57 protein-coding genes (2 of these 57 running past the window's edge) are annotated in these 57,671 nt (G+C 41.8%); 20 read left to right on the forward strand and 37 right to left on the reverse strand.

The window, feature by feature from the left end; translation table 11 throughout:
• The 17 genes from hisS to B9T26_RS03290 all read right to left on the reverse strand — a co-directional run.
• Positions 1-381, reverse strand: partial view of a histidine--tRNA ligase gene (hisS, locus tag B9T26_RS03210; RefSeq protein WP_086198375.1) — the beginning only. 915 nt of this gene lie to the left of the window's left edge; the window shows 381 of its 1,296 coding nt (coding positions 1-381); the start codon lies at positions 379-381; the stop codon falls past the left edge of the window.
• A 3-nt stretch (positions 382-384) separates the two neighbouring features.
• Positions 385-1,506, reverse strand: coding sequence for a flavodoxin-dependent (E)-4-hydroxy-3-methylbut-2-enyl-diphosphate synthase (gene ispG, locus B9T26_RS03215; RefSeq protein WP_086198376.1), 1,122 nt, complete (start codon positions 1,504-1,506; stop codon positions 385-387).
• Between the two features lie 24 nt (positions 1,507-1,530).
• Positions 1,531-2,319: a helix-turn-helix domain-containing protein gene (locus B9T26_RS03220; protein ID WP_086198377.1), complete on the reverse strand. Its 789-nt coding sequence runs from the start codon at positions 2,317-2,319 to the stop codon at positions 1,531-1,533.
• A complete protein-coding gene (gene pilW, locus B9T26_RS03225; RefSeq protein ID WP_171262920.1) occupies positions 2,310-3,071 on the reverse strand; it encodes a type IV pilus biogenesis/stability protein PilW in 762 nt (253 codons plus the stop codon). The genes B9T26_RS03220 and pilW overlap by 10 nt, the downstream gene beginning before the upstream one ends.
• 61 nt (positions 3,072-3,132) lie before the next feature.
• On the reverse strand, positions 3,133-4,368 hold the full coding sequence (gene rlmN, locus B9T26_RS03230) for a 23S rRNA (adenine(2503)-C(2))-methyltransferase RlmN (protein WP_086198379.1): 1,236 nt from the start codon (positions 4,366-4,368) through the stop codon (positions 3,133-3,135).
• Positions 4,369-4,490: 122 nt separating this feature from the next.
• Complete coding sequence (gene ndk / locus B9T26_RS03235; RefSeq protein WP_035265623.1) at positions 4,491-4,922, reverse strand: nucleoside-diphosphate kinase; 432 nt, start codon at positions 4,920-4,922, stop codon at positions 4,491-4,493.
• 110 nt (positions 4,923-5,032) lie between these two features.
• On the reverse strand, positions 5,033-5,233 hold the full coding sequence (iscX, locus tag B9T26_RS03240) for a Fe-S cluster assembly protein IscX (RefSeq protein ID WP_086175858.1): 201 nt from the start codon (positions 5,231-5,233) through the stop codon (positions 5,033-5,035).
• Positions 5,234-5,322: 89 nt separating this feature from the next.
• On the reverse strand, positions 5,323-5,874 hold the full coding sequence (locus B9T26_RS03245) for a phosphatase PAP2 family protein (protein WP_086198380.1): 552 nt from the start codon (positions 5,872-5,874) through the stop codon (positions 5,323-5,325).
• Between the two features lie 31 nt (positions 5,875-5,905).
• On the reverse strand, positions 5,906-7,189 hold the full coding sequence (locus tag B9T26_RS03250) for a glycosyltransferase family 4 protein (protein WP_086198381.1): 1,284 nt from the start codon (positions 7,187-7,189) through the stop codon (positions 5,906-5,908).
• Between the two features lie 204 nt (positions 7,190-7,393).
• A complete protein-coding gene (locus tag B9T26_RS03255) occupies positions 7,394-7,807 on the reverse strand; it encodes a hypothetical protein (protein WP_086198382.1) in 414 nt (137 codons plus the stop codon).
• Positions 7,808-7,820: 13 nt separating this feature from the next.
• Positions 7,821-10,160, reverse strand: coding sequence for a fimbria/pilus outer membrane usher protein (locus tag B9T26_RS03260; RefSeq protein ID WP_086198383.1), 2,340 nt, complete (start codon positions 10,158-10,160; stop codon positions 7,821-7,823).
• 6 nt (positions 10,161-10,166) lie between these two features.
• The gene (locus B9T26_RS03265; RefSeq protein ID WP_086198384.1) at positions 10,167-10,877 is read right to left on the reverse strand and encodes a molecular chaperone; all 711 of its coding nucleotides are present in this window, start codon (positions 10,875-10,877) and stop codon (positions 10,167-10,169) included.
• A gap of 104 nt (positions 10,878-10,981) precedes the next feature.
• On the reverse strand, positions 10,982-11,494 hold the full coding sequence (locus B9T26_RS03270) for a hypothetical protein (RefSeq protein WP_086198385.1): 513 nt from the start codon (positions 11,492-11,494) through the stop codon (positions 10,982-10,984).
• A gap of 920 nt (positions 11,495-12,414) precedes the next feature.
• Complete coding sequence (locus tag B9T26_RS03275) at positions 12,415-13,251, reverse strand: XAC2610-related protein (protein ID WP_086198386.1); 837 nt, start codon at positions 13,249-13,251, stop codon at positions 12,415-12,417.
• Between the two features lie 325 nt (positions 13,252-13,576).
• Complete coding sequence (gene ilvC, locus B9T26_RS03280; RefSeq protein ID WP_086173953.1) at positions 13,577-14,593, reverse strand: ketol-acid reductoisomerase; 1,017 nt, start codon at positions 14,591-14,593, stop codon at positions 13,577-13,579.
• A gap of 109 nt (positions 14,594-14,702) precedes the next feature.
• Positions 14,703-15,194 carry an acetolactate synthase small subunit gene (ilvN, locus tag B9T26_RS03285; RefSeq protein ID WP_086173954.1) on the reverse strand — a complete coding sequence of 164 codons (492 nt, stop codon included), beginning with the start codon at positions 15,192-15,194 and terminating at the stop codon, positions 14,703-14,705.
• The gene (locus B9T26_RS03290) at positions 15,191-16,918 is read right to left on the reverse strand and encodes an acetolactate synthase 3 large subunit (RefSeq protein ID WP_086198387.1); all 1,728 of its coding nucleotides are present in this window, start codon (positions 16,916-16,918) and stop codon (positions 15,191-15,193) included. Before B9T26_RS03290 ends, ilvN begins: the two co-directional genes overlap by 4 nt.
• A 790-nt stretch (positions 16,919-17,708) precedes the next feature.
• Here B9T26_RS03290 and B9T26_RS03295 point away from each other — a divergent pair.
• The 5 genes from B9T26_RS03295 (at position 17,709) to holA (ending at position 23,251) form a co-directional block, all read left to right on the forward strand.
• The gene (locus B9T26_RS03295) at positions 17,709-18,071 is read left to right on the forward strand and encodes a DUF4124 domain-containing protein (protein WP_086198388.1); all 363 of its coding nucleotides are present in this window, start codon (positions 17,709-17,711) and stop codon (positions 18,069-18,071) included.
• A gap of 52 nt (positions 18,072-18,123) precedes the next feature.
• Positions 18,124-18,582 (forward strand): DUF4124 domain-containing protein, encoded by a 459-nt coding sequence (locus tag B9T26_RS15965; RefSeq protein ID WP_086198389.1) that lies wholly within the window; start codon positions 18,124-18,126, stop codon positions 18,580-18,582.
• Between the two features lie 128 nt (positions 18,583-18,710).
• On the forward strand, positions 18,711-21,332 hold the full coding sequence (gene leuS / locus B9T26_RS03305) for a leucine--tRNA ligase (protein WP_086198390.1): 2,622 nt from the start codon (positions 18,711-18,713) through the stop codon (positions 21,330-21,332).
• A 369-nt stretch (positions 21,333-21,701) separates the two neighbouring features.
• Positions 21,702-22,238 carry an LPS assembly lipoprotein LptE gene (gene lptE, locus B9T26_RS03310; RefSeq protein WP_086198391.1) on the forward strand — a complete coding sequence of 179 codons (537 nt, stop codon included), beginning with the start codon at positions 21,702-21,704 and terminating at the stop codon, positions 22,236-22,238.
• Positions 22,239-22,255: 17 nt separating this feature from the next.
• Positions 22,256-23,251, forward strand: a complete 996-nt coding sequence (gene holA, locus B9T26_RS03315) for a DNA polymerase III subunit delta (RefSeq protein ID WP_086198392.1) — start codon at positions 22,256-22,258, stop codon at positions 23,249-23,251.
• On the opposite strand, the gene B9T26_RS03320 is transcribed toward holA, so the two are convergent.
• Positions 23,248-23,697, reverse strand: a complete 450-nt coding sequence (locus B9T26_RS03320) for a bacteriohemerythrin (protein ID WP_086198393.1) — start codon at positions 23,695-23,697, stop codon at positions 23,248-23,250. The two genes, holA and B9T26_RS03320, sit on opposite strands and share 4 nt — an antisense overlap.
• 580 nt (positions 23,698-24,277) lie before the next feature.
• Between B9T26_RS03320 and B9T26_RS03325 the strand changes: the two genes are divergently transcribed.
• The 3 genes from B9T26_RS03325 to B9T26_RS03335 are packed head-to-tail and all read left to right on the forward strand — an operon-like array spanning position 24,278 to position 29,021.
• Complete coding sequence (locus B9T26_RS03325; protein ID WP_086198394.1) at positions 24,278-25,621, forward strand: MacA family efflux pump subunit; 1,344 nt, start codon at positions 24,278-24,280, stop codon at positions 25,619-25,621.
• 2 nt (positions 25,622-25,623) lie between these two features.
• On the forward strand, positions 25,624-27,606 hold the full coding sequence (locus B9T26_RS03330) for a MacB family efflux pump subunit (protein ID WP_086198395.1): 1,983 nt from the start codon (positions 25,624-25,626) through the stop codon (positions 27,604-27,606).
• Between the two features lie 11 nt (positions 27,607-27,617).
• A complete protein-coding gene (locus tag B9T26_RS03335; RefSeq protein ID WP_086198396.1) occupies positions 27,618-29,021 on the forward strand; it encodes an efflux transporter outer membrane subunit in 1,404 nt (467 codons plus the stop codon).
• Between the two features lie 100 nt (positions 29,022-29,121).
• Here the strand turns inward: B9T26_RS03335 and B9T26_RS03340 are convergent, their stop codons facing one another.
• Positions 29,122-29,643 carry a CHAP domain-containing protein gene (locus B9T26_RS03340; protein WP_086198397.1) on the reverse strand — a complete coding sequence of 174 codons (522 nt, stop codon included), beginning with the start codon at positions 29,641-29,643 and terminating at the stop codon, positions 29,122-29,124.
• Between the two features lie 628 nt (positions 29,644-30,271).
• On the opposite strand from B9T26_RS03340, the gene thyA reads away from it, so the two are divergent.
• The 5 genes from thyA to msrA all read left to right on the forward strand — a co-directional run bounded on the left by thyA (position 30,272) and on the right by msrA (position 34,033).
• Positions 30,272-31,114, forward strand: a complete 843-nt coding sequence (thyA, locus tag B9T26_RS03345) for a thymidylate synthase (protein WP_086198398.1) — start codon at positions 30,272-30,274, stop codon at positions 31,112-31,114.
• Between the two features lie 112 nt (positions 31,115-31,226).
• Positions 31,227-31,739, forward strand: a complete 513-nt coding sequence (locus B9T26_RS03350) for a dihydrofolate reductase (RefSeq protein WP_086198399.1) — start codon at positions 31,227-31,229, stop codon at positions 31,737-31,739.
• Positions 31,740-31,767: 28 nt separating this feature from the next.
• A complete protein-coding gene (locus tag B9T26_RS03355; protein ID WP_086198400.1) occupies positions 31,768-32,823 on the forward strand; it encodes a DUF4105 domain-containing protein in 1,056 nt (351 codons plus the stop codon).
• Positions 32,824-32,931: 108 nt separating this feature from the next.
• Positions 32,932-33,393, forward strand: coding sequence for an META domain-containing protein (locus B9T26_RS03360; RefSeq protein ID WP_086198401.1), 462 nt, complete (start codon positions 32,932-32,934; stop codon positions 33,391-33,393).
• Positions 33,394-33,508: 115 nt separating this feature from the next.
• Positions 33,509-34,033, forward strand: a complete 525-nt coding sequence (gene msrA / locus B9T26_RS03365) for a peptide-methionine (S)-S-oxide reductase MsrA (protein WP_086198402.1) — start codon at positions 33,509-33,511, stop codon at positions 34,031-34,033.
• A 72-nt stretch (positions 34,034-34,105) separates the two neighbouring features.
• Here the strand turns inward: msrA and B9T26_RS03370 are convergent, their stop codons facing one another.
• The 5 genes from B9T26_RS03370 to B9T26_RS03390 form a co-directional block, all read right to left on the reverse strand.
• A complete protein-coding gene (locus tag B9T26_RS03370) occupies positions 34,106-34,510 on the reverse strand; it encodes an ExbD/TolR family protein (protein WP_086198403.1) in 405 nt (134 codons plus the stop codon).
• Positions 34,510-35,130, reverse strand: coding sequence for a MotA/TolQ/ExbB proton channel family protein (locus B9T26_RS03375; protein ID WP_086198404.1), 621 nt, complete (start codon positions 35,128-35,130; stop codon positions 34,510-34,512). The genes B9T26_RS03370 and B9T26_RS03375 overlap by 1 nt, the downstream gene beginning before the upstream one ends.
• Before the next feature lie 20 nt (positions 35,131-35,150).
• Positions 35,151-35,945: a TonB family protein gene (locus B9T26_RS03380; RefSeq protein WP_086198405.1), complete on the reverse strand. Its 795-nt coding sequence runs from the start codon at positions 35,943-35,945 to the stop codon at positions 35,151-35,153.
• 210 nt (positions 35,946-36,155) lie between these two features.
• Positions 36,156-37,022, reverse strand: a complete 867-nt coding sequence (gene purU, locus B9T26_RS03385) for a formyltetrahydrofolate deformylase (protein ID WP_086173980.1) — start codon at positions 37,020-37,022, stop codon at positions 36,156-36,158.
• 88 nt (positions 37,023-37,110) lie between these two features.
• Positions 37,111-37,803: a TetR/AcrR family transcriptional regulator gene (locus B9T26_RS03390; protein ID WP_086198406.1), complete on the reverse strand. Its 693-nt coding sequence runs from the start codon at positions 37,801-37,803 to the stop codon at positions 37,111-37,113.
• 116 nt (positions 37,804-37,919) lie between these two features.
• Here B9T26_RS03390 and B9T26_RS03395 point away from each other — a divergent pair, with 116 nt between their 5' ends.
• The 4 genes from B9T26_RS03395 to B9T26_RS03410 all read left to right on the forward strand — a co-directional run bounded on the left by B9T26_RS03395 (position 37,920) and on the right by B9T26_RS03410 (position 41,798).
• Entirely contained in the window at positions 37,920-39,368 is a 1,449-nt protein-coding gene (locus B9T26_RS03395) for a coniferyl aldehyde dehydrogenase (RefSeq protein WP_086198407.1), read from the forward strand.
• A gap of 162 nt (positions 39,369-39,530) precedes the next feature.
• A complete protein-coding gene (rpmB, locus tag B9T26_RS03400) occupies positions 39,531-39,767 on the forward strand; it encodes a 50S ribosomal protein L28 (RefSeq protein WP_000048256.1) in 237 nt (78 codons plus the stop codon).
• A 12-nt stretch (positions 39,768-39,779) separates the two neighbouring features.
• Positions 39,780-39,935, forward strand: a complete 156-nt coding sequence (gene rpmG / locus B9T26_RS03405) for a 50S ribosomal protein L33 (RefSeq protein WP_001205031.1) — start codon at positions 39,780-39,782, stop codon at positions 39,933-39,935.
• A 144-nt stretch (positions 39,936-40,079) separates the two neighbouring features.
• Positions 40,080-41,798: a cation:proton antiporter gene (locus B9T26_RS03410; RefSeq protein ID WP_086198408.1), complete on the forward strand. Its 1,719-nt coding sequence runs from the start codon at positions 40,080-40,082 to the stop codon at positions 41,796-41,798.
• A 54-nt stretch (positions 41,799-41,852) separates the two neighbouring features.
• On the opposite strand, the gene B9T26_RS03415 is transcribed toward B9T26_RS03410, so the two are convergent.
• The 13 genes from B9T26_RS03415 to B9T26_RS03475 all read right to left on the reverse strand — a co-directional run bounded on the left by B9T26_RS03415 (position 41,853) and on the right by B9T26_RS03475 (position 53,759).
• Complete coding sequence (locus tag B9T26_RS03415) at positions 41,853-42,131, reverse strand: hypothetical protein (RefSeq protein WP_086198409.1); 279 nt, start codon at positions 42,129-42,131, stop codon at positions 41,853-41,855.
• Between the two features lie 109 nt (positions 42,132-42,240).
• Positions 42,241-42,744, reverse strand: coding sequence for a DUF6586 family protein (locus tag B9T26_RS03420; RefSeq protein ID WP_086173985.1), 504 nt, complete (start codon positions 42,742-42,744; stop codon positions 42,241-42,243).
• A 73-nt stretch (positions 42,745-42,817) separates the two neighbouring features.
• The gene (locus tag B9T26_RS03425; protein ID WP_086198410.1) at positions 42,818-43,180 is read right to left on the reverse strand and encodes an ASCH domain-containing protein; all 363 of its coding nucleotides are present in this window, start codon (positions 43,178-43,180) and stop codon (positions 42,818-42,820) included.
• Positions 43,181-43,220: 40 nt separating this feature from the next.
• The gene (locus B9T26_RS03430) at positions 43,221-43,475 is read right to left on the reverse strand and encodes an RNA recognition motif domain-containing protein (RefSeq protein ID WP_086173986.1); all 255 of its coding nucleotides are present in this window, start codon (positions 43,473-43,475) and stop codon (positions 43,221-43,223) included.
• Between the two features lie 79 nt (positions 43,476-43,554).
• Positions 43,555-45,546 carry an ATP-dependent helicase gene (locus B9T26_RS03435; RefSeq protein ID WP_086198411.1) on the reverse strand — a complete coding sequence of 664 codons (1,992 nt, stop codon included), beginning with the start codon at positions 45,544-45,546 and terminating at the stop codon, positions 43,555-43,557.
• Between the two features lie 231 nt (positions 45,547-45,777).
• Positions 45,778-46,953 (reverse strand): glycerate kinase, encoded by a 1,176-nt coding sequence (locus tag B9T26_RS03440; protein ID WP_086198412.1) that lies wholly within the window; start codon positions 46,951-46,953, stop codon positions 45,778-45,780.
• A 92-nt stretch (positions 46,954-47,045) separates the two neighbouring features.
• On the reverse strand, positions 47,046-47,618 hold the full coding sequence (locus B9T26_RS03445) for an HdeD family acid-resistance protein (protein ID WP_086198413.1): 573 nt from the start codon (positions 47,616-47,618) through the stop codon (positions 47,046-47,048).
• Positions 47,619-47,750: 132 nt separating this feature from the next.
• Positions 47,751-48,509, reverse strand: coding sequence for a hypothetical protein (locus B9T26_RS03450; protein ID WP_086198414.1), 759 nt, complete (start codon positions 48,507-48,509; stop codon positions 47,751-47,753).
• A gap of 52 nt (positions 48,510-48,561) precedes the next feature.
• The gene (locus B9T26_RS03455) at positions 48,562-49,008 is read right to left on the reverse strand and encodes an NUDIX hydrolase (RefSeq protein ID WP_086198415.1); all 447 of its coding nucleotides are present in this window, start codon (positions 49,006-49,008) and stop codon (positions 48,562-48,564) included.
• 87 nt (positions 49,009-49,095) lie between these two features.
• Positions 49,096-51,735 (reverse strand): type I DNA topoisomerase, encoded by a 2,640-nt coding sequence (gene topA, locus B9T26_RS03460; protein ID WP_086198416.1) that lies wholly within the window; start codon positions 51,733-51,735, stop codon positions 49,096-49,098.
• A 37-nt stretch (positions 51,736-51,772) separates the two neighbouring features.
• Entirely contained in the window at positions 51,773-52,222 is a 450-nt protein-coding gene (locus tag B9T26_RS03465) for an ammonium transporter (protein ID WP_086173992.1), read from the reverse strand.
• A 70-nt stretch (positions 52,223-52,292) separates the two neighbouring features.
• The gene (locus tag B9T26_RS03470; RefSeq protein WP_086198417.1) at positions 52,293-53,291 is read right to left on the reverse strand and encodes a hypothetical protein; all 999 of its coding nucleotides are present in this window, start codon (positions 53,289-53,291) and stop codon (positions 52,293-52,295) included.
• Positions 53,292-53,513: 222 nt separating this feature from the next.
• On the reverse strand, positions 53,514-53,759 hold the full coding sequence (locus tag B9T26_RS03475; protein WP_086173994.1) for a SlyX family protein: 246 nt from the start codon (positions 53,757-53,759) through the stop codon (positions 53,514-53,516).
• A 33-nt stretch (positions 53,760-53,792) separates the two neighbouring features.
• On the opposite strand from B9T26_RS03475, the gene B9T26_RS03480 reads away from it, so the two are divergent.
• The 3 genes from B9T26_RS03480 to B9T26_RS03490 form a co-directional block, all read left to right on the forward strand.
• Positions 53,793-55,700: an ATP-binding cassette domain-containing protein gene (locus B9T26_RS03480; protein ID WP_086198418.1), complete on the forward strand. Its 1,908-nt coding sequence runs from the start codon at positions 53,793-53,795 to the stop codon at positions 55,698-55,700.
• A gap of 387 nt (positions 55,701-56,087) precedes the next feature.
• Positions 56,088-57,023, forward strand: a complete 936-nt coding sequence (lpxL, locus tag B9T26_RS03485; protein ID WP_086198419.1) for an LpxL/LpxP family Kdo(2)-lipid IV(A) lauroyl/palmitoleoyl acyltransferase — start codon at positions 56,088-56,090, stop codon at positions 57,021-57,023.
• Between the two features lie 267 nt (positions 57,024-57,290).
• Positions 57,291-57,671, forward strand: partial view of a glycosyltransferase family 4 protein gene (locus B9T26_RS03490; RefSeq protein ID WP_086198420.1) — the start only. 720 nt of this gene lie beyond the right edge of the window; only the first 381 of its 1,101 coding nucleotides appear in the window; it begins with the start codon at positions 57,291-57,293; its stop codon lies off the right edge, out of view.

Here is a 57,671-nt window from a genome sequence, read left to right on the forward strand (position 1 = left end):
GTGGAATTGGCGGTAGCGACCTTTTTGCGGTTTTTCATAACGGAACATCGGCCCGATATACCACACGCGCGGAGTGGCACCACGAAGCAGGTTATGCTCCAGCATGGCACGTACACAGCCTGCTGTCCCTTCAGGACGTAAAGTCAAAGACTCAGGCGGATTACCTTTATCCAGAAAGGTGTACATTTCTTTTTCGACGATATCGGTTGCATCACCAATTGAACGCTTGAACAGATTGGTCTGCTCAACCATCGGCAAACGGATTTGCTGGTAACCATAAGCATCCATAAGTGATGCTAAATGTTGCTCAAGACGTCTCCACGCGGGGGTTTGCGTTGGAAGAATGTCATTAAAACCTTTGATTGCGACAATTGAACTCATGATTTACTCAGAAAAACCTGTGCGAATGATCTCTTTAGATTTAGCTTCTTCAAGCTCGGAAACACGTTGACGAACCATAGTTTCGATTTCATCAACCAATTGATTGGTATCGATTAAATGGCTTTTCTCGCCATTACGATACACCAGTGAACGCGGACTTGCACCTACTACGCCAATATCGGCTTCTTTGGCTTCGCCCGGGCCATTCACTTTACACCCAATCACGGACACATCCATAGGGGTACGAATATCTTCTAAACGCTCTTCCAGTGCCTGCATCACTTTAATCACGTTAAATTCCTGGCGTGAACAGCTTGGGCAGGCAATGAAGTTAATGCCGTTCGAACGAAGTCCTAATGATTTTAAAATATCAAAACCAATTTTCACTTCTTCTTCAGGTTCAGCAGCCAAGGAAATACGCATGGTATCGCCAATGCCTTCCATCAGCAAACCACCGAGCGCAATTGCTGATTTCACCGAACCAGTACGGTAAATACCCGCTTCGGTCACACCTAAATGTAATGGATTATCAATCTGCTGCGACAACAGACGATACGCATCCATGGTTAAGAACACATTCGACGCTTTCACCGAAATTTTAAATTCCTGGAAATTTAAACGATCTAGAATGTCAATGTGACGCATCGCGGATTCAAGCAAGGCCTGACCAGTCGGTTCGCCATATTTTTTCTGAATGTCTTTTTCCAATGAACCGGCATTCACCCCGATACGCATGGAAATGTCATGATGTTTTGCTGCTGCCACCACTTCACGAATTTTCGCTTCTGAACCAATATTGCCCGGGTTAATACGCAAACAGTCTGCACCGAGGTCAGCAACGGCTAAGGCAATTTTATAGTCGAAGTGAATATCGGCAACCAGGGGAACATTCACCTGCTTGCGGATTTCACCAAATGCGGCTGCTGCTTCCATACTTGGCACGGAAACACGCATGATATCGGCACCAGCATCTGCACAACGCTGAATCTGCGCAACGGTTGCTGCCACATCACAGGTTTCAGTATTGGTCATACTCTGGATGCTGATTGGCGCATCACCACCCACATACACAGAACCAACACGAATTTTACGAGTAGGACGGCGCTTAATCGGATTTTCAATCATGGATATCGCTCTATTCTTGACCCATTAACGTGACAAACGGAAATCTGCTTTTCCGTTCACGGTATAAGATGACAATGCAATATTTTCATTGTTCAAGGTTAAAGTCACCGCTGATGCATCATCCAGACGAATTTGGAACGGTGTTTCACCATTCAGCTTCAAGCTAGATGACTGACGGCCAGTTGCCAGCACTTTACCGGTTGCATCAACAATATGCACAGAAGTTGGATGACTGAATGCAAGTTCAAGCTGATCTCCCGACACTGCAGCCGAATTATCCAGATTCAATACCTGAACATCAGATTCAGCTGGAGCAACTTCCTGACTGTCATCTTGATTGGATGACCAGTTTTGCAGAGCCATCCCCGCAACCACCAATGCGATCAAAACTGCTAGTGCAATAAGAATTCGTTTTAACCATTTCTTATTACGGTCGCTATTGGAACCCGGCAACTTACCCATAATTTTAATGGGTGAATTGTTTAAGGCATGATTTGGCAATAATCCAGTATCATTTTGATAAATCTCATCAAAACGTTGAATAATAGAACTTGCATCCACCTTCAGGTATTTCGCATAGGTACGATAATAACCCTTAATAAAGGTGGCTTCAGGCAAAGCCTTATAATCATCTTGTTCTAATGCCGTCAAAGTTTTCACAGGGATGTTTAAATCTTTGACAACTTCAGTTAATTCACGCTTTTGTGCAATTCGAATTTGACGTAAGTACTCGCCTGGACGCTGAACATTTCCTAATGCAGTGGGTACTACGCTTGAACCATTCGATTGCGGTGAATTAGGATTTACTTCCATACGGCCTCAGTACTGTACTGTAATTGCAGATAACGTTGGTATTCCGGACTCTCAGGGAACAGTGCACGCAATTGGTTAACCAGGACCTGCGTTCCCATTGTGTCACTATTTGCCCGTGCAATTCGGATACCAATCCAAAGCGCACGTGCACCTTGATTCTTTTGACCGACACTACGCACAAACTGTTCATACAATTGTGTTGCAGGAGCGGTCTGCTGTTTTGCATAAAAAATTTCTGACAACTCTAACATTGAAACATAAGAGTCACGATTGACTTGCAGGGCCTGTTTGAATGTTTTTTCAGCATTCGAAACATCACCGAGTTTTAAGTAAATTCGTCCTGCATTTTCCAATGCTCTGTAGCGTTGATCATAGCCTAATGTAGCGCCTGCCACATTGAGCTGATCAAGCGCGTCATTATAACGCTCAATTTGATACAAATAAGTACCGTAGTTGTTACGCGCTTGTGCATTTTTCGGGTCGGCAGAAATAGCCCGCTTAAAATATGATTCAGCCTTATCCATGCTGATTTTACTGCCTTCTTGCTGCAGTAAAACGCCCATCATCATATTTACCGTTGAATCACGTGAATCAACCTCAAGCGCTTGATCTAAAGCACGTTTTGCTGAATCCAGGTCACCCGATTTAATATATTCTGCCGCCAATTGAGTGCGAACTTTCACTGCCTTTTCAGGATCTTTTTTTCCTATTGTTGCTGGTGTTTGACACGCAGTAACAAAAATAGCAGACATACAAATTGTTGTAATAAAAGCTAATTTATATGCGGGCTTTCTCAATTGGCATCCCCTTTTATTATCCTTGAGTGCGCAGAATCTCATTTTGCTGCGCTACTTTCTTTTTCCACTGTTCCGCACGACGGGTACGGTCAGCAACTTGACCCACTAACTGTCCGCACGCAGCATCAATATCATCGCCACGTGTCTGACGAATCGTACACACAAAACCGGCATCAGACAAAGTTTTTTGGAAAGAAATAATCCGGTTACGACTTGAACGCCCATATGGCGCATGCGGGAATGGGTTAAATGGAATCAAATTGATTTTGCTAGGCAAGTTTTTAAGAAGCTTAATCATTTGTTGTGCATGTTCAGGATGATCATTCACACCATCTAACATTACATATTCAATGGTCACATGCTTACGCGAACTTTCGTTACCGTCTTTGGCGATATAACGCTGACACGCCGCAATCAATTGTTCTAACGGATATTTTTTATTGATTGGCACAAGTTCGTTGCGCAGCTCATCGTTTGGCGCATGCAATGAAATCGCCAAAGCCACATCAATGTCTTTCACCATTTGATCGATTTTCGGTACCACACCTGAAGTCGACAAAGTTACACGGCGTTTCGACATGCCGTATGCAAAGTCATCCAGCATGATGCGCATTGAATTTAAAACAGCGTCATAGTTGAGCAGCGGTTCGCCCATGCCCATCATCACGACGTTGGTCACTGAACGTTCACGCTCAGCCACAGGCACATCTTCCATATAAGAGAAGTTTGCCATCCATAACTGACCAATAATTTCAGCCTGGCTTAAATCGCGTTGGAAACCCTGTTTACCGGTTGAACAAAATGAACAATCGAGCGCACAACCGACTTGTGAAGAAATACACAAGGTTCGACGTAAGCCGCTACGGTGTTCAGCAGGAATCAATACGGTTTCGACTAATGAGCCATCACCATCGCCAACTCGGAATACCCATTTACGGGTACCATCTTTAGAATAATTTTTATGCACCACTTCGGGCGCTTTAATTTCACAAATACGTTCCAGTTTTTCACGCAGTTTGCCCGAGATATTGGTCATTTCGGCAAAATCAGTCACGAAAAATTGGTGAATCCATTTCATCACCTGCCCTGCACGGAACTTCTTCTCACCCATATCTTCGAAGAATTTTTCCATTTGCGGACGCGACATGCCAAGTAAGTTCACTTTCTCGACAGCCTTTTGCTGTGCTGGAGCGGATGGAGTGTGTTGCTGTGCCTCAGAAACTGCTGATACAGCGACTGCTTCAGTACTCATGTGTATTACCTAAACCATGTCTAAAGATGAAAGGAGAAGCTCAATATGTGAGCAAAGAATTATTCAGGGAATAAAAAAACCAGATAAGTATAATAACACTTATCTGGCTTGAATACTTCGAATTAACGAGTACGTGGAGCAATCTCAGTTTGAGCGAAGAAGTAGTTAACTTCACGATCAGCAGATGCTACAGAGTCAGAACCGTGAGCAGCATTTTCGTCGATGCTTACAGCGAAATCTGCACGGATAGTACCAGGAGCAGCTTCTTTAGGGTTAGTCGCGCCAAGGATGTCACGGTGAGCAAGAACTGCGTTTTCGCCTTCAAGAACTGAAACAACAACTGGACCAGAAGTCATGAACGCAACGAGGTCAGCAAAGAAACCACGTTCTTTGTGCTCAGCGTAGAAGCCTTCAGCTTCAGCTTGAGTCAAGTGTTTCATTTTAGTTGCAACGATTTTAAGACCCGCTTTTTCGAAACGAGCAAAGATGTCGCCGATGTGGTTTTTAGCAACTGCGTCTGGTTTTACGATAGATAAAGTACGTTCGATAGCCATGATAGGCTCCTTAAGTCAATTGTTGACATGAAAATTTGGCGCATTATACCGAGATAATGCGTATTTTTCTGCTTTTCATCTGTAAAAAAATACTTTTTTAAGATGAGTGCTTAACGTGCTTCGTCAATCCAGGCCATTTGAATCCCTTCCAGCAAACCCTCGGTAGATTTAGTCGGATCATCACTAAAGTCTGGTAACGCACAAACCCAGGCATGTAAATCGGTAAAACGAATCCATTGTGGATCCACATCTGGATGTGCTTCAGAAAGCTCAATCGCAATATCAATAGTATCTGTCCAACGCAAACCCATAGCTATTCCTAATATATTCAAATCAGTTGCGGTACTTTAGCAAATTTTAGAAAAACCGCGTGAATTTCCTGATTTATCGACACGCATTTTTATAACATGATATTAAAAAAAGGCGCACTCACAATAATTCCACTGGCAACCACTGCACCAATCAATGCGCCCACCACGACATCACTAGGATAATGTAGACCTAATACCATCCGTGATATAGCTACCAAAATGGTAAATGGCAACATCAGAACAAGTAATACCGGCTGGATATATCCCAATACCGTACTTGCCATAACGGCATGTAAAGTATGACCAGAAGGAAAACTAAAATGATCCAGCGGCGGTTCCTGCAATCGAATGACCTGATGCACTTGATACGGGCGTGGGCGTACAGTTTTATCTTTTAATATTTTATAAATAGCCGTACCTACAAGCCCACTAATCAGTAAATATAACAACTGTACTATATATACTGCTCCTTCGAGCACCCACAAACTTGCCAACATAATTAGCCAAAATAAACCATTGCCAAAACGGCTGATCATTTTAAAAAAGTAGGCAACAGCTTGTGAATGTGAAAAATGATTCAGATACAAACAACCTTTTAAATCCAGATCCAACATCGTTATTTTTGCTTTTTTTAAATTCATGATGATGCTCCTTTAAGCTGCTGCTTAAAATTTAGGATGTCATTTCCATCTCCATCGCTACCCGATACAGTGCTTGCTCAAACTGTTGTACCGGGTATTGCCAGCCGATGTGCTGCACAGCTTTTCGGGCTTCCAGCCCCATATATTTCAATTGTTGGTTACTCGGCAACTGATAAATTGACTGCATAAAACCTGTCATATCTCCCAATGAGCTTAACCAACCTGTCTCGCCATGTTTGACATGTAAATGTGCACTGGCATAATTATAGGCAATGACGGGCAAACCACTGGCCATTGCCTCAAGCACTACATTGCCAAAGGTTTCAACCTGACTAGCAAACACAAAAACATTTGCACTTGCATAGGCTTGAGCCAATTTTAAACCCGATAGATTTCCGGTAAAAATAACATCATGACCTTGGCACAACAGCTCTAATCGCGCACGATCTGGTCCCTCACCCACAATGACCAGCTTGATATCCTGCTGGGTATTTTTCTTCATTGCGACATAGGCTTGAATCAGAACCTCAATTTCCTTTTCAGGAGATAAGCGTCCTACATACAGCATGACCTGAGTGCTAGATGTGGCCTGCCATTGTTGGCGCAAAATCTCTGAGTAATGGTGTGGAGAAAAACACATCACATCTACACCACGACCCACCACCTCCAAAGGGCAATCAATGCCAAATTCTCTTAAAATATATTCCGTATCTTTACTGGGAATACAGGTCAGTTGTGTATTGTTATGAAACCAACGTAAATAACGCTGAATCGGCTTAATTAAAAAGGCCAAATCGAAGTAGCGACTAAATTCCTGAAAAGGTGAATGGAAACCGCTCGAAACAGGAATACCCTTACTTTTAGCAGCTTGCAACACACTAAGTCCCAATGGTCCTTCGGTCACAATATGCACCACATTAGGTGCAAATTGATCCAATGCATTGGCGACTTTTAAAAACTGTGGCCAGCCAAATTGCAGACTTGGATATCGGGGAATAGCTTGGGCTTTGACTAAACACTCCCGGTTGGGTAAAAATTCACCACAAGTCAGCTTTTGTTCTGGTCGAATCAGTAAAATTTTATGTCCTTGCTTTTGTAGCCCCTTACACAACTGTAATAAGGAAAGTGCTACCCCATTAATTTCTGGCGGCCAGGTTTCTGTCACAATCGCAATTTTCAGCCGCGGGCGAATTAAATCATTGAGTATTGCGATATCATTACAAATGCGGTCTTGCTTATTTTTTTTAAAATAAAATTGGAAATTTTCTGGAAAATTTTGTTGTTTTAGCAGGCTGGTCGCATACAAAGTTGCCATACAACACCTATATCGTTATTTTAGATTTAGCTTAGATGTTATTTCTTTCAGTTTGATGATCTTTAGATGACCGTTTATTGAAACAATGTATAGCCCTAACAATCAATAAAGACAGACCATCACCTGCTAAACCCAACTATTTTAAGCAGCTCTTTTTAGTTCTATTTTTAATTACAGACAAGCTTTCACTGACATACAAAGTAATTAAAATAATAGGTTTACGTATATTACATCGCTATATATACCAACTGGGGTACGTATAGAAGGCTGTTCTTCCAATCGTACCGCAATGACATATTTACTATCTTTTGAATTTTTAGATTGGGACAGAGGAACATTCCATTGATTTCTTACCGGACCCGAAATACTCATTCTAGTTTTTAAGCGATAAGCACCATTGGATATATAACTTGAACCATCCGAACTACGCAAATTTTGACTGCTAAATTTGATTGCATAAGATTGGTCGCAAAAAACTCTAAAAGAAGTTGCAGCAAAACTATGATAATAATCTGCCAAATGCATTACGGGTTCAGATATAGCATTTAAATAACATTGTCCCGCATTCACTAAGGCACTATTTGCATACAATAAAGTCACTATTATAATTTTTTTCATTGTAATACCCTCTCTAGCGACAAATTACATCCATAACGGACTGATCTACCGCTTTTTGGTTTTGATTTGACACTTCAAAAGCACCCTGACATGTCTGACCGCCCTTGGTTTTAGCTAATAACCTATATTTATTCGGTTTTAATCCATATAAATACACTCTACCCTGGGCGTCTACAGGGAAGTACTGACTGTCTTCCTCATTGATATAAACTTCGCTTGCACGAGGCATAAGTTGATTGCTTTTATCTAATAAACGCAAAACTACTTGTTGGGTGTGATATACAGGAAAATTTAGAATATAACCTCGTTGATTTAAGCCAATCATTTTTTGACTCGAATAATCAAAAGCATCTTCAATCGCTAACTGATTTTGATCGAATGAAATATCGTAAGGAATATAAGGAATAATATTATGTACAAACAAATAACCATTTTTATTGGTGCTGCCTACAGGCGACAATGACCTTGTAACATCAATCTCTGGAGAATCCTCAACTTTAACCAAAGCAAATGCATTATCAACAGATTTTGTTAATGCCACTTTCCCACCTAGCCAAACAATCGCCCCACGATAAATCACCTGATTGTTTTCATACTCATCAGATTGATCCAATTGAACACGTAAATCGCCTATACTTGATTTCAATAAACCAGAAGCTTGATAAGCTAAATTTCCACGACGCTGATTTGCACCCAAAACATAATCAAATCCAGTTTGCGCTGGTGATGCTTTAACAAATTGCACCCTTGTTTCATTATCAGTTGAGTGTGAAAAATAAGCATTCTTATTATTCCCTAGACTATAATTTAAAGATAAATATCCACCAGAATCTTGTTCACCTTCAAATTCTTTAAAAAATGAAACACTTAATGAAAGATTTGGGTGTAGCATTCTAGAAATACCAATATTTAATATACGACTATCTGAAATATTAAAATTATTACCCTCATAATAACTTCGCTCCAAATAATTTAAATTAAAATTATTTATTATTGGCAAATCATACATACTGAAATAAAAAATATAATCATATTTTGGAATAAGCACTTCATTATCATAACCCAAAGTTTTATAATTATCAGTAGAATACTGCCCACTAAAACCTAAATAAATATTATTTATATTTCTACTAATTGAACCACCAACTGAATAACCAGACCCATTATTACTATCACTTCCTGCAATAAATGTATCTAATAATGCATATTTACTAATTGCTTGAGTCCATAATAAACCTAAATTTTTTACTTCTTCACTATATGCAGCATTTAAGCCCAATGTCGTTAAGTTACCTACACCTCGTCTAAAATAAACATTAGAAAAAAACTCCCTATAATCATTATTTTGAAGATCATAATTATATCTAATTTTACCTAACGAAATATTATATTCATTTAACTTGGGTTTAAGAAGTTTGTTATTTATATATACAGGAAAACTTTGAACAGTTTTATTTCCCAAAATATCTTCAACAATGACCTGAGCATCTCCAGATTGTTGAATCAATGCTCCAGGTTGTAAAGTATAACTCCCGGGAGTAATTCTCTGTTGAGAAATACTTACACCATTAATATACAAATCAACTGTTGAGGGTAAAACAGCACTTCCTTTTAAAGTCGGCATATTCCAATAAATATAATCAGGCCGAGCTGTAAAATTTGTTCCAAAACTTACCCCTCCATAACGTACTGAATTAACAAAAGGGTTGGATATAGTGGTAGTATCACCAATTGTTAAACTTAAAAACTTATCGGGAAAATCTAAATCAAAAGCTGATCTTAGACGAACTACGTTTTCTTCCTTTACTTCTTCTAGTGCAAGAGTTGGTTCTTCTTCATTCTCATCTAAACCTCGCACAAGTATGGAATTTTGAAACAGCCAATAATCTTTAAAAATCCCTAATTCTGCTAATGAATTAAAATCTTCATCCTGTGAAGTCTGCCCATAAAACAGATCATAATTTAGAAACGCACCAAAAGCCGCCCTGTCAGGCATAATTAATTGTTCTTGGTCTATTTTTTTGACCTGAAAGTATTCAGCGGGTACCGTTATTTTCACAGACTGTACATGTGGATCTATTTCAGCAAGAACTGGATTCATTGAAATTAAACAAAAATCTTGTTTGATTGGATGTTTAGGAAAAAACTCACCCCTCAATTCCAAGGTATTTAAAGCTTGGCACTCTATGTATATTTTTTTATCTTCTTCAAATATAAGTGTTTCTAAATTTTTATCTATACCATTTAACCAGACACTACTAAAAACAACATTGTTCTCCTCCGCATTTACCTGTTGAACAGGCAGGACTATATTTAAAAATATGCATGGCAAAAACAATATAATTTTTTGCATAATCCATCACCCTGACAAATTAAATTCCATCGGCAATTCACTTCTATCTGTTTCAATGATTAATTTATATTTATGAAAATCCCCCAATTTAATCTCACCAAAATTAAAATTTTGTTGCTGATTATTAAGTAAATATTTCATGTCCGTCGTGACTGCAATTTCTTTTTTATTGTCGTCGAGAATGGTTATTTTTTTAATTTGGACATGCGTATTGGTATCATTTTTCACATTTAATGAAAGCTGTGATCCGTTGTATACTGGATTAAAATTTAGTTTAACCTTTTCTTGTATCCCAACGAAGAGGGGCATAGAAATATTAAATAGGAAATTGACCTTAGATTCTTTTACAGTTGGGGCAATTTCATTAAAAATGATTCGCCAAGTTTCTTCTTTTTTTTGGGGTTGCATTTGAGTAAAACCCACCCGAACAATCTGCTTACTATTGGGCTGTAATACAAAGTTTTTAGGATTGATCACCACAGAAGTATCAGGTTCCAAAACATCCTCCCCTTCTGCATTTTGCGTCCATTTCACGGCAGAAACTTCAAATATTTTAGATTGATCAGATTCTTTATAATCCAATGTAACGGTAGCACTACGCTGTTTTTTAATATCCGAAATATACAGCTGAATAGGCGTAATTTTTAGTCCTGCATAAATTGTCTGTGAACATGCCAATACTATAGAAATAGCGAACATCGAAAATAACTTATTCATTCTTCCCCTACCAATTAATTTTTTTATTTTGAAATCTTGATATTTTTATAGGGAAGTCAGGATCACTAAAAAGTAACCCTAACTTCTTTCATTATAATTAAAAATTAGAATGAAACAGCAATTCGTAATTCTTCAGTATAAGTACCTACTGGTTTAGACACCCCAACTTGCGGACTTACAACGGTAACATCATATGGAGTCCAACCACCTGGTGTAAATGGTTGAGATCCTGTTGTAGCATTCAAAGGAATAGTTGTTGTGCCATTACGTTTAGTGGTAATTGAAATAGGAATTGTATTACTGCCCATTTTAAGATTAGAACCATTTGCAGTTGTTAAACCAATTTTAAACAGTGCATTTGCCCCCACACGGAAACTACCTGTAGCAGTATCGCCCCCCACTTTATCTTGTAAAGTTAAGGTAGGAGTAAGTACTTGTAGTTCACAATGTGGTTCAACTTTAAGTTTAATATCAATTTTTCCACTACAATCTGTATCACAACCTGATGGAGGGGGTGGAGTTGGTATACCTCGTGCCAAATCATCTTCTGCATAAACGCCTGTTGCACAAACGCCAAGTACTAATGCCGCTAATGCAGCTTGTGTCATTTTATTCATGATTTTCTCCATTTCTTTTTTTAATAAAAGAATATGTATATGTAGTTATTTTAACGATTACGCTGTAACTCTTTTTATTATGAGTAAGATTACGTAACCGTTGACCTATCTTATTATCTTTAATTCAAATAAATGTAAAAGTGTTATTATTCACAATATATTTTTTCTGTTAGTTTTTTTATTTACTATTTAAGCTTAACACTATATTTAGAAAGGTTTACGACACAAAATAAAATGATACAATTTTAAAATATTTCTAATTATGTAGGAAAAAATTACAAATACACACACCAAATATTTAAGTTATTAATTTTACTATTTTTTTTAAAAAACATATTTTAACATAAAAATCAAATAAAGTTACTTAATTTACAAAAGTTTATAAATTAATGCTAATTATCTGGAAAATCTGTGATTATATCGTCATGTTTTCTTTCTTTTTCATCCATTATTACTTTTCCTTAAGCATAGAAACACCTACTCTAAACTCGTAGCAACAAATGAATTAATTTAGAAAATAATTGTTTAAATGAAAACCAGGCTTATATAAATAATTTTTATAAAAGAAGGGAAAGAAAGATTAATTTTTTATTTTTGTTTTTATTTAATTCCAAGCTTTTCACAACCGTAATCTATCGTACTTACTTTAATACAGTATGTAATATTTAATGATCATGACATGATACATTCTTTACTTTTTCAGGCACAATAATTCATGTGAATATTTATAATAATATATAAGATAAAAATTAATTAAATTAAAATTCCATCTATTAACAATGAGATATTAGACATAATAAATTTATACGCTTTTTAAGCTTAGCTATTTAAATTAGATGATTATAAAATAGCTATAATACAATCCGGTTTTTAGATAACCACTACCATTATGATAAAAAATTATTTTTTATAGTATCCTATCAGTTGTCTTCAACTCGATTCAATAAGCCATTTTTTACCTGATAAACCTGACCGTTCCCAAAATCAATTTGCTGTTTTTCCCCATGAATTGCTGGAAATCCGGTAATATTTTCCAATTGTGGTGAACGCTGAAATTGATGGGTTTTAGGATTATACATCCAGTAAATAAAACGTTTATCTTCAACTTTGCGCTCATTCGAAGTATCTGACAGAATGATGTCGTAGTAGCCATCAAAATTAATATCCATATAGCCAATACTCTTAGGATAAGCGGTAAAACCCGTCAGGCTCTGCACCACTTGATTGGTAGTTTTATTCAATACCTGCACTTGTTTTAAAGCCTTTCCATAAGGTTGTTGGGCATTTTCCACACCATAAAATTTAAATATAAACAGCGGCCTTTCTATTTCTACTACTGTTGTAAATGCAGGTCCAAATTGAATTGGAATATTTTCATTATTATTTGCTGCACTGAAAACTGCTGGCATATCTCCAGTATTTGCATTTAAGTTTCCATTTAACTGATACTGTTCAGATGTTGCTACGTCACCATTTACACTTACCGACTTAAGATTAAGCTGATCACCTTTTTGCAAACCCTTAAAGGCAATCGTTTTTTGATCAGTCAAATCATGAAGTGTGCCGTGTGGATTCCAGATCCCTGCATATAAATCAAGAAAATAGCGTCCATCATCTGAACGTAGCATTCGTTGCATAGAAACACGAACATTTGTGAAAGGTTTCAGATGCTCAGTAGCTGATGCAGGAACTGTTTCTGCAAAACTCAAGCAGGAAAGAGAAAAAGCTGTAAAACATAGCAGGATTTGAGTTTTCATTGCTCAGCCACATTCAACAATAGAAAAATTATGTCTACTCTATCACACTTAAAATCACCTCTAATCTATCTCTATACCTGATGTTTTGTTGCGAATTGGTAAGAGACCAATCCTCTTTAAAAACTAAAAATATCTTAATAAATAAAAAAACCCACTCAAAAGAGTGGGTTTTTCAAATCAAATCAATTGATTCGAGAAATTAGTTCTTTTCTTTATCTACGATTTTGTTTGCTTGGATCCAAGGTATGCACGAGTTCAAAGCACAACTTTATATAAAAAAAGCCCCTGTTATAAAACAAGGGCTTTTTGACTTAGAAATTAGAACTTAGTTCTTTTCTTTATCTACGATTTTGTTCGCTTGAATCCAAGGCATCATTGCACGTAACTTGTTACCTGTTACTTCGATACCGTGAGCCGCATTTTGACGACGACGTGCAGTCATAGATGGGTAGTTCAACGCACCTTCTTGGATGAACATCTTCGCGTATTCACCAGACTGGATACGTTTAAGCGCATTACGCATCGCTTCACGAGACTGTTCATTGATTACTTCAGTACCCGTTACGTATTCGCCATATTCAGCATTGTTAGATACTGAATAGTTCATGTCTGCGATACCGCCTTCAAACATCAAGTCAACGATCAATTTAAGTTCGTGTAGACATTCGAAATACGCCATTTCTGGAGCATAACCCGCTTCAACCAAAGTCTCGAAGCCCATTTTAACCAATTCAACTGCACCACCACAAAGAACTGCTTGCTCACCAAAAAGGTCAGTTTCAGTTTCTTCACGGAATGAAGTTTCGATAATACCTGTACGGCCGCCGCCTACGCCTGAAGCATAAGAAAGCGCAACGTTGCGGGCATTGCCAGAAGCATCTTGGTGAATTGCGATTAGATCAGGAACACCTGAACCGCGTTGGTATTCAGAACGTACTGTATGACCTGGTGCTTTAGGAGCAACCATGATTACGTCTAAGTCCGCACGTGGCACAACTTGGTTGTAAAGAATTGAGAAACCGTGAGCAAATGCTAAAGTCGCACCTTGCTTGATGTTCGGCTCAATTACGTCACGGTAAAGCTGTGACTGGAATTCGTCTGGAGTCAAGATCATTACTACGTCAGCTTGCGCTACAGCAGCAGGAACTTCAGCAACTTTAAGACCTGAATTCTCAGCTTTTTTCCAAGAAGTAGAGTTAGCACGTAAGCCTACAGTTACGTCAACGCCAGAGTCTTTAAGGTTAAGCGCATGTGCGTGACCTTGTGAACCGTAACCGATGATCGCTACTTTTTTGCCTTGGATGATAGATAAGTCACAGTCTTTATCATAAAAAATTTGCATTGCTGTCTCCGCTTAAATGCTTATGTTTCCTTTTATCCAAGTCAATGATGTTATTGGTATTCACTGACCTAGATACCCATCTGTACGATGAGTAGAATGTGTTAAAAAATTAGATTGTTAAAACTTTTTCGCCACGTGCGATACCTGATACACCAGAACGTACCACTTCAAGAATGGTATTTTCTGCAAGCGCATCGATGAAACCATCCAGTTTTTCAGTGGTTCCAGCAATCTGAATCGTGTATGTGGTTGGTGTGACATCCACAATTTGCGCGCGGAAAATGTCTGCAGTGCGTTTAATTTCAGCACGTGCCGATCCAAGTGATTTCACTTTAATCAGCATCAATTCTCGCTCAATATGCGCACCTTCAGACAAATCAACCACTTTAACCACTTCAACCAGTTTGTTGAGCTGTTTGGTGATTTGTTCAATTTTATGATCATCACCATAAGTGGTCAGGGTCAAACGCGACATGGTTGGATCTTCGGTTGGCGCAACGTTCAAAGTTTCAATATTGTAATTACGTTGAGAAAATAAACCCACCAAACGAGAAAGCGCGCCCGCTTCGTTTTCTACGAGAACAGAGATGATATGTCTCATTGAGTGCGCTCCCCTTTTCCTAACCACATATCTTGCATAGACTGACCTGCAACCAGCATTGGATACACATGCTCGCTACGGTCAACCATTACGTTAATAAATACGCATTTATCATTGATTGCCATGGCTTCTTCAAGCTTCGATTCAAGCTCATCAGCATGGTCAATTTGAATGCCCACGTGACCATATGCTTCCATTAATTTTGGAAAATCTGGCAATGAATCTACATAAGAGCTTGAATGACGACCTTCGTAGTTCATATCCTGCCATTGTTTCACCATACCTAAGGCACGGTTATTGAGGCAGAGAATTTTCACATTTAAGCCATATTGCTTACATGTTGATAATTCCTGGATACACATCTGAATTGACGCTTCACCAGTAATACACACTACTTGCTGGTCCGGGAATGCGAGTTTCGCTGCCATTGCATATGGCAAGCCTACACCCATGGTTCCCAAGCCACCTGAGTTGATCCATTGACGTGGACGTGTGTATTTGTAATACAACGCACCAAACATCTGGTGTTGACCTACGTCCGAAGTAATAATTGCTTGGCTATTGGTCACTTTATCCAAAGCTGCTACTACTTGCTGTGGCTTCATTGTGCCATCAGTCGGTGCCACAACTTTTAAGCCGTGTGCTGCACGCCACTCATCAATTTGCTTCCACCATGCTGCAATATCTTCAGGATTTGGTTTAGAAACATTCATTTGTTTCAACTGAACCAGCATCTCTTGAAGTACCGGCTCTACCGCACCCACAATTGGAATGTGTGCCATGATGGTTTTAGAAATGGTTGCCGGGTCAATATCAATATGAATGACTTTGGCATTTGGACAGAATTTTGCCGGATTATTGGTTACGCGGTCATCAAAACGCGCACCTACACAAAGAATCAAGTCTGCATTATGCATGGTCATGTTGGCTTCATAAGTACCATGCATACCCAACATACCAACAAATTGCGGGTCATTACCCGGGAATGCACCCAAGCCCATCAAAGTATTGGTTACTGGATAGCCCAATAAATGAGCCAGTTCAGTCAATAATGCTGAAGCATTACCCTGTACTACACCACCGCCAGAATAAATCACTGGACGTTTTGCACTGATCAATTCATCAATCGCTTTACGAATCTGACCTGAGTGACCACGGTGTGGCGGCTGATACGAACGCATCTTCACTTTTTCAGGGTATTCGTAGGCAAATTTTTCTGCAGGATTAGTCGCATCTTTAGGAATATCGATCACCACAGGACCTGGACGGCCTGAAGCTGCAATATAAAATGCTTTTTTAATAATCGCAGGAATTTCGCTGGCATGACGCACTTGGAAACTGTGTTTTACGATTGGACGAGAAATACCGACCATATCGGTTTCTTGGAACGCATCCTCACCGATAAGATGGCTTGCAACCTGACCAGACAAAATCACCATTGGGATTGAGTCCATATAAGCCGTTGCAATTGGAGTTACGGTATTTGTCGCACCGGGACCTGATGTGACGAGTACCACACCAGTTTTACCTGTTACACGCGAATAAGCATCTGCCATATGACCGGCAGCTTGTTCATGACGTACGAGGTAATGATTGATTTTGTCTTGTTGAAAGAGCGCATCGTAAATATGTAGTACTGCGCCGCCTGGGTATCCAAATAAATGCTCAACGCCTTCGTCCGCCAATGCGCGAACGAGCATTTCACCACCAGATAAAAGTTCCAACGTGATTCACCCTAATCTTTTTTCACGCACAAATGGAGGGCATTTGTGGTGATTAATTCATTAACTGTCTGCTCTGTTATAGCACACAAATTTCATAGTTTTCATAGCAATAAGAAAAAAATCTGACCTGGTTGCTGTTTGAGCAATATGAGGTCTAAAACATGTTGGGATAAACATATTTTGTTGGCTTTGTTCAGCTTCTCGGCTAGAGAAGAAGTCCATTGCTAAAAGGCACTTATTCGAAGGGTGATCGATCTAAGGCATATAAAACTAAAGCAGCATTTTTGTGGTTTCGAGTATTAAAGTCAAGTTTAAAAATTAGCTTTTTATGCATTATTTTCGAATAATTCACTTTTTATTGGTTTGTTTTGTTTAAAACTGTTCGCAGAATAATCAATAAAATTTAAAATATTTATATATTTCAAACAAATAATAAAAAATTTCATGAAAAATAAGTATAAAAACTATAATAAAATGGAATGAATATTTATTTTATTGAAACATGTTTTTATTAATAAAAATCTATTTTCTAAGTTCTAATTATATTTTTTGATACATTTTTGTACTTAAACGAACGTGACAACAATCGATAAAAGAGAAACTTTTGCTGATTAAATCACTTCCTTTAATGGCAGCCGTCAATAAATACCATTCACTTGTCTGCATTTTGGGACAGTTTATCTTTTTTTTCTGCAAAACCATCAAGATCATATAAAATACTCAGGCACTCAGGAGTTCTATTTCTCTCACACTCTATCCAACTGATTATGACAATAAGGACTTGATTATTATGGCATCATCTTGCATTAAAATTGGATTTATAGCGACTGGCTTAATCTTAAGTTTCAGTTCAACCACAAGTTTTGCTAAAGAATATTACAAATGGGTGGATGCCAAAGGGTCTACCCATTACACCACCACACCACCACCAAAATCTGCAAAGAAGAAAGGTAAAGTGGATACTTATGGCGCGGCAGGTTCTGCTAGCCACGCGGCGCATGCAAATGCTGATAAAGAAGCGCAGAATGCAGTAGCGGAAAAAGAGGCGCAAAATCATGCAAATGCAGGACTAGCGGCGGCAAATGCGGCTGAAGCCCCGAGCACCCCTATGAAAAAATCGGCATCCGTTTCAGCTGCTCAGCGCGCCGAATAAAATAAGAAAGAAGTGGTGGCAGCTGCTTGCCATCACTCGCCATGCTCAATAAATGAATATTTTTTCTTTTTTATTCAATTATCTAGTATTGAGTCTAATATTATTAGCCTCAGCATATATTCATGCTCAAGATTTTTATAAATGGGTAGATGCAAAGGGTTCAACGCACTATACTACCACACCTCCGCCGAAAAATGCCAAGTGGCTTGGCTCAATATCAACCTATCAAAATAAAACTGAACAATCTAAAAAAGTACCAGAGTCCAAAGAACAAATACAAAATCATTATTCATTTCCCACAACAGCTAAGATTGAATTAACAACAGCAGAACGAGCTGCAATTGAAATTCAAGTGAAACAGCAGCTCCAAAAAAACCAACAAACCTTAAAACAAGATCCGTATGCCAATATGTTTGGCAGCTCAACAGAACAAGACATCCGCTCATCGATAGAATCAGCTTATTTACAAAAGAAGAAGAAACGCGCGAATTCAAAAGCATCACCTCATTAAATGAGATTCTCCAAAGTTTCATTTCTAATGAGCAGGAAGATAAAATCCTGATCTGGAAACTGACATTGCATCGCAATTTGCGCTATGCTGTGCAACAAACTTTTTAACCATTGTTCTTATATACGTTTATGACTACTCACATTGACCCTGAATATCAAGCCAGTGCGATTGAACCAACGGTCCAACAAGACTGGGAAACTCGCAAAGCCTTTAAAGTTGCCGACACTGTAGAAGGTCCACGTCGTTATATCCTATCGATGTTCCCTTACCCAAGTGGCAAACTGCATATGGGTCATGTGCGTAACTATACTATTGGTGACGTGATCAGCCGTTTCCACCGTTTAAAAGGTGAAACTGTGCTGCAACCTATGGGTTGGGATGCGTTCGGTCTTCCTGCTGAAAATGCTGCAATTGCACATAAAGTGGCACCGGCAAAATGGACCTTTGAAAATATCGATTACATGCGTAATCAGCTCAAAAAATTAGGTCTTTCAGTTGACTGGGATCGTGAATTTGCGACCTGTACCCCTGAGTATTATCACTGGGAACAATGGTTATTTGTTCAGCTTTATAAAAAAGGCCTGATCTACCGTAAACTTTCAACCGTAAACTGGGATCCAGTGGATCAAACCGTTTTAGCAAATGAACAGGTTGAAAATGGTCGCGGCTGGCGTTCAGGTGCATTGGTTGAAAAACGTGATATTCCAATGTACTACTTCCGCATTACCGACTATGCGCAAGAATTATTAGACGATTTAGATACCTTAAAAGACGGCTGGCCACAACAAGTCTTGACCATGCAACGCAACTGGATTGGTCGCTCGCAAGGGATGGAAATCACCTTCCCTTCAGCCCATCCAGAAATCTATGCCGATGATTTAACTGTATATACCACTCGTGGTGATACCTTGATGGGTGTGACTTATGTTGCTGTTGCAGCAGAACATCCTATGGCGCTTAAAGCTGCTGAAACAAATCCTGAATTAAAAGCATTCATTGAAGAATGCCGTATGGGTTCAGTTGCTGAAGCTGACCTTGCCACTGCCGAGAAAAAAGGTATGGCCACTGGTCTTTCAGTCAAACACCCTGTAACAGGTGAAGCTGTTCCGGTCTGGATTGCCAACTATGTATTGATGTCTTACGGTTCAGGTGCGGTGATGGCAGTGCCTTCACACGATGAACGTGATTTCGAATTTGCCAATAAATACGGTTTGACCATCAAGCAAGTAATTGATGCAAAAGGCGCAGACGATTCAGACTTTGATTCAACCCAATGGCAGGAATGGTACGGTTCTAAAGAAGGTAAACTGGTAAATTCAGGTGAATTTGATGGTTTAGACTTCCAGGGTGCTTTCGATGCATTTATCGCGAAATTAGAACCTCAAAAACTTGCCAATACCAAAGTTCAGTTCCGTTTACGTGACTGGGGTGTTTCTCGTCAGCGTTACTGGGGTTGTCCAATCCCAATGATCAACTGTGAAAAATGTGGTCAGGTTACTGTACCTGAAGAACAGCTTCCAGTGATTTTACCTACTGACGTAGTGCCAGATGGTTCCGGTAACCCGCTGAACAAAATGCCTGAATTCTACGAAACCACTTGCCCATGCTGTGGTGGCGATGCACGTCGTGAAACAGATACCTTGGACACCTTTGTAGAATCTTCTTGGTACTATGCACGTTATGCATCTCCAGATTTCACTGGCGGTATGGTGAAACCTGAAGCTGCTCAAACCTGGCTTCCAGTGAATCAATACATCGGTGGTGTAGAACACGCGATTCTGCACTTGTTATACGCGCGTTTCTTCCACAAATTAATGCGTGATGAAGGTGTGGTACAAGGTAATGAACCATTCACTAACCTTTTAACACAAGGTATGGTGCTGGCAGATACCTTCTACCGTGAAGCGGATTCAGGCAAGAAGACCTGGTTTAACCCTGCCGACATCGAACTTGAAAAAGACGAAAAAGGCCGCGTACTTTCTGCGAAATACACCGGTGACGGTCAAGAAGTTGTGGTGGGCGGTCAGGAAAAAATGTCGAAATCGAAGAACAACGGTATCGACCCGCAAGCGATTATTGACCAATATGGCGCAGATACTGCACGTGTATTCATGATGTTCGCAGCACCACCAGATCAATCGCTTGAATGGTCTGATGCAGGCGTTGAAGGTGCAAACCGCTTCTTGAAACGTGTATGGCGTTTAACTACAAGCTTCCTTGAAAAAGGCAACAATGCTTCAAACATCGACAAAGCTGCACTTTCTACAGCTGCGCAAGACTTACGTCGTAAAACGCATGAAACCATCCAGAAAGTGGGTGATGACATCGAACGTCGTCATGCATTTAACACAGCTATTGCTGCGTTGATGGAACTGCTGAATGCGAACAACAAGTTTGAAGCGAAAGATGACAACGATGTTGCTGTCGCACGTGAATCCATCACTACCCTGCTTACTTTGCTTGCTCCGTTTGCACCGCACTTGAGCCAAACCCTATTGGCTGAGTTTGGTATCGAATTAACAAATGCTTTATTCCCTGCTGTGGATGAATCTGCGTTAACGCGTAATACGCAAACGATTGTGGTACAAGTCAACGGTAAACTTCGTGGCAAATTAGAAGTCTCTGTAGATGCCTCTAAAGATGAGATCTTGGCGCAAGCCAAAGCATTACCTGAGGTTCAACAATTCCTGACTGGTCCAACCAAGAAAGAAATTGTGGTACCGAATAAATTAGTGAATTTGGTGGTTTAAATCCTTTAGTTCCCTCTCCTGAAGAATTGTTTAAGCACTGCTTTAAACAATTCTGCAAGTGAGGGTTAGGGAGAGGTAAAATGCAAAAGCAGCCTCATCCTCTTGCGGAATATATTCCTCATCCCTGAGTCATATATGGCGAAGAGAAGGTACTTGGAAATTTGAATCCCCCTAAATCCCCCTTTTCCAAAGGGGGACTTCTTCCTAAAAATAAAAAGTGAGATTCTCCTCCCTTTTTAAAGGGAGGTCGGGAGGGATTAAAAAACAATTCCCAAACAAAGCCCGTTGCCAGCCAACGGGCTTTGCACATACAATCACTAAATATTTCAATCTTCCTTTTTCTTTGAAGAACAATACAGAGGATAACGCATGCATTTGGGCAAACGTTTAGCAGCAATTGTTTTAACTTGTGGTCTAAGTGCAGGCTTAGTGGGTTGTGGCTTCCATCTAAAAGGTACCAATCCGGCCACTGCTCCGGTGGCTTATTCAAAAATGAAATTAGCCTTGCCGAATAATGCAGAGCAATTACATGAAAAACTTGCAATTTATTTAGGTGCCACAGGCATTCAGCTCAGCGACAGTTCTGATGCCTACGTGTTGCGGGTACTGGATTACACCCCACAGCGTCATGAGTTAAACGGTAAACTGGTCGAAACATTACTTCGCTTAACCGTGACTTTCCGTATTGAAGATGCACAAGGTAATCCGGTGACTGAACCGCGCACCATTACCGCTTCACGCAGCTATCAATATGATGTGGCCACTGTAAATACGGATGACCAGGAACAAAAATATCTTAATCAGGTGATTGTTGATGATGTGGCACAGCAAATTGTGCGTCAGATTTCATCCAACCGCCTACCGAAAGTGGTGACCAAACCTACCAACTCAACCACACAACCTTAAATATAGATAACAGCGCTATGAAACTTGACTATCCCCAAGCCCTAAAACGTGTTGATGAAGCTCGTGGTGCCTGGATTATGTATGGTCAAGAACCTTTGCTTGAACAGAATTTACTGGATGCTTTTCGTCAAAGCTGGCACAAACAGGAAATTGAACGTCAGCGTTATGACATTAATAATGTCAGTGACTGGAAAAATGTCTTTAATGCTTTAAATAGCCTGTCATTATTTTCCACGCAACTTGCAGTTGAAGTGCATGGCAATATCAAGCCTGATGCCAACGGCATCAAGCAACTGAAAAGCTATATCCAGCACAATGAGCAAAACCTGCTATTGGTGGTGATGCCGAAACAGGACAGCAGCAGCTTAAAATCAAGTTTCTTTCAGGTGGTCGATGCCAATGGGGTCACTGTGCCGCTTACGGCCAATTATCCGCAAGACCGGCAACGGATTTTAAGCATAGAAGCAGAAAAACTTGGGATTAAACTGGCCAATGATGCCTGGGCCTGGCTGGAACAGCACCATGAGCACAACCTGCTGGCCGCCAAAAACAGTTTAATGCGTGTCAGCGATACTTTTGCTGACGTAGACGTGATTCAGATTGATCATTTGTATTCATGCTTACAAGACCAATCTCGCTATACTACATATGACTTAAATGATGCCCTGCTTGCCGGCAACCTGGCTCAGGCAATTAAAATTTTCCAGTATCTGATTGCTTCGGGTGAACCGATGAGCCTGATCTTATGGAGCATCAGTAAAGAAATGCGTTTACTGATGCAACTGTTTGAACAACCTCAAAATGCCTTACAACTTGGAATCTGGAAAAATAAAGTCAGTCAATATCAGCAGGCCTTAAGACGGCTCAATCCGAACTGTTTCCTGACTTGGCCGTCCCTGTTGTTGCGCATTGATGCATCCATTAAAGGTCTGGGGGAAGAGAATCCAGAGCATCTCGTATTACAAGCCATTAGCAGCATGTGTGGTCGAAGCTTATTTGGATCACCTGCTTAGCTGAAAAAACGCGAAAACCAGCTTTTACCTTTCTTCTGTTCTTGTGAACGCAAATAGTGCAGCATATTATCCCGCACAGCATCCACATAATCTTGATCATCATGTTGAATATGATTAATCAACCACTTTGACAGTAATCGATATAAATCATTTTCGACCGATTCTCCCCGATCAAATTTATGACGATACTCATTCAACCGTTTCACAAATAACTCGTGTATGCCTCTATGAGAAGGCAAATACTGATAATGTACTTGCTCAAGCAAGTTTTCTTCGAAGCTAAAATGGGATTGGGTGTAATCAATCAAATCATCCAAGACTTCTCTGATCTGGTTGCGATCCCCACTTCCTCTAATCTTTTCTAGAGCATTAATGTAATCCAATATCTGACGATGTTGATTATCAATCACATCAATTCCAATATTATAGGTTTCATTCCATTCCATCCGTTACCTCACAAATTTTCATATTCAAGTCGTTATTTATTGCGCACAATCATTGTGCAGGGCACTATTATTATTAATCCCATAAAAAAATTATGGGATTTGATGTTACAAACTTTTTTTATTTAAATCTATAGATAAAACAAAGATTTTTTTAAATTATTACTAAGAGCCTTAAGCTATGAATGCCAAAATAGAAGAGAGCTAAAAACATTAAATAAAAAAATTATTCAAATAAAAATCATTAAATAAATCTAGTATCATTCGACTAAAATCTAATCTATACAGATGCCTGAGAGCAGTTGGAAAGCATGCTTTCTTACAGCGGTATGTATACGAAACTCAACCCTCAGACAGAAAATAATATTTCAGAAATTTGATTGAATCCAAATTCCCTAAAGTGCCCCCTTATCTACAAATCACTCTATAAAATGCTGGTTCAAAATCGGTCCTCAATCGCTTTAGTCACTTTTTCAAAAGATCTCCAAAAAGAAAATAATTCTCATTTGTTTTAAAAAAGTTCACGTTTTATCCTTATTTAGCTTTTATAATTGATCTAATTTTCCTCATTTATCAACTCACTATGCCAAAAATAAAACCGTCCAAAATAGTTGTTGCGGTGGTCTGTATTCTTGCTATTGCAGTCACAGCCTGGTTCTTTTTGAAACCGAAAGAGCAGCTTCCTCAATACATTACCAGCGAAGTCAGCCGCGGTGACATTGAAGATTCGGTGCTTGCAACTGGTGTACTTGAAGCGACCAAAATGGTCAGCGTCGGTGCACAGGTATCTGGACAGGTCAAAAAGATGTATGTGAAATTAGGGGACCAAGTTAAACAGGGTCAACTGATTGCCCGAATTGATTCAATTCGTCAGGAAAATGACCTGAAAACGGCTGAAGCGAGCATTAAAAACCAGCAGGCTCAACTGGCAGTCAAACAGGCCAACTTAGCCAAAGTTCAAGCTGAGTATCAACGTCAGCAAGCCATGTATGCCCAAGATGCAACATCACGTGCCGAATTAGAAGCAGCATTGGCCAGTTATAAAACGGCACAGGCCGACATTTTGGCGATTAATGCCCAGATTGAACAATCGCGTTTAACCTTGGCTACAGCGAAAGAAGATTTAGGCTATACCCAGATTGTTGCGCCTATGGATGGTACCATTGTGGCGATTGTGACCGAGGAAGGCCAAACCGTAAATGCCAACCAAAGCGCACCGACCATCGTCAAACTGGCCAAACTCGACACCATGACCATTAAGGCTGAAATTTCAGAAGCTGACGTGATGAAAGTTGAAGAAGGCCAAACCGTGTATTTCACCACTTTGGGCAATAGCGACAAAAAACATTATGCCAAACTACGTCAGGTGGAACCGGCTCCCAATTCTATCAATACAGAAAGCAATAATTCATCCACTTCATCTTCAAGTACTGCAGTGTATTACAATGCATTGTTTGACGTGCCCAATGAAGATGGCAAACTGCGTATTGATATGACTGCTCAAGTTTATATCGTGCTGAATGAAGCAAAAAATGTTTTAAGCGTCCCTGCAGCTGCATTACAAGCATCAAACCGCCCTCAAGGCAAACGTGCTGACCGTAATGCAGATAAAGCCAAAGAACAAAAGCCAGCCGATACAGACCAAGCCAAAACTGAACGTCCAAAACGCCTGGGACTTTCTGCTGAAGAAAAGTCACTGATTGAACAAGGTAAAGCCTCTATGTCGATGGTGCGCGTGGTTCAGGCAGATGGTACAGCCAAACCGCAACCGGTATTGGTGGGTTTAAATAACCGTGTCACTGCTCAAGTGATTAAAGGCTTGAAACAAGGTGACAAAGTGGTGATTGCAGATGCTTCAGATACGTCCAACGATTCTGCAAAACGTAGTAACCGTGCTGGCGGTGGTGCTGGTCCAATGAGAATGTAATCATGAGTCAAGATCAACAACCTTTGCTCAAGGTCACAGATCTGACTCGTGAATTCCCTGCCGGGGAAGGCACCATTCAGATTCTGAAGGGCATTAATTTAGAGATTTACCCCGGAGAACTGGTGGCCATTGTCGGGCAATCAGGTTCAGGTAAATCGACCCTGATGAACATCCTCGGTTGTTTAGATCAGCCGACTGCGGGTAGCTATCAGGTTAAAGGGCGGGAAACCCGAAAATTAGAAGCAGATGAACTGGCGCAATTGCGCCGGGAATACTTTGGCTTCATTTTCCAGCGCTATCATTTATTGGGTGATTTAACTGCGGCAGGTAACGTTGAAGTTCCTGCAATTTATGCAGGAGTAGATGCCTCTGTCCGTCAGCAACGCTCGACCCAACTGCTCACAGAGCTGGGATTGGCTGAAAAAACCCAAAACCGTCCCAGTCAGTTGTCTGGTGGTCAACAGCAACGTGTCTCGATTGCCCGTGCCCTGATGAACGGTGGCGATGTGATCCTGGCCGATGAACCGACCGGTGCACTGGATAAAAATAGTGGTATTGAGGTGATGCGTATTTTACGTGAACTGAATGCCAAAGGTCATACCATCATTTTAGTCACCCACGATCATAACGTTGCGAAAAATGCCTCGCGCATTATTGAAATCAGTGACGGGAATATTATTTCGGATAAACCGAATGTTCCTGAAGTTGCCGAAGATGAAGTTTTAGAAAAACAGACCTTACAACAAACTGCACAGAAAAAAACGCCTTCTTGGCGTTCGGCAGCCGACCGGCTAGGCGAAGCATTCCGTATGGCACTGCTGGCCATGAATGCCCACCGCATGCGTACCTTCCTGACCATGCTCGGGATCATTATTGGTATTGCTTCTGTGGTATCGGTGGTGGCACTGGGCAATGGTTCACAGAAACAGATTCTGGAAAATATCAGCAGTTTGGGTACCAATACCATTACGGTTTATCAGGGTCGTGGCTTTGGTGATAATTCCAAAACGGCACAGGTGAAAACTCTGGTTCCTGCCGATGCCGATGCACTTGCTGAACAACCCTATGTTGATGGCGTCAGTCCCTCTGTCACCAATAATATTACTGCACGCTTTAAAGATACCGAAGCCTCTGCAACGGTGAATGGCGTCAGTGAAGACTTCTTCTATGTGAAAGGCATGAACTTCCAGTCCGGACAGCCTTTTGACAAAGAAGGCGTGACTGAACGTACTCAAGATGTGGTGATTGACAACAATACCCAAAAAACATTCTTTAGCGATGGCACCAATCCTGTGGGTCAGGTCATTCTACTGGGTAGCGTACCGAGCCGTATCATTGGCGTGATTGAAGCACAAAAATCGATGATGGGTAACTCGGATAGTCTAAATGTTTACCTGCCCTACTCCACCGTGATGAGCCGCATGTTGGGTCAAGCAAATGTGCGTAGCATCATCGTGCGGGTCAAAGATGAATACCCAAGTGCAGCAGCTGAAAATGCCATTTTAAACTTATTGGTTCAACGCCACGGCGCACAGGATGTGTTTACCCAAAATGCCGACAGTATTCGTGAAACTATTCAGCAAACCACGCAAACCATGACTCTGTTAGTGTCTGCAATTGCGGTGATTTCATTAATTGTCGGCGGTATCGGGGTAATGAATATCATGCTGGTATCGGTGACTGAACGTACTCAGGAAATTGGGGTGCGTATGGCAGTGGGTGCACGACAAAGTGACATCTTGCAGCAGTTCCTGATTGAGGCGGTACTGGTCTGTATTTTAGGCGGGATCTTGGGTGTGCTTTTATCCTTAGGTATTGGACAGCTGATTGGTCATTTTGCTAGTGGTACCTTCCAGATGGCCTATTCAACCACATCGATTATTGCAGCCTTTGTCTGTTCCAGCATGATCGGGATTATCTTTGGCTTTATCCCGGCCCGTAATGCAGCACAGCTTAATCCTGTCGATGCACTTTCTCGCGAATAAGGATACTTAGAATGCAAATGAATTTTACCAAACTTATCGCTAGTCTTATTTTAACTGGATCATTAGTGGGTTGTGCTGCGGTCGTCAAAACACCCTATGAACAGCCTGCCGTAAATATTCCAGGCAATTTCCAGAACAGTAAAGCACTCAGCCAGCAGGTGCATGCCGATGTTTATGCCGATCAATGGTGGACTTTATTTGGCGATGCGCAGCTGAATCAGTTGGTCAATCAGGTGCTAACCAGCAATACCGATTTGGCGGTTGCCGGAATTAACTTGCAGCAGGCACGTTTACAGGCTGGTTTGGCAAAAAACCAGCAAGGTCCACGGGTCAGCTCAAGCGTATCGGCAGGACATACGGTTGACTTAAATTCTGGTGATGATGCTTCACGCGGCCTGTCTGTAAGTGGTGGCGTAAGCTATGAACTGGACTTGTTCGGCAAACTGGCTCGGCAAACTGAAGCCAGCCGATGGGAAGCCTTAGCCACCGAACAAGACTTGCAAGCTACTGCACAAAGTCTGATTGGCACTACGGCAAATTTATATTGGCAGTTGGGTTATCTGAATGAACGATATCAAATTGCCCAGCAAAACCTGGCCAGCACGCAAAAAACCTTTGAGCTGGTTCGTACCCAATACCGTGCCGGTGCAGTTTCCGGTCTGGACTTAACCTCAGCTGAACAGTCGGTGCAAAGCCAAAGAGCAACCTTAAGCCAGATTGAACAGCAAAAAGTAGAAACCAGAACGGCTTTGGCAGTGTTGATGCAGCAACCAGTGCAACAACTCAATATTACTGAGCCGCAGCATTTACCGCGTATTGCTTTACCGGCAATTTCTGCAGGCTTACCGGCAGCCCTGTTGTCACGTCGTCCGGATTTGCAAGCCAGTGAACTGCGTTTACGCAAGGCACTTGCCAGCAAAGATGCCACCAAAGCCAGTTATTACCCTTCGATTAATTTGACCGGAAACTTAGGCTCTTCCAGCACCTCTTTAACCAACCTGTTGCAAAACCCGGTATTAACCCTAGGTGCGAACCTTAGCCTGCCGTTCTTGCAATATAACGACATGAAAAAAGACCTGGCGATCAGTAATCTGGATTATGAAAAAGCGATTGTGCAGTATCGTCAAAGTCTGTTTCAGGCCTTTGCCGATGTTGAAAATGCACTATCGGCCCGTACCGAGTTAAACAAACAAGTGGCTTTGCAAGAACGCAATGTGCAGCTTGCCGAGAAAACTGAACGTTTGACTGAAGTACGTTACCGTAACGGTGCCATCGCCCTGAAAAACCTGCTCGATGCTCAGGAAACCACACGTAATGCACGTTTGGCTTTGGTTCAAACCAAACAGAGCCAATACAATGCCTATGTCACCTTGATGCAGTCTTTAGGCGGTAGCCCAATCAAGCCATTGCCTTAAATTAAAAGTAAAATAAAAAAAGATGCCCCAGTGGCATCTTTTTTTATCAGAAAAATTCCTGATGAAATTTTCTATTTGACTGCTTTTAGCTTTTTAAAAATTAAAAGCTCGGACGGTAATATTTATAGGTCAGACCTTTTTCATTATAAACATCATAACTTTTTTGCTTAAAGTCAGAGACCCATTGCTTGCCATTAAATCCTGCAATGTGTCCATACACATGCTTGCCAGTTCGATCAATAATATAAATATCACCTTCTTTAGGTGCATCGAATTTAGGATTAATTTGTCGATAGCCAATTTTCATTAAAGTATTACCCCAGTCTGCCGCAGCAACAGGATGACTTTGGAACCGTGCACCGGCTGATTCCAAAGCTAGTCGGATACTTTTGGCACACTTTTTTGAACTGGTATTTGAGGAAATTCCCTGCAAGAAATCGGTAAATTTATTGATATCTATGCGCTGTCCATTCTTGGCAAGCATATTATTTTTTTGTGTTGCTTCAACAGTCTGCGATTCTTTATATTTTTTAGAATTTCTACCCGATTGGGAACGAATTATGATGTTTGCCTGAACAGGAGCATGTACTTCACTCATGTTTACATTATGATCATAAGCCATTCTTTACCAAACACTCCCAGGCCTTTAACGACCAGCTTTTCACTCATTTCGACGGCAAGATAGTAAACCCTAAAATGTGATTTTTCATGTAATAAATGTAATCAAATATAAACAAATCCCTTAAAATCGAGTTAAATGATTAATTTTTGTTAGCTTTTATAAATACAAAAATCCATAAATTTAATTTATGCTCACTTAATCAGCTATATGCTGTCTTTGAGTTTAGAGTCTTGCATTCATAAATTGATGAGATTGAATGGAATCAATGAAAAAATGACAGATACACTACATTTTCGATGCCTTGTTAAAATACGCTGAATGCCATTCAGCATCTGGAAGATGTGTTGAGCACTTTATAGCGATTGCGATATAGAATTTGTGATGCATGTTCAGAAATACTGGATATAAAAATTTCACTATTTTTTTATTTTGATCATTTTTAAGCCAAGCTGATGCAGTTGAAGCTTGATCCTTATAACAAACTCAAAAAAGCCAAGAAACATATTAAAATCATCGCATTAAAATAAATATAAAGATAATTTGAATTTCCTCAGACTTGAGGAGATACAGTTTCTTGTAAAAAAAGGCTAATATGTGCGGTTAGTAAATATATTCTAATGAGAGAGACATGCGCCAATATCTTGACCTACTCCAACACATCCTCGACAACGGTGGCGACAAAGGCGACCGTACCGGTACAGGGACGCGTTCAGTGTTCGGTCACCAAATGCGCTTTGACCTTTCTCAAGGTTTTCCTTTACTGACCACCAAAAAAGTACATTTCCGCTCCATCGTGATTGAACTGCTGTGGTTTCTCAAAGGCGATACCAACGTTAAATATTTGCAAGACAACAAAGTGACCATTTGGGATGAATGGGCTACTGCAGAGCAAACTGCCCGTTTTGGCCGTCCTGAAGGTGAACTCGGTCCAGTCTATGGTCATCAGTGGCGTAATTTTGGCGCAACTAAAAAAGAAAATGGTTTATATGAACAGGATGGTTTTGACCAGATTAAATGGCTAATTAATGAGATTAAAACTAACCCAAATTCACGCCGTTTAATTGTGTCCGGCTGGAATCCGAATGAAGCAGGCAATGTCGCGCTTCCGCCTTGCCATACCCTGTTCCAGTTTTTTGTCCAGAATGGCAAACTGTCTTGCCAGCTGTATCAACGTAGTGCGGATGTGTTCCTAGGCGTTCCATTTAATATTGCCAGCTACGCGCTGCTGACGCACATGATTGCGCAAGTGTGCGGCTTGGGTGTGGGCGACTTTGTCTGGACTGGTGGCGATACCCATTTATATACCAACCATTTTGAACAGGCCAAATTGCAGCTCAGCCGTGAGCCGATGGAACTTTGCCAATTAAAGCTAAATCCTGAAATCCAAGACATCTTCGATTTTAAATTTGAAGATATTGAAATTGTGGGTTACGAATCACACCCAGGGATTAAAGCGCCGGTTGCGGTTTAATTTTTCTAATTAGTCATTCTACTCAATTCCTAATCCCCCTAAATCCCCCTTTAAAAAAGGGGGACTCAAATAAAACAAACGGGGGGGATAATAGTCAGATAAGGCGAACTTTATGACATTCCAAAATTTAGAAGTGGTGCATGTTGTAGCTATGGATCAGCAACGCTGCATTGGTAAAAATAATGACTTGCCTTGGCATATTTCTGCTGATCTCAAGCACTTTAAGGAAATCACTCAAGGTGGTGTGGTGGTCATGGGCCGCAAGACTTTAGAGTCTATGGGGCGTACCTTACCGAAGCGTGTCAATTGGATCATTACCCGTGACACCAGCTGGTCATTTGAAGGGACTAAAGTTGCCCACTCGATTGAAGATGCTTTGGCTCAAGCAGTAGCCGATGTCAAAGCCTCAGAAAAGCCTGATGCGGTCTTTGTGATTGGTGGCGGAGAAATCTTTAAACAAACTATGGATATTGCAGACCGCCTGGAACTGACCCATGTCGAACTGAATGTTCAAGGCGATGCCTACTACCCGGAAATTCCGGCTGAATTTAAAAAAGTCGCTTCAGAACAACATATTGACGACAAAACTGGGATTGCTTTTGAGTTCGCAACTTACCGAAAATAAAGGCAATAATTATAGATAACAGTCAAATATGCATAATATTGGAACAAGAGAATTCCTTCTTGCTTTGGGCATGGTGCTATTCCATAGCGTGTTCAGTCTTTTCGTTATTATGTCCTCTATTTGGCTGTGTCTGGCCTTGTGGTTTCAGGAACCGCTTGGCTGGTTAATGACCCGCGTATTGATTGGAATCTGGATTGCCTTTGCTTTGAGCATTCTCGGCCTCTATATCAGCCAGCATTGGTTTAACCGTCAAACTGACGTCCTGATCTATGTTGTGGTTTTTCTCATCGGCTTATTCTGGTATTTTGCTCTGGAAGCCAGGCAGGATCGTGACTGGAATCCGGAAGTTGCCCAAGTGCTGACTTATCAGCAGCAGGGCGATCAGGTGACCTTACACAAGGTACGCAACTTTAACTGGCATGCTGATGGCAGTTATGATGAGCGCTGGGAAACTCGGCACTTTGATTTAAACCAGATCACCGGTGTCAATATCATTACTTCCTACTGGATGGGGCCACGGATTGCTCATACCCTGGTCAGTTTTGATTTTGCCAATAGCCAACCCCTGACATTTTCGATTGAAATTCGCAAACAACAAAATGAAGAATTTTCCACCTATGGCGGTTTTTTTAGAAAATATGAACTCAGCCTGATTGCGGCAGATGAAAAGGACCTGATCTATACCCGCAGCAATATTCGTGGCGAACACGTCTATTTCTTCCCGGTGAATATGTCGAAAAGCGAAATACGTGCCCTGTTTGAAGAATATCTGGGTAAAGCCAACGAATTAAAGCAGCAACCCAAATGGTACAACAGCCTGACCAGTAACTGCACCACGCTGGTGTTTGACATGGTACGGGCGATATCTCAAAGACCTTTACCCACAGATTACCGCCTGCTGGCTTCAGGCTATTTACCCAATTATCTCTATGACTTAAATGCTATTTCACATGACTTAAGCATGAAACAGTGGTACGACATCGCTTATATCAACCCGCGCGTGAGCCATTTGAAACATCTTTCCAGTAGCCAGTATTCAAGCCTGATTCGTCAGGGCGTACCCAAACCAATAACGGACGAATGAGCTGAATTTAAAAAAGTAAAAATAGATAAAACATAGATTTAACCCTAGTGAAAAGACTGTTTTTTTGTTTATATAGACCATAGATTAAATCAAAAACGAGAATCCAATATGTTAAAAAAATTCTTTGCTGTAGGCATACTGGGCGCTGCAATTGCTTTGACAGCTTGTCAAAGCACACCAAATGCCGCTTCTAATATTGAGGCGGCAAACTTGATGCAACTACAAAATCGTACCTGGATTGTCACCTATATTGGCAATACTGAAATCAAGACAGTAGCAACCGCCCGTAATATTCCAAGCTTACAATTTGATGCAGCAAGCAAACGGATCAGTGGTGCCGATGGTTGTAACCGGATTATGGGCAGCTATGAAGCGGGTCGAGATACCTTGGTACTCAGTCAAATGGCAGGCACCAAAATGGCCTGTCTGGACAATAACAACCTGTCTGAACAATTTAATGCAGCTTTGGCAAAAGTCGCCAACTATCAGGTTTTTGGCAAAACCCTTAAACTGCTTGATCGCCACGGCAATGTGGTACTGCAATTTACCAGCCCGGTACAACCACGTTAAATCGTTCAAATAAAAGCCTGAAAGCTCAGGCTTTTGTGTTTAAAATGTTTAAATACATTTTAGCTTCATAGAAAGCCCCTATATTAAAAACAATAAACAAATACAGGATAAAGTTATGCAACAGGCCTTATTGGGTGGTGGATGCTTCTGGTGTGTCGAAGCCATATTTTTACAGCTAAAAGGGGTGGAAAAAGTGGTCAGTGGTTATGCCGGCGGCCATACAGAACACCCAAGTTATGATGATATTTGTCGTGGCGACACCCACCATGCAGAAGTCATTTTGATTGATTATGACGAAACCCAAATCAGCTTTTCCCAACTTTTGGATGTGTTTTTTGCTACCCATGATCCAACGACCTTAAACCGTCAAGGCAATGATATTGGCACCCAATACCGTTCCGTGATTTATTATTTTAATGCTGAACAACAACAGCAGGCAGAGCAAGCGATTGAGCATTTAAAAGCGGAAGGCCTGAATATTGTGACCGAGCTCAGCCCCGCACCGAAGTTCTACCCGGCGGAAGAATATCATCAAAATTTCTTTGCCCGAAACCCTGCTCAAGGCTACTGTAATTTCGCCATTCCACCGAAATTAATGAAATTACGCAGCAAGTTTCAAGACTTGCTTAAATCTGAATAAATGCTCTTTTCAGCTGCGATCAAACATAAAAAAAGCGACCCTCAAGGTCGCTTTTTTAAGACTAGACACAAATTAGTTATCACTCATAAAGGCAATATCACTGAGCCCGGCTTCGCTCGCACGTGACATCACTTGTGCAACCGTGTCATAGCGTGATTCTTTATCTGCACGAAGTTGAACGGTTGGTTTACGTTCCGCCTGCCCCGCTTCATTAAAGCGAGTTTGCAATTCTTCAAGGCTAATGACCTGATCATTCCAGGCCACTTCACCCTTGGCATTAATACTGACGGTGATGGCCTTCGGTGGCGGTTCGGTAATTTCCGCCGTGGTTTTTGGCAAGGTTAATGGAATTGATGGGTTAGCAACGGTTGCTGTCACCAGGAAGATGATCATCAATACCAACATAATATCGATCAGTGGAATGAGGTTCATCTCATTCATACCTACATCGTTGTCTTCGCCCAATTGAAAGCCCATTAAGCTTGACCTCCAACCAAATTATTTGCTGTTGATTTAGATGCTACCTGAGCTGCGCTGTCTTGCTGCAACATGGTATCAATCAACAGACTGTGCGCCTGGTCTTGTAACTCATGCGCCAAACCGCGGTTCACACGGGTACAAATGTTATAAGCCAATACTGCAGGAATCGCTACTGCCAAACCCAGACCGGTCATAATCAAGGCTTCACCTACTGGTGTTGCGACTTGAGCCAAGCCTGCCTGACCACTTTTACCTACTGCAACCAGTGCATGGAAAATACCCCAAACCGTACCAAACAAGCCCACAAAAGGTGCCAGTGAAGCAATTGTACCCAACACTGCCACGCCTTTTTCTGCATTGGCTTTTTCAGCTGAAATTTGACGCAACAAAGCCTGTTCTGCTACGGCTTTACGTTGCTCAAAATTTAAAGGTGCAAATTTTGCTTTTAACTTGCTTAAGGCCTGAGAAAGTTGAGCATAAGCCTGTTGCTTCAGTTGGCGAGTCCCCATTACACGTAAAACGAAGATGGTCCATGTCGTAATTGACATTGCCAATAACACGAAATACAGCGTTTTACTCACTGCATCAGCATGTTGCCAATAAACTGAAAAGTTCATACTCGAACTCCTGATAAATGTTAGCCGTTAGGATTCAAGGTCAATTCTAATGGCAGGTTAGCCTTGATTGGATAAGCCACGCCATTTTCTTTGTACGGTTTGAATTTGGAACTACGCACTGAGCGTAAAATCTTTTCATCTAAAGCAGGTAAACCACTTGAGCGTGTAATGCGCGCCGAAGTAATCACCCCTTTTTCATTTGCTTCAATATATACCACGGCATTACGCGTTTGACCTTCCAAGTCGCTATTGCTATAGGACGGTCGTGGCGAACGGCTCCATTGCACGCCTGAACCAATCACAACACTTTTTGGAGCTGGCGGTGCAGGTGGCGATGGTGGTGCAACTGGCGCTGGCGGTGCAACCGGTGCAGGTGGTGGAGTTACCGGTGCAGGTTTCACCACTCTGGTTTCAGAAACTGTTGTTGTTACTGTAGGTTTAGGCGGTGCTTCAACCGGTTTGATCACCAGTTTTGGGGTATCTGCTTTTTTAACCTGTTGAACCTTCTCTACCTTTTTCGGCGGTGGTGGAAGCTGTTTTTCGACAATTTTAACTTCTTTCACCGGCTTCGGCTTCGGCTGCTCTTTTTTAGGTTCAGCTTTTGGCTTTGGCGGTAGAGGTTTTGGCGGTTCCTGAATTTTAACGAAGCGAACTTTCAAGGGTTCTTTTTCAATCGGCTTCAATTCGGGTGTTTTTATTTGTCCGACCGCCCACAACACACCCATGTGACCAACCACAACAGCAATAAGCGCCGTAATAATTTTCTTTTTCATCGGATTGGGAGTTTGCATATTTAGAGCGGAAGATTGACTCATTAAAATCAGTTACCTAATTTAAGCGATTGTTGATCAATTAAGATTTAAGCAATCAGGCTCATCGGTTAGTACAATTAAAGCACGCCAATAATAAATGAGAAGTGTTTTCATTTGCAACTATTAAAATGCCAGTTTTGATGAGTTTTTTGAATCGAAAACAAAAAAGGCATGCTTAAAACATGCCTTTTAAATTGATAGTTATAACAATACTTATTGGAAAACAACAGTTTTGTTGCCATCGACAATGATACGATCTTCAAGATGCCATCTTACTGCACGAGCCAAAACATTTCGTTCCACATCTTGTCCGAGTTCACGCAACTGCTCCACGGTAAAATCGTGATTGACACGTTCTACATCCTGTTCAATGATCGGGCCCTGATCGAGGTCAGCAGTCACATAATGCGCTGTTGCACCAATCAGTTTCACCCCTTTGTCATAGGCCTGTTTATATGGATTGGCACCGACAAAGGCTGGCAAGAAGGAATGGTGAATATTGATGATTTTCATTTCCCACTTTTGCACGAATTCTTCATCCAGAATCTGCATGTAACGCGCGAGGATCAGTAAATCATTACCCTGCATGATTTCATCAATCTGGCTATAGGCTTCACGTTTGTTTTCTTTATTGACCGGAACAACTTCAAATGGAATGCCAAAGTTTTCTACCGCTTCACGCAAGGTGTCATGGTTCGATACCACCTTGGTGATTTCGCACGGTAAACCGCCACGCGCATGGCGCCATAACAGTTCAAGCAAGGCATGATCTACTTTAGAAACCAGAATCCCGACTTTTTTCACATCACTGACCAGTGCCAGACGCCAGTGCATTTCATAGCGCTCGGCTACATTGGTCGCAAAAGTCTGGGTCAGACTTTCTTTACGGCTTTGCAGATTGTCCAGTTCAAACTCAACACGCATGAAATAACGCCCGCCTTGAGCTTCAGTTGCGTATTGATCAAGTGCGGTAATATTTGCTCCCTGATGATACAAAAAGCTCGAAACAGCTTGCACGATACCTGGTTTATCTTCACAAGTAATCAATAAACGTGCTGTGTTAGCAGTGGACATATTCATGTTGGTTAATATCACTAATCAGTTAAATTGAAAAACAAGCCGAGTATTCTAACGCTTTTTGCAGGCTTTCTAAATAGGCTAGCTCGCATCATGTTTTTTTGCTTGAGGACAAACTCTCAAAAAGCTCTGAAGGGCCAAATGTTTCGAGTAAATGTTCATAGGTATGACGGCTTTCACCACGCAAGTAAGCCCCTTCCAGGAACACCATTTGACGCAATGCCTGCCACACCCATTTTTCTTCCAGATGGTTCGAATCGGTAATATGACCCGACATGTACAGGAAGTTGGTCCAGTTGGTCAAAACAATCCACAAGTTAATAATCAGGGCTTCAATTTCTGAATCCGTCATTTCCATCAAGCCAGCATTGACGAAGGCCTTATAGATTTTTTGTCCCTGCTGCATCACCTGACCGGCAAAACGTGGATACATTTTTCGAAAATCTTCATTGCTTTCAACCAAATGATAAACATCACGATGCAAAAAGCGATAGGCCCAAAGCTGGCTGCTGAGCACCTGAAAATAGCGAATTTTATCATTAGCATCGAGCGCACGATCATCAGGCAGTGCCAGCATGTCCAAAGTTTCGCTTTGGTACTGCTCCATCAACTCTTTGATGATTTCGCTTTTATTGCGAAAGTGGTAATACAAATTACCCGGGCTCATATTCAGTTCAGCTGCAATATGATTGGTTGTTACAGAACGCTCACCGCGCTCGTTAAATAACTGTAAGCTGAGTTGCAAAATACGTTCTTTGGTTTTCACCGTTTTGGAGTGAGACATCCTAAAGTAACCATTCATTCAATAGGTTAGCTAGCTAACACATAAAGTAACTTGACTATTTAGAGCTTTTACTCTAAAAATTAAATTAATCGCTTTTTATTTAATGGTAGCAGGTCATGAACAGTCAAACAAAAACAACTTCAATGACACCACATTCGTTTAATATTCAGCACTTACACGACGTGCTAGAACAGCAAAAGCACGCTTATCTACGTTATCCCCTACCATCGGCAAAGGAACGTATTGATCGTTTAGCGCGTCTAAAGCGTATCTTAGTTAAATATCAAGATCAATTTGCCGAAGCAATTAATCAAGACTATGGTAACCGTTCTATTGGCGAAACCAAAATCGGTGAATTACTCACCTGCCTTGAACAGATTAAATATTATAGCAAGCATTTGACCAATTGGATGAAACCATCGAAACGTCATGTTGGAATTATCCATCAGCCGGCAAAAGCCTGGGTTCAATATCAACCTTTGGGTGTAGTCGGGATTATTGCCCCATGGAACTATCCTTTATTATTGTCGGTTGGTCCATTAATTTGTGCAATTGCGGCCGGCAATCATGCCATGATCAAGATCTCCAGTGCTTCCAGCCATTTTGGTCGTGCTTTGGAAAAAGCATTGGGCGAAGCATTTCCAACTGAACTTGTGGCTGTGATCAATGGTGGCGGTCCAGTTTCCGATGCGTTTAGCCATTTGGCCTTTGATAAAATTATTTTTACCGGTTCAACCGAAATTGGTAAAACGGTCATGGCAGCAGCCGCAGAAAACCTGGTGCCTGTGATTTTGGAATTAGGTGGAAAGTCCCCTGTTCTGGTTCACCCATCTATTGATTTAGAAGATGTGGCACAGCGTCTGGCTGCAGGAAAACTCTGGAATTCAGGTCAGACCTGTGTAGCTCCCGACTATATGTTCCTGCCTAAAGGAAGAACTGCCGAATTTATTGACCACTTTAAAGCCTGCGTAGAAGAGATGTATCCAAGTATTGAATACAATCAGGATTACACCTCGATTATTAATGACAAACAATACAACCGCCTGCAAGGTTATCTGGAAGATGCACGTGCGCAGGGCGCCAAAATTATTGAATTAAATCCGGCACATGAAGATTTAAGCAAGGTTCGAAAAATTGCACCGACTTTATTGACCGGTGTAACGACTGAAATGCGCATTATGAAGGAAGAGATCTTTGGTCCAATCCTTCCTATTCTAGAATATGATCAAATTGACGATGTTATTGACTTTATTAATAGCCGTCCTCGTCCTCTTGCATTATACTATTTCGACTTTGATCAAGCTCGTGCCGACTATGTCGCACAGCATACTCATTCAGGGCATTTCGGGCAGAATATGGTATTGACCCATGTCGCACAGGATGACTTACCTTTTGGTGGAGTCGGTGCTTCAGGTATGGGCAAATATCATGGTCCAGAAGGTTTCTTCAGTTTGTCGCATGAACGGTCAGTGATGTCTAATCCAAAGCTGTATAGCTTAAAATTCATTCTCCCACCGTTTAATAAGCCGATTCACAAACTAATTTCGAAGACCCTTCTTCGATAACTGATCAAGGCATGATCTATCACACCTGATCATGCCACGTTTTTCTTAAATTCGCTTGTCTTTTAAGCGTATTTTTGGTATAAAACGCCCCTTGAATGATTTCATCCGTTTACTTTTAATGACTAGCCGCACAATCGGTGCTGTCTAGCAATGGAGTTCACCATGTCTAAGGTTTGCCAAGTTACCGGCAAGCGTCCAGTCGTTGGCAACAACGTCTCGCACGCCAATAACAAAACCAAACGCCGGTTCGAGCCGAACCTGCATCACCACCGTTTCTGGTTAGAAAGCGAAAAACGTTTCGTACGTCTTCGTTTAACCACTAAGGGTATGCGTATTATCGACAAATTGGGCATTGAAAAGGTTGTTGCTGATCTTCGTGCTCAAGGTCAAAAGATCTAAGGAGTCAGTACAATGCGTGATAAAATTCGTCTAGTTTCTTCAGCTGGTACAGGTTATTTCTATACTACGACTAAGAACAAACGTACTATGCCGGAAAAAATGGAAATCAAAAAATTTGATCCAAAAATCCGTCAGCACGTAATCTTCAAAGAAGCTAAAATTAAATAATTTTGACTTCTTTAAAAAAGCGACCCTTCCGGGTCGTTTTTTTTTGCATTTTTTTTGCTCGACTTGCTACACTTTCAGACATTCTTTTTTGGCATTTTTTGTGCTTATTCTTTTTACCCTTAACTTTGGCTTAAGGAGTTTTTAGTGCCTCATGATGTAGATCTTATTATATTACTTGCCGTTGGCTTTGGACTGGCGCTTATTTTTGGCTATATTGCTGCGCGTATCCGTCTTCCCCCTCTCATTGGCTATTTAGTTGCGGGTATTTTGATTAGCCCGAATACCCCGGGCGTGGTGGGAGATATTCATCTTGCCAACCAGCTGGCTGAACTTGGGGTCATGTTCCTGATGTTTGGTGTCGGGATGCACTTTTCCCTAAGCGATCTGATGCAGGTACGGCGCATTGCCTTACCAGGTGCGGTGCTGCAAATCGCGGTAGCAACCTTACTGGGCATAGGCGTTTCCATGATCTGGGGCTGGAACTTTGGCTCGGCACTGGTTTTTGGTCTAAGCCTGTCCTGTGCCAGTACGGTAGTCCTACTTAAAGCCTTGGGAGACCGGGGTCTGATCAACTCTGTGAATGGTAAAATTGCCGTAGGCTGGTTATTGGTTGAAGATCTGGTCATGGTACTGGCCTTGGTACTGCTTCCTGCTACAGCCGTTTTACTGGGGGGAACAGCAATTGCCGGCTCAGACCCTAATGCCAACATCTGGATGACTTTAGCTGTCACATTATTAAAAGTGGCGGGCTTTATTGCCTTTATGCTGATCGTTGGCAAACGTCTGGTGCCATTGATTATGCAGGTCGTGGCACGCTTGGGATCACGTGAGCTGTTTACCCTAACCGTAGTGGCAGCTGCAGTCTCCATTGCCTTTGGTGCCTATAAAATATTTGGGGTTTCCATGGCACTTGGGGCATTCTTTGCCGGGATGGTGGTCAAAGAATCCGATTTCAGCCACCGAGCAGAAGAAGAAACCTTACCTTTACGTGAAATTTTCTCGATTTTATTCTTTGTGTCAGTGGGAATGCTGTTTGATCCGATGATTTTAGTGCAGCAACCCTGGCATGTGCTTGCCGTGGTGGCCATTATCATGATTGGCAAGACCATTGCCGCGATGGCACTGGTGCTGTTCTTCCGTTATCCCATTAATACTGCATTAACAGTAGGTGCCAGCCTTGCACAAATTGGCGAATTTTCCTTTATTCTGGCGACCTTAGGGGTTTCACTGCATCTGTTGTCTTTAGATGGTCAAAACCTGATTTTAGCCGGTGCACTCATCTCCATTACCTTAAACTCTTTTGTGTTTTCTGCGATTGAACCGGTACAAAACTGGATTCGTGAACGCTCGCATTTGGCCCGTTTACTGGAACGTAGCGGTGACCCACTGTCCATGTTGCCAGATGAAGTTTCACAAGAGTACTTGCGTGATCAGGTGGTGATTGTCGGTCATGGTGAAGTCGGTCGTCGTATTACTAAATCCTTAATGGCACAAGACATTAAGGTGGTGATTGCTGAAGAAAACCGTGAAATTGTTGAAAGTCTGCGTGCCAAAGGGATTGCTGCGGTATCGGGGCATGCGACCGAAGCCGGGGTACTTATTCAGGCACATATTCAACATGCACGCCTGCTGGTACTTTCTCCTATGGATATTCTGGATATTCATAAAATTGTCGATATTGCTAAAACATTGAATCCACAAATTCAAGTTTTGGTCTGTGCCGAAAGCAAGGAAGAAGCTGAAGTAATCCGTCGCGAAAATATTGGTCAGGTTTATTTTGCCAAAGAAGAAATGGCTATCAACATGACCAACCATATTTTAAATCAGATTCAGATTGCGCATCATCAAGCACCGACCCATTAATCAGCAAACCATAAAAAAGCGCACATCGGTGCGCTTTTTTACATTTATAGAGGGTTAACTCATATATTTGGGTTGTTCATCAACAATTTCGGCCTGCCATTCATTAACCTGCTTTTCCATCATTGCGAACAAGGCTGCTTGCACCATATGCTGGGCAATTACTGGTGTCTGATCACCAAGTAACGCTTTGACTTCATCATTAAACTGAATTTTGACGAGCGGTTCTTTTTCAGAGCCTGCATTTCGCAATGCTAACTCACCACCTTCAAGTTGAACAAGTTCCAAAATCGCTTCTTGATTACCAAATAATTCTTTCAAATGTTCTATAGACATATATCCTCCATGTTCAACATGGTGGCAAAGAGCAGTTGCGCTTTGCATTGCTAGACTATTTTATATATAAGGCCTATGACAGAAACTTCAAGCACATTGGTCGTAAAGTTTAAAATTCAACCATCTCATTGCGAAATCCATCAATGAGTTGAGTCAAATCACGATGCCATTCACGCAATATTTTGGTATCCGGCAACCAGGCCTGTGGAGTTTGGGTCACTTTAATAATCAGGTTGGAAGATGTCTCATCTTCAGGTTCCGGTGCACTCGGTTCCGGTGCATATTGGCACATACGGTAGGCACGTTTTAGCTCGGCAATAAAACCCTGTTTAGCCAGCTGCTGCATTACGGTCACTTCAGGCGAGATCTGTCCTTTTTCTGCCATGTGCTCTTCAATAGACTTCAATGTTGGGGCAAAGTCGTTTAAACGGTAGTAACGCACCAACTCTTGCAGAAATGCCAATACTGCACCATGCAGGTGAAATACAGCAGCTTCGCGATGGGCCTGCGCCTGTTGAACATGATCTGTTTGTTCTGCTTGTTGGCATGCAAGACGGGCAAAATACAATTTTTGATTGGTACGATCCGCATGAAAGCGCGCAACACGAGACATGGTGATTTCCTAAATTTTGGCGTGAGTTACATCGCTAAGATTAAACTTAATCTTGTCCAATTCACAATAAAAATTATGCATGATCCATTTCAATGAAATAGATTTTGCGCTTTGCCTGCACTGCAATGGGCGGATCAATAGGACGTACATTACTGATTTCCCAAGCCCAATATCCTGCTGCCCAGTATGTAGCGCTCGCTGCTTCAATTTCATCTTTACGCCAGGGATGAACGGCTTCAATATCTACAATTGCCACAGCCATGCCTGCTTCTTCATCCCCTGCTTTGCTCAGGTAGTTTTTATTTTCCACAATCACCAAATCTTTTAAGGGTAACTGTTCAGGTTGCCATGAGCGTATTTCCAGTCGCTTTTGCCTTTGAGCAATGTGCTGTCCAGCCGGTGTAACGATTGAAAGTGCAGCAAAATTCCGTTTCATTTTTTATCCATAAAAAAAGGAGCCAAGCTCCTTTTATTGTTTATTCTGCTGCGGGCTTGTCTTCCGCCTGTTTCACACGGATACCCTGTCCATGCAAACGCAAAGTATTTAAGCCTTTAATCGCTTTAACTGCTTCACGGCCATGCGGCATTTCCACAAAAGCAAAACCTTTTGATTTACCTGTTGCAGCGTCTAAAACCAAAGTGCATGAATCTACCGTGCCATATTGCTTGAACAACTCAAGCAATTCAGCTTCTGTCACTGTACGTTCTAAATTTCGAACTAAAATTTTCATCTGATGACCTTAAAATAGGCTAAAAAAACCAAAAAGCACTCGCCTACTTACTTTTTGCACTTCAATATATCGGGATAGTTTAATCGAGATCGATACCAAAATCTAAATTAATCGATTGCCGTTCAATTAAAGCACTTTTCACGGTTTGCTGACGCGGCTTGTAATGGGTTTCGGTGGTACAAAGATTGCGGGTCAAATCATTGAGGAAATAACTTTCAACTTTACGCCCCTGTTCATCCACCTGATCCCGCGCCCACAGATTCAGATTCTGCTTGGTTAAAATCAGTTCATTTTTGGCACGGGTCAAAGCCACATACAAGACCCGGCGCTCTTCTTCCACTTCATCAAAATTGCCTTGTGCGCGTGCATGCGGATACTGTCCGGCAGAAACATTGGCGACATAGCAAATCTTCTGTTCTGTACCCTTGGCAGAATGGATAGTAATTAGCGTCACTACATCATCTTCAGACTGGCGTTCAATTTCACTGATCGATACCGGATCGAGCACATATTCTTCCAGAAACTCACTCAGCTGGTCCTGTTTGGTGGCCAGTTGTTTGACCAGATCAAAATCACCCATGCGTTTCGACCAGTCTTTCTTGGCGTAATTTTCTTCCAGCTGCTCCAGCAGGGCTTCTATACCCAAAGTCACACAGGCCTGCACCTGATCTTTTAATACCGACATCTGCTTCATGATGAGCAGGGTTTTTTCGGGAATCCGGCCAAATTTCTCCAGTTTTTCAAAAATCAGTTCGGCATCGTCTTGCTGCAATAACTGCTGTGCCAGCTTGCTTGCTCCTACATCGCCCACGCCATTCCATAAGGTCAGGAAACGCATCCAGGCAATATCATCCAGAGGATTGGCAATCACCCGCAACAAACTGAGCAGGTCTTTAACATGCGCAGTTTCCAGAAGCTTCATGCCGCCAATAAAACGGTACGGTACATTGGCCTGAATAAAAGCCGCTTCGATGTGACGCGCAGCAAAACTGGAACGAACCAGCACCATATGATCATGCCACGGCGTACCTTCCAGAAAATGCCGTTCTTTAATATCGATGGCAATCCACTTGGCTTCATCAAACTCGTTCGGGAAAATATGCAGTTTGGGTTTAATGCCCTCTCCACGATGCGCATCCAGACGTTTGTCATACCGGATTGGACTCTGATCCAGCAGCCAGTTAGACAGGTCCAGAATTTGCTGGGTAGAGCGATAATTCTGTTCCAGTTTAAAAATCTGTGCATCCGGTACGCGTTCTTTAAAATGATGGATATTTTCAAAGTCCGCACCACGAAAACCGTAAATGGACTGGGCATCATCCCCTACGCAAAACAGACTGACTTTATCTTTTAAAGGTTCCAGCAACGCCCATTGCAGTGGATTGGTATCCTGCATTTCATCGACCAGCATATGCTGGCAAATCGAGGCAACATAATCGGTGAGGCCTTCAGATTGCGCCAGTGCTGATGCTACCACCGCCAAAATATCGTCATAATCCAGAAAGCTACGCGCACGTTTTCGTGCCTCGTATTCTTTCATGATTTCAGCAATTTGATCTTTATATTCCAGAAATTCTGGATGCTGTTTTTCTAAAGAAATGCTGAGCTTTTGTCGGGTATTGCGGGCGAAAGAATACAGGTCACACAGCTGCTGCGGCTTAGGTAAGGCATTGGGATTTTTTTTGTCATCCTTGCCGCGAATCAGGCGGAACATCATCAACTGATCATCACGATCAATAATCGAAAATTGTTCCAGACCAAAAGCTTTAGGAATACGGCGCAGCAAATACATGCAAAAAGTATGAAAGGTGGATGCGCGCAAGCCCTTGGCCTGATCACCCAAAGCCAGTTCCACCCGTGCCACAATTTCACTGGCGGAACGACGGGTAAAGGTCAGAATCTGAATCTGGTTTGCTGGCACCCCCTGATCAATCAGATAGGCTGCCCGAGCCACAATGGTTTTGGTTTTGCCACAGCCTGCCCCTGCAAGTACCAGACTGTGCTTTGATTCAGTCGTGGCAGCCTGTTTTTGTTGCGGGTTTAATTCATTAATCAGGGTGGCTAAACTCATGGTGTCTCATCGTGCTAGGTAGACGAATAGTTTAACAGAGCTGGCCATAAATCTGAGATTGATCTACTTAAAAATTGAATCTATCCCTATATTCTGCCATCCAGAAAGGCGACATGGATGTCGCCTGTTGAACAGTGAAACAGGGATGTTGAATCAGTTCAACACAGGATTTTTGTTACCTTGCGAAGCAGCGCTTCTCATCCTTGAAAAGTAAAGCAATGCCTACAAAAATCATTCTGTCTTCTGCACGTCAAATGTGGCTGTATCCAAATTATTCATAATCTCTAAAGCAATGTTCATTACTGTAGTTTCCAAATGCCTTTCCGCATTTTTTAATGCATCCTCCAAATCACAATCTGGTGGATTAATACCGATAATCTGAGTAAAACCTTCCTTATAAAGCTCTTCAACTCCCTCACCAACTATGCCTGCAAAGGCGATTACAGGCTTATGCAAACGCTTTGCTACTTGTGCCACACCAAACGGTGTTTTACCAAATTTGGTTTGGAAATCAATTTTACCTTCACCGGTCAATACATAATCTGCTTGGGCAATTTTTTCAGCCAGATGAGTCTGCTCAATCATCAGTTCTACTCCAGATTGAATCTTTGCCCCTGTAAACACCATCAAACCGAAGCCTAAACCGCCTGCTGCACCTGCTCCCGCAATCTTTCGACAATATATTCCAAGTTGCTGCTCAGTCAAATCGGCAAAATAGCAAAGATTGTGATCCAGAATTTTCACCATTTCTGTAGTTGCACCTTTTTGTGGAGCAAAGACATACGACGCGCCATGTGTTCCTGTTAATGGATTATTTACATCACTGGCAATCACAATATCCACTTGCGTTAATCGTGCGTCTAAAGCTGAAAGATCAATTCTTTTAATCTGGTCAAGCTGACCACCACCTACAACAACATCGCATTCTGCTGCATCGAGAAATTTCGCACCCAAAGCCTGCGCCATGCCCGCACCGGCATCATTGGTGACACTACCGCCTATACCGATAATGATTTTAGATACGCCTAAATCCAGTGCCATCTTGATCATTTCCCCTGTACCCAACGTGGTGGTGATCAAAGGGTTACGCTGAGCTGCTTCTAAAAGATGAATGCCATTGGCTTTGGCCATTTCGATAATGGCTGTTTTTCCCTCATCCACAAGGCCGAAGTAAGTGTGGATTTTCTGTGAGGCTAATGGACCAGTCACTTCACACTCAATTTTTTGTCCGCCTTGTGCAGCAGTCAAGGCATCCACAGTACCCTCGCCACCATCCGCCATAGGCACCTGAATAAACCGTGCATCCGCCAATACTTTTTGGATGCCACGTTGCATGGCCTGACAAGCCTGTTCAGCAGTCATGCTTTCTTTAAATGAGTCAGGAGCAAGCACAAAGGTTTCAGGCATAATCTTTAACAAGTGAAATGAACAAATCTTTTATACAACCTGGACAAATAATAAAAAAGAGCGCATCAAGCGCTCTAGTATCAAATGCAGTGCTATACATCTGCCGAACTTGGCGGTAATTCACGTTTAATATAAGATGCCAAGGTCAGATAGTTAATTCCTTGGAACAAGATATCTACGGCAAGAAACAGACCCAATACCCAGAAGGATGCATCCGGAGATATTAAAATAATGATACCGGTAATCAGGGTCAGCAGACCGGAAAATAATATCCATCCCCAACCTTGATAGGCTTTAAAAATAAAGGCATTCATCAGCCGGATGGCACCTGCCACAATTAGCACAATCGCCAGCAAATTGGTCAATACTATGGCAGTTTTTACCGGCGTGCTAAAGGCATAATATCCGGCAACAAGATACAGTACGCCAAACAATGCCCATAACCAGCGAGCACCACCTTCAAAAATTTTAAAAGCTGCAATAAAGTGCAGCACACCGCCAATCATCATCAATATACCAAACAGGAACACCACAGAAAGCGTGGCAAAAGGCAAAGATGCAAGCAGCACAATGCCAAACAGTGTGAGTAGAATACCCAAACCCAAATACCACTTTCGATTTTCATGCAGCTGATGTCGGACTAAGTCATTTCCTACTGTTTTCATGTTTTTCTCAAGTCTTTTGCTGAGGAATACTTTTAGTTGTATCTGATTTCAGCACAAAAGTCAGTTCTTTAGATGCATTTTTATCCACAGCCACCTGCTTAACTGTGGATAAAAGCCACATTATCCACAATGCTATTTTTTCCAGCCCAACTCGATTGCGGTAATTTCGTTGATTAAAGTCTGCTCCAAGCGATCTGGCATTTTGCTTTTTTGTTCGGATAGCGGAATATGCCCCGCCATCAGCTCAGCCTTGGTTTGAGGAAATATAGGTTGCTGGTTTGGATAAGCATAACCCAGCGGATAAATGGGCTGCCCTGTCGCCAAATCATATTTATCACTTGCACCAAAAGCATGTAACAACTCATGTACCAGTACAATCTTGTTTTGTTCAGACTGCTTTTTCGATGCAAATAAATTCACCGAACCAATCCGGCCTTTTTGCAAAGCTGTGGAATGTTTTAATTCTTTAGTCTGTTCGGGGTCATAATAATTTAGATACAGAGTTACACTAGGTGAACCATCGATACTTTCATGCTGTTTCCATGCATAAAAACGGAATTTTAAACTCCATAAAATATTATCAAGCAGTGTTGCATGCTCAGGCACTTTAGGAGGTACTCGTTTAAGCTCACGTCCCAGTTGAAAATACAGCGCAATCGGTTGTCCGCGATACTGTGCCGACATCTGCTGAAGATATTCTTGAGCGCCAGTCAACTCCGCCAGATGAAGCGATTGGATATAATTTTGAGTTGCCGACCGCCCATCTGCATTGATCGGATGCAACATGACAATAATCGGCTTGGACCAATTCTGGTTTTGATCACGGTAAGCATTGACTGCAACAATCAATAGCACGATGAGTAAGCACAGTATCCGAATGTTTTTCCACATTTTAGCCCCGAACTTTATACATAATATTAATATAGTTATAAAAATCAAAAAATTAAATTATTTTTAACTGTTCTACTGGTTTTTGTAATACAAAATTGTCCCACACGAAATCATAGAGTTTTCTCTGATTGGAAAATACAGCTAAGGCTTTAGCTTCAGACAAACTACACCATCGATATTCCGTATGTTCATGATTGAGTGAAACAACTTGATTTTTATCACAAAAACCTACAAATGCAGGAATCATTTCAATCACATTTAAACTTGCTTCATAAAATTGTTCCAAGTAATCAGCACTAAATAATTGTTGAACCTGTATTCCTGTTTCTTCACTGATTTCACGCAAAATTGCTTGGCTCGCTGTTTCTTCCGCCTCTATTTTCCCCGCAACATGACACCAAAAACCACCTTTCACTCGCTTCATCAATAAAAGTTTTAATTCTCCATCTATTTCAGACAATAAAACACTGGATACCACAATTGAACGAATCGGAATCATACCAAACCTAAGCCTATTTTTTTCATTATTCACCCTATGAAAAAAAAGCCCACCGAAGTGAGCATTTTTATCTGGAAAGTTTAAAACTTAAGCTTCAACCCATTTCCCATCCTGGAACACTAGGCTCCACTTGGTTTGTTTCCCTTCAGCATTTTCCGAACCAATATATTGAGACTGGTTCTTACGGCTGAATTTCACCAAAGTCGGATTTCCTTCAGGGTCGGCATCGGGCGCTTGCAAAATAAACTGATATTTTGGATCAAGCTGATCGGCCACAGTACGCAGTTCAGCCACTTTAGGGGCACGCGTTTCACGGACTTTAGGGAATTTACTTGCGGCCAGGAATAAACCTGCTGCACCATCACGAAGGACAAAGAAGTCATCATGCTTGCTAGAACGCAAGTGTTCCATTTTAATCGGATCTACACGTGGCGGTGCAGGCTGACCGCTCTTTAACACTTTACGGGTATTGTCACAGCTGGTACAGGCAAAATAAGGTCCGAAACGGCCGGTCTTCAACTGCATTTCGCCATCACATTTATCACATGGAATGGTTGGACCATCATACCCTTTAATTTTGAACTCACCTTCTTCTAGTTCAAAACCGGCACAATCCGGGTTATTACCACAGATATGCAATTTACGGCCGCCATCAATCACATAGCTGTCCATTGCCGTTTCACAAATCGGGCAACGCTTTTTCGACATTAAATCTGCGGTTTCTGCTGAATCATCATCAGAAAGTGCTGCCAAAGATTCTACCGGGGTTAAATTCAGCGTACCTTTACAACGTTCTTTAGGCGGCAAGTTATAGCCTGAACATCCCAGGAACACGCCTGTTGTTCCGGTACGAATCTGCATCGGACGTGAACATTCAGGGCAATGTACGGCTTCCACTTCTACAGGCAGGTTACGGCGCATGCCGCTTTCACCTTGTGCTGTGGTCAAGCGTTTTTTAAAGTCGCCGTAGAAATTATCGAGCAATTCTTTCCAGTTACGCTGACCATCTGCAACTTTATCCAGCTGACCTTCAAGATCGGCAGTAAAGTCGTAGTTCATCAGGTTATTGAAACTTTCACCCAGACGGTCGGTTACGATTTCTCCCATCTTCTCGGCATAAAGGCGACGGTTTTCCAGTTTCACATAGCCACGGTCTTGAATGGTAGAAATAATTGCCGCATACGTCGAAGGACGACCGATACCTTTTTTCTCTAACTCTTTCACCAATGATGCTTCGGTAAACCGCGCAGGTGGTTTGGTAAAGTGTTGAGATGGATCGAGCTTCTCAAGTTTAAGTACTTCACCGACTTTCACTGCAGGCAACAGCACATCATCATCAGATTTGTTTTGACCACGCACTTTGGTGAAGCCATCAAAGACCAGGGTACGGCCTTTGGCTTTCAGCTCGACACCATTGGCATCGACTAAAATGGTAGAAGACAGGTATTCAGCAGGTGTCATCTGACAGGCCACAAACTGACGCCAGATCAGGTCATATAAACGCTGTGCATCACGTTCTGCACCGGCCAACTGATCACCCTTAAGTGCCACATTGGAAGGACGAATCGCTTCATGGGCTTCTTGTGCACCGGCTTTGTTACCGTAGCGATTTGGCTTGGCAGGTAAATATTTTGTGCCGTATTCATTTTCAATATGACCACGCACCATATTGACTGCATCATCACTCAGGAATGTTGAGTCGGTACGCATATAGGTAATGAAACCCGCTTCATACAGACGCTGCGCCAGCATCATGGTTTTCTTTACCGAGAAACCAAGGCGTGTGCTCGCTGCCTGTTGAAGTGTGGAGGTGATATACGGTGCGCTTGGATTTACCTTGGTTGGTTTATCTTCACGGTTGGCAACTTTATATTCAGCATCTTTAATCAGATTCAACAAGGCATCAGTTTCAGCCTTATTGTGCAGCTTGAAGGTTTTACCGCCCTGCTTCACTGCTTCCAGACGGATATCATCTTTTTTAGATTTGGTATCGGCAAAAACTTGCCAGTATTCTTCAGGAATGAAGGCGCGGATTTCACGTTCGCGCTCTACCACCAGTTTTACCGCAACCGACTGAACACGACCTGCCGACAAACCACGGGCAATTTTTTCCCAAAGCAGTGGCGAGATCATAAAGCCCACAACACGGTCGAGGAAACGACGAGCTTGTTGTGCATTGACCTTGTCGATATCTAAACGTGAGGGATGTTTAAATGCTTCCTGAATGGCATTTTTGGTAATTTCGTTAAACACCACACGCTGGTAACGTGAATCATCACCACCAATGACTTCTTTTAAATGCCAGGCAATGGCTTCCCCTTCACGGTCCAAATCCGTTGCGAGATAGACTTCATCGACCTGCGATGCCAGTTTTTTCAGTTCTGCGACCACATGTTCTTTGCCAGGAAGCACTTCATAATGTGCTTTCCAGTCATGCTCAGGGTCAACCCCCATACGGTTGACCAAAGCCAGTTGCGACTTTTCAGCTTTTTGTGCATCGGTCAGTTTGGTACGGGTTACAGGCTTTTTCTCGCTGCTTTTTGAACCACCTGTTGGCAAGTCACGAACATGACCCACCGATGATTTTACGATGTAATCAGAACCTAGATATTTATTGATTGTTTTCGCTTTTGCAGGCGATTCCACAATCACTAAGGCACGTTTTTTCGCAGCACTCGGTGATTTTGCTGTGGTGCTTTTGGATGTTGACCGAGGAGCGTTCGCCATAGTTAACCATCATTCCTGTTGTAAAGAGGTCTATAAATTAAAATTCAGCCAGAGACTGTAAATATGTTTTGATGTCTTCTAACTGTGTTGCTCGAAGGTCTGATTCTTCATCCCAATAGAGTCCTACACAGTTTGCCTGCATATCAATAGCATAAATGCCCTTTAATGCAATGGGCAAATCGTTAAACTTCTCATCACCTTGCACAAGTTTCAGCTTTTGATCTTCTACACGTGCACGCATCAGGGGAAGTCTGGCATCAGGAATTAAAACACTGTAATAGGCAACCATACTGGCACGGTTCTCAGTTGCCATTGGAATTTTAGTCCAATCGGGAGCTGCAACTAATCGTGGATGCAAAGCCATCTTGCGTGCTCTTTCACGCATCAAGCCTAAAGCTTTCTCTCTTGGACTGACACGAAGTCCAAAAATTGAGCCCAGCACAAAAAGTACAATGAAGACTGTAATCCAAATTCCGGTATTTTCCATAGTACAACCTTTTTATTCCTTTATTAGAGTTGCATAAGCTGAATATAAAACGCAAGTTACAGCGATGAAATTAATTCAAGAACAGCTCATGACTATACAGTACTTCAGTGCCATTCCAGTAAATATATCCCTTCTCAATCAATTCTTTAAGTAATAATCGCACATCCGACTTAGGGAACATCTGCTCCAGTAAATCACGCAAGGCATAAATGTCTTTGGGCTTGTCGGATTTTAATTCGCGTAATTTTTGCGCCACAATCACCTGAACCGGATCAATTTTGGAAAAGTTTTTAAATAACTCTTTTTGTGCCTGATGAAGACTATTTGCCGGCGCTGATACGTCCAGTTGGGAAGATTCAGTAGATAAATCCGTCAAAATGGAAGAAAGCTTGGGTGCTTTTTCTACAAAAGTGTCCTGATCTAAATCCAGTTGCATCCATTGTTTCAGCAATTTTTTACGGAAGCTGATCTGCTCGTCGTAACGTTTCACAATCTTGAGATTAATCAATAAACCAGTCAGTTGCTGAGCCTGATCATCCTCCACCTGCAAAATGTTGCTGAGCGAATTTTTCAGTTTCTCAAGGGTATTCGGCTTACCCTTCATTTTTCCCAAAGTATCACAATATTTTTTAATCAAGAGCAAATCAGGTTTTTGCTTGATGGTTTCAATACTGGGGATTTTATATTTTGAATTTTGCGAGGATTCTTCTGGCTGAATGTGAATCAGGCTACAGTCCAGATTTGAAGACCGCATCATTTCCAGCAGCATTTCACTGCTTGGCATGGCCGAGATCAGTTCAATAGAACTATCCTCGTCTAACAGCGCCATCAGCTGCCCGACCACAACCGCATATTCAAACTCTTTGTGTTCGACTTCCGCAGTTTCCAGAATAACCACTTGCCCACTACTGACCCAGCCTGAAAATTCAGTTAAATCTTCAAGAGAATATTCAAATTTTCCTTGGCAATTAAATAGATAAACCACCGCATAATGTTGAATGATATTACGCAACAGTTGTGCAGTCGGCATATTATTTTCAAGATCAAGAAGAACGACTTTATGATTCATATCTTCGAATAGGCAGTTCAGCTAGGCAGATGCGGTGCATTAGAACGGTAACCATGGCAAAGGTCAAATATTTTTGTGCTTTTGGATTTTTATTCAGCACCATCACTCAGGCTGAATGCCTTGCTTTTAGAGGCTAATGTCAGAGAGTAGAAAAAATTCAATCCTGCTTTAAACAAAAAGCCCTGATAGATAGCAGGGCTTTAATGCACAGATTGATTGAGCTCAATAATGCGGTGGACGGTTAGTCATCGGGTCAAAGGCAGCAATACCTTCCGATAAATCTGCCGATTCCACACGTTGATACAATAATCGCATTTGTTTCTTTAAGTCTTCAATTTCAATATGTTGACGCGTCACTTGTTCATTTAATTGTTCAACTAAATCATCTAAAAATGTAATTCGGACTTGCAAATCTTCTATGGGTGCGGAAAATGACGCCTGATCATTAAGATTTTTTTGTTTAGTCATTTTAAGTCCTCATTGGGGATTTCAGGAAACAGTATGGCCTATATTACTTTAAGGGATGTCCAACTTGCGTTTGGTGGACCTTCCCTGCTCGACGGCGCGAACTTCACTTTGGAACGCGGTGAACGAGTCTGTTTAATCGGCCGCAACGGTGAGGGTAAGTCTACTTTACTTAAACTCATTGAGGGAAGCTTGCTACCCGACCGTGGTGAAGTTTCTTTACAAAATGGCATCACCATCTCCATGCTGGCTCAGGATGTACCGATGGATTCCGGCAAAGTCGCTGACATTGTCGCCGATGGTGCAGGTGAAGCCGCAGAAGTATTAAAAGCATATCATGAAGCCAGTGATGCCTGTGTACTCGGTGATATGGAAGCTTGCGACCGTATGGGTCACTTGCAACATAAAATGGATCAGCTAGATGGCTGGGCTTTAGAAAATAAAGTGAATTCCATTTTAAGTAAAATGGGTCTAGATCCGGATGCCGATTTGGCCGATTTATCTGGTGGTCGTAAACGTCGTGTACTGCTTGCTCGTGCATTGCTAATGCAACCCGATGTTTTACTGCTAGACGAACCGACCAACCATCTGGACGTTGAAAGTATTGAATGGCTGGAAAAATTCCTGCTCGATCAAAATAATTTAACCTTATTATTTATTTCGCATGACCGTTCATTTGTCGACAGCATTGCAACACGAATTGTTGAACTCGATCGCGGTACTTTGCGCAGCTTTGAAGGCAACTATTCACGTTACCTTGACCTTAAAGCGCAGCAAATGGAAGCGGAAGAAAAGCAAAATGCTTTATTCGACAAACGTTTAGCCGAAGAAGAAGTCTGGATTCGCCAAGGCATTAAAGCCCGCCGTACCCGTAACGAAGGTCGTGTACGTGCATTAAAAGCATTGCGTGAAGAATCAAAAGCACGTCGCTCGCAACAAGGTAAAGTCAGCATGGCAACGCAAGACGCCAACCGTTCGGGTAAATTGGTGTTCGATATCGAACACTTAAGTGTGACCTTCGGTGACAATGCTCCAATCATCAAAGATTTCTCTGCTTTAGTACTTCGTGGCGACCGTATTGGCCTGGTTGGTGATAACGGGGTCGGTAAAACCACGCTAATCAAAGCTATTTTAGGTGAAATTGAACACGGTGGTTCGGTCAAAACCGGAACCCAGCTGGAAATTGCCTATTTCGACCAACTGCGTAATGCACTTGATTTAGAGAAATCAGTTAAAGATAACGTATCTGAAGGTTCGGACTTTGTCGATGTCAACGGTGGCCGTCGTCATATTTACAGTTATCTTCAGGATTTCCTGTTCTCGCCTGAACGTGCCCGTACTCCGGTAAAAGCCTTGTCTGGTGGTGAGCGTAACCGTATTCTATTGGCAAAACTGTTACTTAAACCATCGAACCTGATCGTAATGGATGAGCCAACCAACGACCTGGATATGGTGACGCTTGAGCTATTAGAAGAAATGCTCGGTGGTTATACCGGCACATTACTTTTAATCTCGCATGACCGTGCATTTATGGACAATGTGGTCACATCGACTTGGGTGTTTGATGGTAAAGGCAACATTGATGAATACATCGGTGGTTATCAGGATTATCTGGAACAACGTCCTGATCAAACTGCTGTTGATCAAAAAAGTGATGTGAAAAAAGCCTTGGCCAAAGCTGAAGCAGCAGCTGCCGCAGCAGCACCGAAAAAAGTGAAACTCAGCTATAAAGATCAGCGTGCTTTAGAGCAGCTGCCGGCTGAAATGGAAGCGCTGGAAAAAGAGCAAGCTGAAATTAATGCTCAACTTGCAGATGGATCTTTGTTTGTAAATGATGCGGACAAAGCCATGAAACTTTCCAATCGCTTAACTGAAATTGATGAGCTGTTACTGGAAAAATTAGAACGTTGGGAAGAATTAGAAAATCTTGTTAACGGCAATTGATCTGATTGATCCTACGGGCACCTGTAATGAGGGTCTGTTAACACTTCATCTATGTTTGCGACTATGAGTATTTTTTAGATGATACTAGGTGTGAACTGCAAAATTTAGTCATTCTAAATGCGTAGTTCACAACGACGTAGCATCAAAAAATACTCTAGTCTCGAAGAGTTGTGGCTAAAATTATCTCAGACTGCGTCATGAAATTTAAAAATGGAACCACCATTCTTTGCATTTCATTCTTACGACGTATACGTCTCATGCTCAATTTTAGCCTACAACGCAAGCCATTTATGAAATGTCAACAGACCCTAACCTTACAGGTGCTTTTTTATTTAAAAAATAACTTCATGTTACACTTGCAAAAAACTTTTGTTCAAAATGGTCACTATGAGTAAAAAGCCAGATTACCAACCCGGAAAATTCCAATGGTCTTTCCTGCTGCCTCAATATTGGGGTATCTGGATTGGAATTGTGTTCCTGATGATTTTGGCGATTTTACCGTGGGCCATTCAGCACCGCTTGGCAACCTTTATTGGTAATCTGGCCTTCAATCAGCTGAAATCACGCCGTAAAACCGCGATTCGAAACTTAGAACTCTGTTTTCCAGAATGGACAGCTAAACAGATTCAGGACAATACCCGACAGGTTTTTGTCGACCAGATGATTGGTATTTTTGAAACTTTAAATGCCTGGTACTGTCCACAGTGGTTTAAGGGTCGTGTCAGTATTGAAGGTCTGGAACATCTCCAAAAAGCACAAGCTGAAGGCAAAGGGGTTTTATTGCTAGGCACCCATTCTACTTTGCTGGATGCTGGTGGCTACCTTTGCGCCCAGTATTTCGAACCGGATGTGGTCTATCGTCCGCAGAATAACCCACTGCTGGATATGCTTATTTACCGCTGCCGTGCCACCATTTATACCCACCAGATTGATCATGATGATATGCGTGGCTTGATTCGCCATTTAAAAAATGGCCGTGCCATTTGGTACAGTCCCGACCAAGACTATGGCCTAAAACAAGGCGTGATGGCACCCTTTTTTGGTGTACCTGCCGCAACGGTAACTGCACATCGTCGCTTGATTAAAATGACCAAAGCTGCCGCAATTCCGCTATATTTTTATCGTGATGGCGATATTGCCAATCCCCGATATAAAGTACTGATTGAAGCTCCCGTAGAAAATCTACCAAGCGAAGATGAAGTAGATGATGCCACACGCGTCAATCGGATTATTGAAAATCAGCTACGTATTGCCCCTACTCAATATATGTGGTTTCACCGTCGCTTTAAGACCCGTCCGGAAGGCTTTGAGGAAATCTATTGATATAGATGCAATGATTTTAAATTGGCAGTGAACACAGCCTCAATTTAAGGTGATATACAAATACTTTCGAATAGGCATATCTTACTTTTCAGGGATGAAAAGTAAGCAAAAATCCTTTGTTCCGCTGATGTTACATCCTTGTAACACAGCGAAACAGCGACATCCATGTCGCTATCACGATAGTAAATTCCGAATAATAATTTATTGTTTAAGATGATGATGTACCTGTGAATTATTCATCTTTTATGAACATATAAGGCAAAAAACATGAAAGTGATGCAACTTCTTCCTGAACTTAATAGCGGTGGCGTAGAACGAGGCACCCTTGAAATTGCCCGTGCCTTAGTTGCAGAAGGTCATGAGTCTTTGGTGGTTTCCAATGGTGGCCGGCTAGTAGCCCAGCTAGAAGCAGAAGGCTCAAAACATCTGACTTTGGCCATTCATAAAAAAGCCCTCTCTAGCTTATGGCAAATTCGCCCGTTACGTCAGCTGATTGAACAGCATCAACCAGACATTGTACATGTGCGTTCCCGTGTACCAGCATGGCTGACCCATTTTGCCCTAAAAGGAATTCCTGCAGAGCGTCGTCCGCATCTGGTCAGCACCGTGCATGGCTTCTATTCGATTAACCGTTATAGCGCGATCATG

It is taken from the genome of Acinetobacter sp. ANC 4169, assembly GCF_002135355.1.
In the GTDB taxonomy this organism is placed as follows: domain Bacteria; phylum Pseudomonadota; class Gammaproteobacteria; order Pseudomonadales; family Moraxellaceae; genus Acinetobacter.

Excerpts from the sequence above, each read along its gene's own strand:
- leuS (WP_086198390.1), top strand. The coding sequence starts at position 18,711 with ATGACTACTCACATTGACCCTGAATATCAAGCCAGTGCGATTGAACCA.
- B9T26_RS03390 (WP_086198406.1), bottom strand. The coding sequence starts at position 37,803 with ATGTCTCACTCCAAAACGGTGAAAACCAAAGAACGTATTTTGCAACTC.
- B9T26_RS03295 (WP_086198388.1), top strand. The coding sequence starts at position 17,709 with ATGGCATCATCTTGCATTAAAATTGGATTTATAGCGACTGGCTTAATC.
- purU (WP_086173980.1), bottom strand. The coding sequence starts at position 37,022 with ATGAATATGTCCACTGCTAACACAGCACGTTTATTGATTACTTGTGAA.
- B9T26_RS03465 (WP_086173992.1), bottom strand. The coding sequence starts at position 52,222 with ATGGAAAATACCGGAATTTGGATTACAGTCTTCATTGTACTTTTTGTG.
- ispG (WP_086198376.1), bottom strand. The coding sequence starts at position 1,506 with ATGATTGAAAATCCGATTAAGCGCCGTCCTACTCGTAAAATTCGTGTT.
- msrA (WP_086198402.1), top strand. The coding sequence starts at position 33,509 with ATGCAACAGGCCTTATTGGGTGGTGGATGCTTCTGGTGTGTCGAAGCC.
- B9T26_RS03325 (WP_086198394.1), top strand. The coding sequence starts at position 24,278 with ATGCCAAAAATAAAACCGTCCAAAATAGTTGTTGCGGTGGTCTGTATT.
- B9T26_RS03275 (WP_086198386.1), bottom strand. The coding sequence starts at position 13,251 with ATGAAAACTCAAATCCTGCTATGTTTTACAGCTTTTTCTCTTTCCTGC.
- B9T26_RS15965 (WP_086198389.1), top strand. The coding sequence starts at position 18,124 with ATGAATATTTTTTCTTTTTTATTCAATTATCTAGTATTGAGTCTAATA.
- B9T26_RS03370 (WP_086198403.1), bottom strand. The coding sequence starts at position 34,510 with ATGGGCTTTCAATTGGGCGAAGACAACGATGTAGGTATGAATGAGATG.
- B9T26_RS03430 (WP_086173986.1), bottom strand. The coding sequence starts at position 43,475 with ATGAAAATTTTAGTTCGAAATTTAGAACGTACAGTGACAGAAGCTGAA.
- B9T26_RS03245 (WP_086198380.1), bottom strand. The coding sequence starts at position 5,874 with ATGAATTTAAAAAAAGCAAAAATAACGATGTTGGATCTGGATTTAAAA.
- B9T26_RS03330 (WP_086198395.1), top strand. The coding sequence starts at position 25,624 with ATGAGTCAAGATCAACAACCTTTGCTCAAGGTCACAGATCTGACTCGT.
- lpxL (WP_086198419.1), top strand. The coding sequence starts at position 56,088 with ATGAGTAAAAAGCCAGATTACCAACCCGGAAAATTCCAATGGTCTTTC.
- B9T26_RS03380 (WP_086198405.1), bottom strand. The coding sequence starts at position 35,945 with ATGAGTCAATCTTCCGCTCTAAATATGCAAACTCCCAATCCGATGAAA.
- holA (WP_086198392.1), top strand. The coding sequence starts at position 22,256 with ATGAAACTTGACTATCCCCAAGCCCTAAAACGTGTTGATGAAGCTCGT.
- B9T26_RS03475 (WP_086173994.1), bottom strand. The coding sequence starts at position 53,759 with ATGACTAAACAAAAAAATCTTAATGATCAGGCGTCATTTTCCGCACCC.
- ndk (WP_035265623.1), bottom strand. The coding sequence starts at position 4,922 with ATGGCTATCGAACGTACTTTATCTATCGTAAAACCAGACGCAGTTGCT.
- B9T26_RS03480 (WP_086198418.1), top strand. The coding sequence starts at position 53,793 with ATGGCCTATATTACTTTAAGGGATGTCCAACTTGCGTTTGGTGGACCT.
- B9T26_RS03340 (WP_086198397.1), bottom strand. The coding sequence starts at position 29,643 with ATGGCTTATGATCATAATGTAAACATGAGTGAAGTACATGCTCCTGTT.
- B9T26_RS03355 (WP_086198400.1), top strand. The coding sequence starts at position 31,768 with ATGCATAATATTGGAACAAGAGAATTCCTTCTTGCTTTGGGCATGGTG.
- B9T26_RS03395 (WP_086198407.1), top strand. The coding sequence starts at position 37,920 with ATGAACAGTCAAACAAAAACAACTTCAATGACACCACATTCGTTTAAT.
- thyA (WP_086198398.1), top strand. The coding sequence starts at position 30,272 with ATGCGCCAATATCTTGACCTACTCCAACACATCCTCGACAACGGTGGC.
- B9T26_RS03320 (WP_086198393.1), bottom strand. The coding sequence starts at position 23,697 with ATGGAATGGAATGAAACCTATAATATTGGAATTGATGTGATTGATAAT.
- B9T26_RS03470 (WP_086198417.1), bottom strand. The coding sequence starts at position 53,291 with ATGAATCATAAAGTCGTTCTTCTTGATCTTGAAAATAATATGCCGACT.
- B9T26_RS03450 (WP_086198414.1), bottom strand. The coding sequence starts at position 48,509 with ATGTGGAAAAACATTCGGATACTGTGCTTACTCATCGTGCTATTGATT.
- ilvC (WP_086173953.1), bottom strand. The coding sequence starts at position 14,593 with ATGCAAATTTTTTATGATAAAGACTGTGACTTATCTATCATCCAAGGC.
- iscX (WP_086175858.1), bottom strand. The coding sequence starts at position 5,233 with ATGGGTTTGCGTTGGACAGATACTATTGATATTGCGATTGAGCTTTCT.
- B9T26_RS03425 (WP_086198410.1), bottom strand. The coding sequence starts at position 43,180 with ATGAAACGGAATTTTGCTGCACTTTCAATCGTTACACCGGCTGGACAG.
- B9T26_RS03455 (WP_086198415.1), bottom strand. The coding sequence starts at position 49,008 with ATGATTCCGATTCGTTCAATTGTGGTATCCAGTGTTTTATTGTCTGAA.
- B9T26_RS03265 (WP_086198384.1), bottom strand. The coding sequence starts at position 10,877 with ATGAATAAGTTATTTTCGATGTTCGCTATTTCTATAGTATTGGCATGT.
- B9T26_RS03335 (WP_086198396.1), top strand. The coding sequence starts at position 27,618 with ATGCAAATGAATTTTACCAAACTTATCGCTAGTCTTATTTTAACTGGA.
- B9T26_RS03420 (WP_086173985.1), bottom strand. The coding sequence starts at position 42,744 with ATGTCTCGTGTTGCGCGCTTTCATGCGGATCGTACCAATCAAAAATTG.
- B9T26_RS03255 (WP_086198382.1), bottom strand. The coding sequence starts at position 7,807 with ATGAAAAAAATTATAATAGTGACTTTATTGTATGCAAATAGTGCCTTA.
- B9T26_RS03375 (WP_086198404.1), bottom strand. The coding sequence starts at position 35,130 with ATGAACTTTTCAGTTTATTGGCAACATGCTGATGCAGTGAGTAAAACG.
- B9T26_RS03440 (WP_086198412.1), bottom strand. The coding sequence starts at position 46,953 with ATGCCTGAAACCTTTGTGCTTGCTCCTGACTCATTTAAAGAAAGCATG.
- B9T26_RS03415 (WP_086198409.1), bottom strand. The coding sequence starts at position 42,131 with ATGTCTATAGAACATTTGAAAGAATTATTTGGTAATCAAGAAGCGATT.
- rpmB (WP_000048256.1), top strand. The coding sequence starts at position 39,531 with ATGTCTAAGGTTTGCCAAGTTACCGGCAAGCGTCCAGTCGTTGGCAAC.
- lptE (WP_086198391.1), top strand. The coding sequence starts at position 21,702 with ATGCATTTGGGCAAACGTTTAGCAGCAATTGTTTTAACTTGTGGTCTA.
- topA (WP_086198416.1), bottom strand. The coding sequence starts at position 51,735 with ATGGCGAACGCTCCTCGGTCAACATCCAAAAGCACCACAGCAAAATCA.
- B9T26_RS03350 (WP_086198399.1), top strand. The coding sequence starts at position 31,227 with ATGACATTCCAAAATTTAGAAGTGGTGCATGTTGTAGCTATGGATCAG.
- ilvN (WP_086173954.1), bottom strand. The coding sequence starts at position 15,194 with ATGAGACATATCATCTCTGTTCTCGTAGAAAACGAAGCGGGCGCGCTT.
- B9T26_RS03445 (WP_086198413.1), bottom strand. The coding sequence starts at position 47,618 with ATGAAAACAGTAGGAAATGACTTAGTCCGACATCAGCTGCATGAAAAT.
- rpmG (WP_001205031.1), top strand. The coding sequence starts at position 39,780 with ATGCGTGATAAAATTCGTCTAGTTTCTTCAGCTGGTACAGGTTATTTC.
- B9T26_RS03360 (WP_086198401.1), top strand. The coding sequence starts at position 32,932 with ATGTTAAAAAAATTCTTTGCTGTAGGCATACTGGGCGCTGCAATTGCT.
- B9T26_RS03250 (WP_086198381.1), bottom strand. The coding sequence starts at position 7,189 with ATGGCAACTTTGTATGCGACCAGCCTGCTAAAACAACAAAATTTTCCA.
- B9T26_RS03220 (WP_086198377.1), bottom strand. The coding sequence starts at position 2,319 with ATGGAAGTAAATCCTAATTCACCGCAATCGAATGGTTCAAGCGTAGTA.
- B9T26_RS03260 (WP_086198383.1), bottom strand. The coding sequence starts at position 10,160 with ATGCAAAAAATTATATTGTTTTTGCCATGCATATTTTTAAATATAGTC.
- B9T26_RS03435 (WP_086198411.1), bottom strand. The coding sequence starts at position 45,546 with ATGAGTTTAGCCACCCTGATTAATGAATTAAACCCGCAACAAAAACAG.
- pilW (WP_171262920.1), bottom strand. The coding sequence starts at position 3,071 with ATGTCTGCTATTTTTGTTACTGCGTGTCAAACACCAGCAACAATAGGA.
- rlmN (WP_086198379.1), bottom strand. The coding sequence starts at position 4,368 with ATGAGTACTGAAGCAGTCGCTGTATCAGCAGTTTCTGAGGCACAGCAA.
- B9T26_RS03270 (WP_086198385.1), bottom strand. The coding sequence starts at position 11,494 with ATGAATAAAATGACACAAGCTGCATTAGCGGCATTAGTACTTGGCGTT.